Below are 57,671 nucleotides of genomic sequence, written 5' to 3'. Positions count from 1 at the left end.
CACTTCATGATGCCTCGAATATCGCTGCCGTCATCGTTGAACCCATGGCCGGATCGACAGGCGTTCTGCCTGCCCCGAAGGGTTATCTGAAGCGCCTGCGCGAAATCTGCACCAAGCATGGTATTGTGCTGATCTTCGATGAGGTGATCACCGGCTTTGGCCGCCTCGGGGCCTCTTTTGCTGCCGAGAAATATGGCGTCGTACCCGATATCATGACGGTGGCCAAAGGCATTACCAACGGCACCATTCCCATGGGAGCAAATATCGTCTCGGACGAAATTTTTGAAGCCTTCATGCAGGGCCCGCGCGAAGCCATCGATCTGCCGCACGGTTATACCTATACAGCCCATCCTGTCGCATGCGCCGCTGCGATTGCCACACTCGACACCTATGCCGAAGAGCATCTTTTCGAGCGAGCCGCAGCACTCTCACCCTATTTTGAAGAAGCCGCCCACTCCCTGCGTGGAGCGCCCCATGTTGTCGATATCCGTAATGAGGGGCTGGTTGCCGGTATCGAGCTCGCACCACGCAATGCCACGACCACACGCGCCTATGAAGTATTTGAACGGGCCTTCCATGAAGGTCTGTTGCTTCGCTATACGGGCGATATCATTGCCATCTCGCCACCACTCATTATCGAGAAAAACGAGATCGACCGGATTTTCGAAACCATCGCCCGGATCCTGAAGACCATCGACTGATGGCAATCAGTCACCTTCGCAAGCCACACCTGCGAAGGTGACATCAGCGCATATCAGGTACACAGGCTGTCCTGACACAGTGTCCGGTCCGACCTGGCGATCTGAGTGTCGTAAAAAGCCGGTACTGTTCCGTCACATGTGGCAAAGGCGACTATTTCGCCGCTTTGTCTTTCGCCTCGAATGACACATCACTCTTCACGGCGTGACAGGCATGATCCTGCAATTCCTCGCCTGACGCCCGATCCACGTCCTGTGCCCTGTCGTCAAGAAGCGCATAACCTGAACCGAGCGGTGCCAGAACAAGGGTGTGATTGCCCATCTCGCTTTCAGGATCGGCAAGTGAAGACGCCAGAACAAGAAAGGGCGATGCATTCAGTGTAGCTAGATAAAGGGCTCTGTAATGATGTCCCTCTATCGTTTCCGGCAGAACAGACCAGCTCGGACCTATACGGGAATTATAACGGTCCAGTATCTCCCGCACATGGGGCGCCAGGCAGTCAAGATGGATATGAAGCTGATTCTGGGAACGTCCCTTGGAGGAGTTGATTGCAAGAGACAGCATTTTCTCCGGAATGGGCGTGCCATAAGAAGCAGCAACCCGGTCACGATATTTCCATGCTTCGGCAAAATAGTTTGGCTGACCGGGGACAAGCAGCGCCGGACTTTCCATTCCGGCCAGCTTGTCTGTCGGGATCAGCAGATACTGCCCCCGTCCCTCGATCGAATGCAGCAAGGCAATACGATGCGTGCTGTCATATACGGTACAGGGTCTTGTGCCCTGAGCGCATTTCTGATGCACGATCTTCCACAGGATATCCGGATCATGATCCTTGTGAATGACAGTTCCCGCCTGAGCATGGGACAGAGCCCCTGCCATGACGGCTGCCAGTGCAGCCCATTTCCAGCGGGTCAGCATGAACGTGTCTGTGCAACGAGCATCATGCTTTGGGCAAGGCGGTCAAGGCGACGTTTCACGCCACCTCCGGCCGCGAAGCTGCTTCGGGAATCGTGACTTAGCCAAAGCGTGCCCTCTTCGACTGAGAGAGACGTATTCTTGAGAAGGGCCGCCGTGCCTCCACAGATCGTGTAGGCGAGACGCAATGCAAAACCGAGCTGAACAGCGCGATCACAGTCATCTGGTGCAAGTAGCCGCCGCGAGACATCCATCAACGTATCGGTCGGGTCGGCCTCATAGCGTACAGCCAGGGTCAGTGCGACAAAAGCCCGCGCCTGATGATCGAAACCCACACCATGCATACGCATGACACGCAGATAGGTCTGTGACGCCCTGTATTCCGGATGATCGAATGACCCGATATCCGACATACGACAGGCCATATCCCGCAGGGCCGTTTCCGAGGGCGTTTCATGCTGGAAAAGCGGGGCCGTCCAGCGCACGAGATCGTCGGGCAGTTCCATACTGCGGCTGAGGCGCTGGGACGCCTCATCAGCAAGTGCACGGCAGGGATCAAGCGCAGCGACGGCCTGGCCGACATTACGCATATACCAGCCTTCGCGCAGCCCATCGACACTGAACACAATCTGTGAAGGCTGAACAATGCGCATCAGGCGCCGCAGAACCGTTGCTGAAAAAGGCACATCATCCAGTCGCTTGCGCGGGAAGCCCGGCATTTTTTCAAGGATCTTGCGTGGCGTATCAATCAGCCATGTTACCATCTCGCGTGCTTCATCAGCACCAAGCGTGTACAGATGAACGATGTTCAGCGGATAATGGGTACGGGCAATCTGCAATCGGGCCAGGGCACGGAAGGCGCCACCCACCAGATAAAGCGGCTTCCCCTTCAATACGGGAAGCCACGAGACATCATCCAGATCCGCTTCGACAACCTCTCTCGCACGCTTCAGATCTCCACCAGAACGATCTGACAGGCGAATAACGCCAAGAGGCTTGGTGCAGGCCTCGTGATGACGACCGCCCGCAACACGGATCAGTTCGAGCGAACCGCCACCGATATCGGCCACGACGCCATCTGCATCAGGCAGCCCGCAGAGTACGCCGGTTGCGGCGTAGTCGGCTTCTTCTTCACCTGAAAGAATGCGTATCGGAACGCCGGGCATGCATTCATGCAGGGTCTCGACAAATTCATGACCATTACTGGCATCCCGCACGGCTGCCGTTGCCAGCACCTCAAAGGGATGGGCATTCATGGCACAAGCGATAGCATTGAAACGGCTCATGACATCCCGGGACAGACGAAGTCCGTCCTCATTGAGGCGTCCTGTCTGCTCAAGGCCACGCCCCAGACGCAGCGTAGCCTTTTCGTTGAAAATCGGGATGGGATTGCGTGTAACGCCTTCAAATACAACCAGGCGAACAGAATTCGACCCGAGATCGACGATAGCTGCGCGATGATGGCCTTGGGAGGCGTCAGAACCGGTCACTACTTCCCTCTTTCTCAATCTTCGCGGATGCGCTGGGGCCGCTCACGACGGCCGGCATCCTTGTCCTGCGGTTTTTCCCTGGCCGCCGAACCACGCCCGGAAAGCGAAGGATTATGCATGAAATAGTCATGCGCCGAGAAGGGATTAGCCCCCGGAGATACACGATGCCAATCCCCCTTGGCAGAGAGTACCCAGCTCTGGAGCGTATCACGCAGATCCATGGTCATGATCTGCCCGAGGATCTGGGCATGTACGGTCGGATTGAAAATCGGCACCATGGCCTCCACGCGGCGATCCATGTTACGTCCCATCCAGTCAGCCGAGGAGATAAAGACCTTCGCCTTGTGCGAAGGCATGCGATGTCCGTTACCAAAAGCAAAGACACGCGCATGTTCCAGAAAACGGCCAACAATCGAGCGTATTTCGATATTTTCTGACAGACCAGGCACGCCGGGACGCAGGCAGCAGATCCCCCTGACGATCGCCACGATCTTCACCCCGGCCCGCGATGCACGGTAGAGCGCATCGATCAGCGATGGATCGACCAGACTGTTCATCTTGAGCCAGATCTTGGCCGGGCGCCCTGCTTGGCATGATCGATTTCACCATCGATCAGATCCATCAGCGTATCACGGAGCGTGATCGGCGCAAAAGCAAGCGCTTCCATATCCACAGGCGTCGCGTAACCCGTCATGTAATTGAACAGCCGCGCCGAATCACCGGCAAGCTGCGGATCACAGGTGAAAAACGACAGGTCAGTATAGATACGCGCCGTGATCGGATGGTAATTTCCGGTTCCGAAATGGGCATATGAGCGCAAGCCACCTGCCTCACGACGCACCACAAGACTCAGCTTGGCGTGGGTCTTGAGATGGGTGAAACCAAACACAACCTGCACGCCCGCAGATTCCAGCGAGCGGGCGAGACGGATATTCGCCTCCTCGTCAAAACGCGCGCGCAGCTCGACCATGGCCGTTACCGACTTGCCCAGCTCTGCTGCCTCGATCAGGGCACGCACAATCGGGCTGTCGCGGGAGGTACGATAGAGGGTCTGCTTGATGGCCACGACATTCGGGTCGAGAGCTGCCTGCTTGAGAAACTGCACCACCACGTCGAAACTCTCGAACGGATGGTGGACCACGATATCCTTGGCACGAATGGCAGCAAAACAATCGCCGTCATAATCGCGGATACGCTCGGGGAAACGTGGCGTGTAAGGCCTGAACAGCAGATCGGGACGATCCGAGACAATCATCTGCTTGAGATCGACCACACCGATGATATCGGTCTGGACAATCACATCATCCCTGGCAACATCCAGCTCTTCGGCAAACTCCCTGCCCATTCCTTCCGGAATGGAGGCATCGAGCGCAAGATGGATTCCAACTCCGCGACGACGCTGTTTGAGGGCCGTTTCATAGGAGAGAACCAGATCTTCCGCCTCATCTTCGAATTCCACATCGGAATCACGAATGATCCGCAATACCCCGCCTTCGGCAATTTCCATTCCCGGAAACAGCCGTGTGATATGGAGGCGGATCACATCCTCAAGCAGCACGAAACGCACATCGGGGCGAATATCTGGCTCTTCCTTGTGGGGCGCCGGCAACCGGATGAAACGATCGATCTGCTGAGGCAGAAGAATAAGGGCGTCCATCGAGAAACCCGGTACTGACGGATCATTCAGCCTCAGAGCCAGCGCCATACCAAGGTTGGGAATGAATGGCATGGGATGAGACGGATCGATCGCCAGGGGCGTCAGAACCGGATAGATCTCTTCCTCGAACTTGGCTGCGATGGCTTCACGCTCAGCCTCGGTCAATTCATCGCGTGTACAGAGACGAATACCCGCCTGGGCCAGCTCTCCACGCAAAAGACGCCAGATTCTCTGCTGAGCAGCAAAGAGCTTTGCGGCACTACGGCGTACACTGGACAGCTGTCGTGCAGGAGGCAGGCCATCCGCCGAGGGAGCAACGAGTCCCTCACGCACCTGCCCTACCAGACCGGCCACTCTCACAGAATAGAATTCGTCGAGATTGCTGGCGCTGATGGAGAGAAAGCGCAACCGTTCAAGCAAGGGATGGCGTCTGTTTTCCGCCTCCTCGATCACACGCTGGTTGAAATCCAGCCAAGAGAGCTCGCGATTGATAAAACGTGCAGGCGATGTCACGATTCCCGGATCAGGAATGCGCGCGACGGCCCGAGCGGGTCGTGCTGCTCTCGAACGCCTGCTTCCGGCTGTACGGGCCACCCGGTTAGTAGCAGCCTTTGAATCCTTTTCCGAAGACGACGTCACGCGATGCGTTCCCTGTTTTTGTCCAATTGATCAACACAGCATCGCCCCTGGGCCGGCTATACGTCAAACCCCCTTAACCCAATCATCATAAATGATGACGCTACCACAGAGGTTTTTCGTCCTCTTCATCGAGCAATCCGCTCAGGACTTCCCTGGCCAGGGAACGGGTCAGGGGGCGACCATGGGCGAGACCAGCCCGATCAAGACGATCCACTGCCGCTACAATGGCGTCACCAGTACGCGGCAGGTTTTTCAGAAGCCAGTCGAGAATCGGTTTTGAGACGATCATCTGCCTCTCGGCAATCAGACGCAGCAGCAGGGTAAAACGCAGCGAATCCTCAGGAGAGGCAATGGGCACAAGCGTGATCGCCCTCAACCGGCTTGCGAGATCAGGCAGGATCATCGGCATACGCATGGGTGAAACACGCGAAGCCATCAACAGCGTCGTACGGTGCTCACGTGCCAGATTGAGCAGGTGAAGCAAGGCCCTTTCGGATGTCACACGATCGATGTGATCAATGGCCAGTGCTGCCGGAGGCGTCTCGACAAGCTTTACCAGATCAGCCCGGTCGAAACTGACAGCATCAATAACACTCGTCCCGCGCCGCAAGGCCCAGACATGCAGCAGATGGGATTTGCCACAACTGTCGTCTCCACAGAGCATGAGCCGTCTGTCCGGCCAGCCTGTCTGGTTGAGCCAGCGCCTGGCCTGCGCGTTGGACGGCGCCGGAACAAAATCGCGGGCAGCCATACTCGCAGGCGGACGCAGCGCCAGCGCCAGTTGCCCGGCCGGATTCACAGGCGTCAAACCCTCATTTCCTGCGTCTTTGTCCATCCAATAACCGTTCCGGTCCTTTCCGAGCCGGGTCGGCTCCAGTAGTAAGGGCCAATACTAACGCAACCGGCCAGGTTTATCGAGCGAGGCGACAGCATGACCGACCCAATCTCTCCTTCAGCGAGCTATCGCGAGTCCGGTGTCGACATCGAAGCCGGAGATGCTCTGGTCGAGGCGATCAAGCCCGCCGCGAAATCAACCGACCGTCCCGGTACCATGGGTGCCTTGGCGGCTTCGGGGCCCTGTTCGATCTCAAAGCGGCTGGTTTCAACGATCCTATTCTTGTCAGCTGCACCGATGGCGTCGGCACGAAGCTGATGGTAGCCATTGAAAGCGGGCAGCATGACACGGTCGGCATCGATCTCGTGGCCATGTGCGTGAATGATCTGGTCGTACAGGGAGCCCAGCCCCTGTTCTTCCTTGACTATCTCGCAACCGGCAAACTTGCAGTTGATGATGCCTCACGCGTCGTACGCGGTATTGCACAGGCTTGCCGTGAAACGGATTGTGCCCTCGTCGGTGGCGAAACGGCAGAGATGCCCGGCATGTACGGGCCAGGACACTATGATCTGGCCGGCTTCAGTGTCGGCGCGGCAGAACGTACGGCGCTTCTCCCTGCTGGCATTGCTGAAGGCGATGTCCTGATTGCCCTCCCTCGACGGGTGTCCATTCCAATGGCTATTCGCTGGTGCGGAGCATCAAGGCCATGAGCGGGCTCGACTGGAACAGCGAAGCCCCGTTTGAGCCCGGCAGCACGCTGGCCGAGGCGCTTCTGCGCCCGACTGCGCTTTACGTCCGTACGGTTATGGCCCTGCACAAGCAGGGTTTGCTGCATGGCTGCGCTCATATCACGGGCGGTGGCCTGCCGGGAAATCTGCCACGCGTTCTACCCGAAGGCCTTGGTGTACAGATAGAAGCCGATAGCTGGCCGGTGCCCCCTGTGTTCCGCTGGCTGGCCAGGACCGGCAATGTCGCTCATGACGAAATGCTCAAGGTTTTCAATTGCGGCATCGGTATGGTTCTGGTCACCCCCGAACCCGACAGGGTTCTGGCTTTGCTCGCCGAGCGTGGTGAACAAGGGTATCGCATCGGTGAAATCACGGCCAACGGCCCACGCTATGCCCTGTGCGGCACGGTCGATTTTTCTCTATGACCAAGACGCCTATCGCCATTCTCATCAGCGGGCGTGGCAGTAACATGAACGCCCTGATAGAGGCCTGCGCCCAGCCGGATTATCCGGCACGCATCGCTCTGGTACTCAGCAACAATCCCGACGCACCGGGCCTGGAAACGGCACGTGCTGCGGGGCTGGATGTCATGGCCATCGACCACCGGAAGTTTCCGAAAGACCGGGAGAGTCATGAAAGGGCAGTCGATGCCGCGCTCGTGCAGGCAGGTGTCGAGATCATCTGTCTTGCAGGCTATATGCGCGTGCTGACGCCCTATCTTGTCGGGCGGTGGCACGGAAAAATGCTCAATATCCACCCGAGCCTGCTTCCTGCCTATCCGGGCCTTGATACCCATGCGCGCGCGCTTGCCGCCGGTGATACCGAACATGGCTGCACAGTGCATCTGGTAACAGATGGCGTCGATGAGGGACCCATCCTCAGACAGGCCAGGGTCAAAGTGCTTGCTGACGATACAGCACAAAGCCTCGCTGCCCGTGTGCTGCAGCAGGAGCATGTTCTCTATCCTGCTGCATTGTCTGACTATCTGAGCCGTCGCTGAAGGCAAAAACCCGGCATCTGCGCCGGGTTTTTCTGACCGCTTCTGTCGGTTTCAGCTGGCCAGCCAGTAACGCGAAGCCAGAACACAGGTGAGCGTTACCGTATCAAGCGCGAGAAAGAGGCTGAATACCAGCATCGCTCCCTGATGAACCCAGAGCGATGAATCAACCCGCCCCCCATGACGAACTCTGGGAAAAACAAGCGCAAGAAACGGAGCAATCGGCAGAAAATACCGCCCCTGGACGCCATCAATCACAGGTGCACCTACCGGGGTCCAGATGACGTAGAGCGAGAAAAAAACGGCGCCGACCGAGAGAAGCACCGCCACAATCGTCACCACTACCCCCGTCGAAGTCTGACGCAGTTCCTTGTGTCGCAGCGCAGGGTAAAAGCAGAACCCGATAGAGGCTGCGATTGCGGCATAGGCAACACGGTAGAACCATCGGGGGAATATGGTGTCAAGCCATCCCAGAACACCAATGAATTCATGAATATTATGACCTAGATTCGCTACTAGAGAATGGTAAGCCAAGGCTGGTAGAGCAAACGGATGAGTCACAACCCAGTGGACCTGGCCGCCATCTGATACCCCCATACCATCGAGAAACTGGATCTTGGTCGGGTTGAGGCCGATTTTCTGCCAGAACAGGAAGGCGACAAGACTGAGACCAAATGGCAGAAAACGCAGCCATTTTCTCCCCCGCAGATCCAGGCCGAGAGGCACGAGACTGCAAAGAAGCAGTGGCGGCTTACTGACCGTCAGGACAGCAAAAAGAAGCGCAATACCAATCCAGAACCGTGTTGACCCCGGGTCCTGCTCATCCCGCCGCGATAAAAGCGCAGCCGTTACAATAGCCAGACCAATCAGGACACCATCCTGGGAGCAGGAAGCCCCGACGGCCATTACCATGGGCAGGCTGGCAATAACGGCGAGAAACAACATGCCCCGTCGAGCAATGGCGACGCCCACAGCACAGAGCAGTACCGTGCAGAAGGCATTGACTGCGCGAATGGCATAGCTGGTCTGGATAATCGTCGCCTTGCCATGCCGTGCAACGAAGCTGGTCATGGCACCTGGCAGGTAGGTGATTGGCGCGTAGATGACCGTATTGGGAAAGGAGGCCCAGCTTTTCTCGCCGGACCAGTGCCGCTCCGAAAGAGTCAGAAGCTCGTTCATCGGCACCTTGGCCTGAGCATTGAAACGCAGCGAATTCAGCAATTCGGATTCTGCGGGAAAATTATTCGAGAGATAGCCCCCTGCATCTTTGGGGCCATTCTTCAATCCGATGAAGCCACCCTGGGAAATCTGGGTGACCCTTGCAAGATGGTTGCGCTCGTCCGGTGTCTGCCCCGGAGGTGTGAGTAATACACAAACCATCGCCATGAGAGCCGCGAAAAAACCGTAGATCAACGCTGGTGGAGCAGGCAGGTCAGTTTTGAGATGACGCAGCAAGGGTGAAGACCTCTGACTGAAGAATACGAAAAGAGCCGCTCGTTCTGACCAGACCAAGGCATGTCAGAAATCAGCCGGGGCTCAGACATCAATACGTGGCGGTGCCTGAAGACCAAGATAGGCCAGACGCTTGATCTCCTGTCGACCCAGCGCAACGCTGTTCAGGATCACGCCGCAAACCAGCGACAGGGCGGCCAGGATTTCAAGCCCGGTTGCCAGTACTGCGGAGGGAAGATGGGGTACAGTATGCGTCTCGATGAAATCGAGAATGGAACGAAGCCCGATCAATCCACCCAGAACAGCCAGACAGCCTCCAATGAAGCCAAAGAAAAGGAAAGGCCGTTCCTGCTTGAGCAGATTGATGATCGTACCCAGAATCTTGAAGCCATCACGATAGGTATTCAACTTCGAAAACGATCCTTCCGGGCGCTCGACATAGCGGGTTGAGACCTCTCCCATGGACATGTTGAGCTGAAGGGCGTGGACCGTAAATTCTGTCTCGGTCTCGAAACCGGAGGAGAGCGCAGGAAAGGATTTGACGAAACGGCGACTGAAAACGCGATACCCCGAAAGCATGTCCGACTGGCCACGTCCGAACAGGCTCACGACCAGCCCCGTCAATACCTTGTTACCCAGAACGTGCCCTGCCCGATAGGCAGCGGCCTGTTCATGCACACGCACACCCATGACAGTATCATGAGCGTTTTCGTAAGCGAGACGTACCATGGCGGGCGCTGCTGCGGCTTCATAAGTCCCGTCACCATCGATCAGGACGTAGAAATCGGCTTCGATATCGGCGAACATGCGCCTGATCACGTGTCCCTTGCCCTGGAGCTTTTCCCGACGCGTGATGGCCCCTGCCGCTCTGGCACACGTGATCGTCTGGTCTGACGAGTTGTTGTCATACACATAGATCGCTGCTTCAGGCAGAGCGGCACGCATCTCACGTACCACGCTACCTATCGTCACTTCCTCATTATAGCAGGGAATCAGAACAGCTACACGATGTGCGGCCACTGGGAGCGTCACCTGAGAGATCGGCTCCCCCGAGTTCTGGTCTTCCTGCATTTTTCTCTCTACGTAATAATCCCGATCCCGCGCTGGTAGCATTTCGAAAGAAAAGAAACCAGATCCGACACGCCCTGTCGCAAGCCACCATCAATTCCAGAAAGACCAGAACAGAGCGCTTGCAACATCAGCGGTTTTACTTCGGCGCCGCTCGCCCTTTTCCGACCGGGCCATGAGCATAACCGCGCAGCAGGCGCTGCAAGTCGGGGAGCAGCTCCTGTGGGTCGGCTTCCCACAAGGCCGGACTTATCAGCTCGATTGACCAGCTGCCGGCATATCCGCTGCGATGTACGGCTTCAGACCAGGCTGCCAGATCAATTTCCCCTTCGCCCGGCCTGCATGCGCGTAATACTTCCTCATCCCACGCTTCACCGGCATGAGGTCGACGCCCATCGCAGAAATGCACACCAAAAATACGGCGTGGATCAAAGGTCGCAACATCTTCGGGAGTCGCGCCTGAGGCGTAGAAATGCCAGAAATCAACCACAACACCGATATTTTCAGCACCAACACGGGCAAAAATTTCCCTGGCCTGGGCGAGGCTGCGGAAAGCGGTGAAAGCAGGCAACTCGATCATATACCGAATACCATATTCCCGCCCGATCGCCGCAATCGCTTCTATGTTGCGTGTCATGATATCCATGATCTGCTCTTGCGGCAGATGATCTATTCCCGTGCGCGGCAGAACCATGACCGTCCCAGCGCCAAGCTGGCTGGCCTCGCTCGTGATCTTGCGCGCCTCTGCAAGAAGCTGCTCGAACGCCTTGGCTTCATGACGTTCGATATGGTCGAGCGCACTGACATAACCGACCTTGAGACCAGCATCCGCAATCCGATGCCTGAGCGCCTCGATAGAACCCCCACACTGAAGAAACCGGACAAGCTTTGGATAGAATATTTCGAGCTCGTCAAATCCGGCCTCACGGGCAAGGCGTATGTCTGTGACAAGATTGCTATGAAAACTCGAGATACCGTGCAACGCCGTTGCCATGGCCGATTATCCTTTGAAGCAAGATCAACAGAAGAGAGATACGACCTCATCAGCCTTCACCTCTCATACGGATAATCCTGTCTTCTATCCCGCCCCTGACCCATGCAGGTTTTGATGGAAAACCATCGGAATAGGCATACGCTTTCTCGGCCCGCTCCGTAGGTTCGAAATGTTGCGTTTTTGTCATTTTCGAGGTGCGATAATGCGCTTTTCCAGTTTTGTTCATTCCGGTGACGACCCCAGCCTGACCTGCGGATATCCTTCCGGATCCTTGTTTCCGAGCGATTACCCCTTTGCTCATGAAATCTCCCTGACAGGAGATCAGTCATGAATCGCGTACGCAGCCTGGTTGGCGTCACTTCAGAACGTCATGACGTTCCCTATGTTCTGCGCATCTGTGCTGTCGCGGCTCTGGGCGGCATTCTTTTCGGTTATGACACATCCGTCATATCGGGTGCGATTGGGCCGATCCGTGCCCATTTTCATCTCAGCGACGCTGCAACGGGATGGGCCGTTTCGAGTGTCATTCTGGGCTGTATCGCAGGGGCATTCGCCTCCGGCTGGCTCGCCCATACGCTGGGGAGACGCATGGCATTATTCATCTGCGCCATCCTCTTTTCAGTCCAGTCACTCGGCGCCGCTCTGGCACCGGATTTTACCCAATTCGTACTTTACCGGATCCTGGGGGGCCTGGCCGTCGGCATCGCCTCAGCCGTTTCACCCATGTACATGTCGGAGGTTTCTCCAAAAGATATGCGTGGCCGGGCACTTTCGATGGAGCAGTTTGCAATCGTGCTCGGAGCACTGCTTGTTTACGTCGTCAATTACCTGATTGCAGCGCGGGCGAGCTCGACATGGCTCGAAGAGATGGGCTGGCGCTGGATGCTCGGATCGGAAATTGTCCCATGCATCATTTTCTGCGCGACAATCTTTCTGATCCCGGAATCGCCACGCTGGCACATGATCCGGGGGCGTGAAGATCATGCCCTGCGCACACTGACCCGTATTTCAAACGAGGCTCATGCGCAGTCTCTCATGCGCGAAATCAGGGCATCCATGTCGGGTAACGATACTGAAGGCCGTTCACTGATAAGATTACTGCGTGACAGAAATGCACGCTGGATCATTTTCATCGGCGCCATGGTCGCAGGACTGCAGCAATTCACAGGGATCAATATCGTCGTCTATTACGCGCCAATGCTGTTGAGCGCTTCAAGCGGCAATCTTCAGAATGCGCTTTTCCAGACTATCTGGATTGGGGTGGCCAATCTGGCAGGCGGAGTAATCGGCGCCTGGATCGTCGATCGCAAAGGGCGCAAACCCCTCATCCTGTGGGGATCTCTGGGCATGACAACAGGGCTGCTGATCTCTTCTGCCGCGCTTTACATGCAGGATACAGGCCTCCTCGCCCTTTTCGGCCTGCTACTTTACATGGTGATGTTTGGTCTCTCCTGGGGGCCTGTTGCGTGGATCCTCGTCTCAGAGATCTTCCCCAACAAGATACGGTCGATCGGCATGAGTCTGGCCGTTGCCTCGAACTGGATCATGAATTTTGTCGTGGCGCAGAGCTTTCCGATGCTTGCAGGCAATGCAACGCTCAATGCCGCCTTTCATGGTGCCTTTTCAATGTGGCTCTTTGCAGCACTCTGCATTGGATCAATGCTTTTCGTTCTGCGTTTTGTACCGGAGACACGAGGGGTCTCTCTTGAAAAAATAGAGGAAACGATGCTGGCTGGACGCTAGCCTCAATATCCGGCAAGGCAATATCAGTCTCTACGGCCAGAGATCACAATCTCCTGTCAGGCCGAGCCGGAATCTGCCTCACACCCGCAGAAAGCAGCAAGCTCATGCGGCGTTGGCAGGAGAGTTTTTGGAAGGCTGCATTGCTCAAAGAGAACACGATAACGCTTTCTGTTTGCCCGTGTCGGTCCAATAATATGTCTGAGCATGGAAAGACGCACAGGATCGCGTTGTGTAGCCCAGCCTCCGTGACGAACCCGTTTTCCCTGACAGCGCCCGATATACCGCCAGAGGCTTGTCAGGTCGGCACGTCCAGCAATATCAATCCTGTCGCGCGGGACAAACGTTCATCCAGGCAGGAAGAGTAGTTGCCGTCCATCACCCAGGAGAGACCCCTGACAGCTCGGCCATGGTCATCGTGAAATGCCGAGAGATCGCGCAACCTGTCAAAACTTCCTGGCTCATGACGCAGAAGATCCAGATGCACAACCGGGAGACTTCGCGTTCTTCCGATAAAAACGCAAAGCGTTGACTTACCGCTGTTGCTCGGGCCCATGACGACAATACGTGGACCGAGAGAACTGAGGGAAACCGGTTCAGATCGCATCATCACAACCTGCAACACAATCTGGGTACCTTCCACTCGGATTTACACCTCATCCTTCCCTCCCTGTATGCAAAGCAGTGCCAGACATGGCACAGAAACCCGGGTACGCACGAAGGATCAGGATCATGCAGGGAAATCACGACCAAGGAATGGAACTGAGAGAATGGTCGATCCTGCTGGTTCTCGCCCTGCTCTGGGGTGGATCGTTTTTTTTCTTCAAGATTCTGGTTGCCGATATACCTCCCTTTACCGTGGTACTGGGCCGCGTAGGTCTTGCAGCAATAGCGCTCAATCTCGTTCTGCTCTCGAGACATGACTCCCTTCCGCGAGAGCCACTCTTGTGGGGAAGGCTTCTTCTGCTTGGCATCCTGAACAACGTCATCCCCTTTTCCGCCATTGCGTTTGGCGAAACGAGAATATCCAGCGGTGTTGCTGCCATTCTGAATGCGACAACCCCGGTTTTCACCATCATAGTCGCGCATTTCCTGACCCAGGACGAGAAACTGCGCTGGGGCAAAATCATCGGAATTGTCATGGGTTTTTGCGGTGTCGCCGTGCTGATCGGCCCAGCTTTGTTTGACGGCGGTGCGCAACGTTCACTCCTTGGGGAGCTTGCCTGTCTTCTGGCTGCGCTGAGTTATGGTTTTGGCGGTGTCTACGGTCGGAGATTTCGCGGCATACCTCCTCTCAAGATCGCTACCGGACAACTGACAGCCAGTACGGCAGCACTGCTCCCTCTTTCGCTGATGGTGGATCGTCCCTGGAATCTTCCATTTCCCTCACTGGCAATATGCGGCGCCTTCGCGGGTATTGCCTTTCTGAGCACCGCCCTCGCCTTTATCCTGTATTTCAGGCTTCTGGCGACGGCAGGGGCGACCAATCTGTCGCTCGTCACCTTTCTGCTGCCCATTACGGCACTCTTGCTTGGAACAATATTTCTGGGCGAAACAATACGATGGTATGCGCTCGCCGGACTGACCCTTATCGGCAGCGGGCTTGCCGCCATAGATGGCAGACCGTGGCGAAAAGTGAGTCTGTTTCTTGGCTCAGCCCGAGCACCATAGCGGCGGAGCAGGGCAAGTTACTTCTCGGATTGCGCTAGCTGCAATGATAGCAGAGCAACATGCTGCGGAGACTTACGTCCGAGTGCAAGTGTCCTGCCAGGCTTGATCCAGCGCATCTCGTCAGTTTGCATGGAGGTACTGACATCCTCTGAGGGCATGGCAATCTCGGTCACCGCGTCAGGTTCCGATAAAATGACCTTTTCGAGCCTTACCAGTACCCCCCTGTCAGTATCTGTCGCAAAATAGAACGTCACCTGATGCACATCAGGCAGCAGAATATAACAGCATTCTGTCCCGGACATGCCCAATTTCTCGAGCTCGCGACCGCTTTCAGTCAGAACAGTAATCTGGGGATCAATATGTTTGATTTGATCTGCAGCAGAATTGACCAACTTGGCAGGGAACGGAATAATCCGATTACCAGCAGATCCAGAAGAATAATTTTTCTTTCTCACTGTATCTCTCAATAATACAACAATATCCAACAATTTTACTCGTCGCCAGAATCCGAATCGAGATAATCTTTCTTATCATTTATCATTGATAGGTGCCGATAATATCAGGTGATAACTAGATAAACTTTTTCAGATAGATCGTTCCAGGCATTAATATGCAACATTGATCATTGCTGATGATATAGAGAACTCATGATAATATCGGATTAAGAAATCTGCTGGCGGTCAGCTCCGGGCACGCAAAACAAAAAAGGTGGCACAGGGCCACCTTTTTGCGATTCATTCATGCAATAAGACAAATGCCTCATCTGCTGACGATCAGGGTTCCATGATACGGATGCTTCTCCAGACCGGAAAGCACCCGCAACGGAACAGATGGGGTATCAGGCGAGGATTTCGGTCTCGGCAAAGAAGAAAGCAATCTCGTTCTTCGCGTTTTCGAGGCTGTCCGACCCATGTACGGAATTGGCTTCAATGCTTTCTGCATAGAGCTTGCGTACCGTGCCCTCTGCTGCCTGTGCCGGGTTGGTAGCGCCCATGACTTCACGATGACGCGCAACGGCGTTCTCACCCTGCAGGACCTGCACCACGACCGGCTCGGACAGCATGGAAGAAACGAGGCTGCCATAGAAGGGACGCTCGGCATGGACAGCGTAGAAGGCTTTGGCCTGATCTTCGGTCAGCTTGATGCGCTTCTGGGCAACAATACGCAGACCGGCATCTTCGAACACGGCATTGATCTTGCCGGTCAGGTTACGACGGGTTGCGTCAGGCTTGATGATCGAGAGAGTACGTTCCAGGGCCATTGAGGCATCTCCTGCACAAAAAAGAAATCGATGAACGCCCCTCCCCTAGAGCAAAACAGGAGTTCCTGATAGTCCGCATGACATCAAAACGCGTCCATTCTGCCGGGGAACATGCAGTGAGCCTTCTGACCATCACCGATCTGACCCTGCGTATTGCCGGGCGCGTACTGCTCGACAATGCGTCACTGAACGTCGATCCCGGGCGCAAGATTGGCCTGATAGGACGAAACGGGGCGGGAAAATCAACTCTGCTGGCCGCCATTGCCGGTGATCTTCATCCCGATGGCGGGACCATTCAGCTCTCAAACCGTGCAAGCATGGGACGGGTAAAGCAGGAAACACCCGAGGGTGAGGCATCACTCATTGAAACTGTTCTGGCAGGCGATCTTGAAAGAGCGAGATTGCTGCATGAATCCGAAACAGTATCCGACCCGAGTTTACTCGCCGATATTCACGAAAGACTGCTTGTCATCGACGCCCATACCGCCCCGGCCCGGGCAGCAAGTATTCTCTCCGGTCTCGGCTTCGATCACGACGCACAGCTCCGTCCCGTGTCTTCTTTCTCAGGCGGGTGGCGTATGCGCGTGGCCCTCGCCACGGCTCTCTTTCTCACACCCGACCTGCTGCTTCTCGATGAACCGACCAATCATCTTGATATCGAAGCAACAATCTGGCTCGAGAACTGGCTCAAATCCTTTTCAGGTGCCGCAATTATCGTAAGTCATGACCGCTCCCTGCTTGATAGCGTGGTTGATTCCATTGCTCATCTCGACAAGAGCAAGCTCAGTCTGACGCCAGGCGGCTATGATGAGTTCATCCGGATCCGCACCGAACAGGCCCTCCAGCAAAACCGCGCTGCAGAGCGGCTTGCCGCCCAGCGGGCACATATGCAGTCCTTCGTCGATCGTTTCAGAGCCAAGGCGACAAAAGCCCGTCAGGCCCAGGCACGGCTCAAGGCGCTTGCTCGACTGCCGCAGATCGAGTCCGTTGTCGAAGACAGTCCGACACGGTTTGCCTTTCCGGAGCCCGCGCCGCTGCCTCCGCCCATGCTGACACTCGACAAGGTGACAGTCGGCTATGACGGTCGGGCTGTTCTTTCGAATCTTTCCTGCCGCCTCGACCTTGATGATCGCATTGCACTGCTCGGACAGAATGGCAAAGGTAAATCCACTTTCGCAAAGCTCCTTGCTGGCCGGCTGGATCCGATTACCGGCACGCTGCAGCATTCTCCACGTCTGCGTATCGGCTATTTCGCCCAGCATCAGGGTGAAGAGCTGATTCTTGCGGAAACGCCAATCAATCACATGAGTCGGGCCATGCCTGATGCAACGCCGGTTGCCGTCAGAGCCCAGCTCGACCGCTTCGGCCTTGACGCAGGCAAGGCGGAATCACGTGTGGGCGATCTGTCAGGAGCGAAAAGGCCCGGCTGCTCCTTGCCTTGGCAACACGTCATGCACCCCACCTGCTTTTGCTCGACGAACCAACCAATCATCTTGATCTCGATGCACGCGATGCGCTCATCCGGGCATTATGCAATTTCGAAGGTGCCGTCGTACTGATCAGCCATGATTCCCATCTCGTGGAATCAGTGGCTGACAGGCTGTGGCTGGTTGATGACGGGACAATCACCCCTTTTGATGACGATATGGACGGTTACAGAAACTGGCTGATCGAACGCGCCCGCAAGGCAGCCAGCGAAACCCGGTTCGACAACAACGCAGAAGCAAATGGCAAAAAGGACATGCGCCGCGATCGCGCCGAGCAGAGACGGGCTCTCGCGCCATTACGCAAGGAGGCCAAGGCAGCCGAACATCTGCTCGATCAGCTTGGCAAGGAACGTGCCAGAATAGAGGCCCGACTGGCTGATCCTGCTCTCTACGAGAAAAGCGATACCAGCGAACTGACAAAGCTCAATACCAGACTGGCAGCTGTCAAGCTTGAAGAACAGGCCGCTGAGGAACGCTGGCTAAATGCTGAAGCCGAAATAGAACAAGCGAACCAGAACTGAGAGCTTTCGTTAAGCTGTGATCCGATTAGCGAAGACGGAAAAAGATGGCCGAACATCACTCTGAAGATACACCCGCCAGCGGGCATGAACTCTCGCAGATCTTCCGGATCCTGCGCTTTACCCTGATCATTACGGTTGTGGTTCTGGCACTATGGCTGCTTGGCGATGTGCTCATGGTCGTCTTCGCGGCGACCCTTCTCGCCGTGATTCTGCATGGTCTGGCGCGCATTCTTCGTGACAAGGCGCGCATTCCCTATCAACTTGCTGTCGGGCTTGTCGCACTGATTATTCTGGTCGCTATAGGCGCACTATTCTTTTTCAGCGGCCCCCAGATCAGCGATCAGTTCGTAAAACTGAAACAGGCACTGATCACCCAATACGGACAGCTGCGTAACCAGATGGGAACCAGCACCTGGGGCCAGTTCGCCCTCGATCATCTGCCAAAATCCCTTGGTGGAAACGAGCAAGGCAGCGGGTCTTCCCTTGGCGCGGGCCTGGCGAATTCGGTTACCGGCATTCTGAGCAGTGCATTCGGTCTTCTCGGCACGATTGCCGTCATCCTTATCGCAGGACTCTATTTCGCCCTGTCTCCTGCCATCTATGTCGACGGGCTGTTGCGTCTCGTACCGGAGAGCCACAGACCCACCGCACGCAAGCTGGTTCTCACAGCGGGGACCACATTATGGTCATGGACCATCGGTCAGGCTTTCGACATGCTGGCAGTCGGCCTCGCTTCGGGGATCGGACTTGCCATTCTGGGCGTTCCACTTGCCATGGCGCTTGGCGTTGTTGCTGGGCTCTGCAATTTCATCCCCTATATTGGCGCGATCATGGGAGCGATCCCGGCAGTGCTGATTGCGCTTTCACAAGGTACGCGCACGGGATTGATGGTTGCAGGTCTCTACTGCGTGATCCAGTTCCTTGAGGGCAACGTACTTGCCCCTCTCATCCAGCGACATGCGGTACACATGCCCCCTGCGCTGGCCATTCTGGCACAGACTGTTTTCGGCACCATTCTGGGTGTGCCAGGTCTCATACTGGCCTCTCCCCTCACTGCTGCATTACTGGCAATCGGTGATACAGCAACGGCACCGCTTGATCCCGAAATGCGTACGGGAAAGACAATGGGAGACTCACCCCTTGCGCATGATGATGCCAACTGAAAGCATCTTCCGGACCTGAGGTTTTCTGGCTTCGCCTGAAGGTACAGACGTCATCTCATGCAGCCGCTTGATACAGGATCAGGAGTATCTTTCTCTCCTGTATCAGGCAGGCCCACACGACGCCCTATGAGCGCGCGCTGTTCTTGCCCTTGCAAGCGCACTGATCAGGACGAACGACACTTCGGCTTATAATAATTCTGTTCAACAGCATTTTTCTCTTGCTCCTGACACTGTGTCAGCATCGCCTCATCACTGCGGCAAGAGAAAGAAGATACTCATGACACGCGATAGAACGATCGGCGAGATGGCAGCCCAATGTGGCCTGTCCGTACGCAGCCTGCGGCATCTGGAAGAAAAAAACCTGATCACGCCCAGACGAACCGAGGCAGGAAGGCGCGTCTATGGCGAGAACGAGATAACTATTATTACCCGTATTCTCGTTCTGCGTCAGGCTGGATACCGCCTTTCCGAAATATCGGCGACCATGCTTCGCCCATCTCTCGATGCCCGGAGCCTCATAGAACAACAGATCCTGCATCTCGACGCCAAACACAGGCAGATCACTCTCATGCTGCGCCGTCTGCGTGAGACCATGACCTTGCTGGATACGAGAGAAGCACCGGATGTGGACAGGCTCTGTTCCCTCATCAAGGAAGCACAGGACATCATGACACAGAATGATCTGAAAACAGTCGCAAAGCAGTATTTCACCGAGACCGAATGGGAACGGTGGTGTGAAATCGGCAACAAGCTGTTTCCGGGAGAATCACGCAGCCACTATGAGCAGGATTGGATCTCCCTGATAGCCCGCATTGAAGAAGCCATTGCCTCAGCCATAGAGCCTGGTTCACCACAATCGCTGGAGCTCCTGAACGAGTGGCGGCGCCTTCAGCAACCGATGGTCGATGCCCTGGGCGCCGATCACTGGAACAAAGCTGCAAAAATGTATAGCGAGATGGGACAATGGCAGACCGAAACAGCCAGAGCCCCGTTCAGTGCGGCAGTCTACAATTTTATCACGGAAACTGCGCGATCGACCAGACAATCGCGTTAACCATCAACCGGGGACAGGTCATGACCTGTCCCTCAGTACTCACAATCCTGGCAGGCTCTAACTGCCGCTCAATACCCGCTTTCAGCACATCGGTTTTTTCGAATCCCTGACCGTCGACAAGGTGACGCAGCACGGTCCAGTCTTCGTCACTGAAACTCTGCACCTTGAGCCGCCCTTTCGGATTGACGCGGGTGATAGCTGTATTGTTCCAGTCCGCGCCACTGACTCCCGTCCAGAGGGCCAGTTCGAAAGCACCACCATCCGGATTGACGCCCTTGATCACAACATCACCCGTCGATGGCGCCGGCGACGTCAGCGGTGCCCAATGCCTGGTATGCGTTGCAAGCCAGCGATTGAGCTGGCCCGCTTCCTCAGGAGACAGATTGCGACTCTTCCCGGTCTGCTCAATGGTGAGAGTCAACTGGCTCACGGTCTCAAATCTGAGCGGACGCAGGATGGCAGGGCAAATGTCCAGATAACCGCAACCGTAGAGAGAACAAGGGTGACAAAACCAATGACGAAGAGCGTTTCCTTTCTCACGCACTTACCTCCCTGAAGAAAAACGTTCTCACCGCCGTAATTACACGGGTCACTTCATCGTCAGTCAGTTCAGGATGAAGCGGCAGGGCAAGGATACGAGCACCGAGCCCTTCCGAGACAGGCAAAGAGACTGTCTCGTCGTGATGCTCTGCATAAGCTGGCTGCTCATGGAGCGGCTTTGGATAATATACGACGCTCGGGATCCCTGAGTGCCGAGATAGGTCTGGAGAGCATCACGGATCCTGACATCAGGAAGCAGGATTGAGTAGATCGCCCACGCGCTTGTTGCATGCTCCACGCGCTGAGGAGTCGTAACCAGAGCCGATAGCGCTGCATCGTAAGACCTTGCGATCGCCTCACGCCTTTCCAGCTCTTCTTCAAAGCGGTCGAGCTTGGCAAGCAGGATCGCAGCCTGAAGCGTGTCGAGCCTGCCATTTATACCAATACGCAGTACCTCATAGCGCGTGCGTCCTTCACCATGGCTACGCAACGACCGGTAGAGTGCCGCACGCTCCGCATCATCGGTCAGAATCGCACCACCATCTCCATAGCCGCCCAGCGGCTTGGACGGGAAGAACGAGAGAGTAGTCGCCAGGGCCTCACGTCCGAGCTTGCGCCCTTCCAGAGACGCCCCGAAAGCCTGAGCACAATCAGCAAACAGATGCATGCCTTCTTCGGCAGCAATGCTGCGAAGTGCCTGCCACGGCGCAGGCTGGCCAAAGAGATCGACCCCTATGATCGCACGCGGATCAAGCTCGTCCTGAGCACGAACAGCGGCAATACGGGCGGAGAGAGAGAGAGGGTCGATCTGGAATGTCGCCGGATCGATATCCACAAAAACCGGCGTAGCTCCCAGCAACAAGACAACTTCCGCTGTCGCGGTATAGGTAAAGGCCGGGAGAAAGACCGCATCTCCCGGGCCGATCTCCTCGGCCATCAGCACCATGAGCAGTGCGTCCGTGCCCGACGAGACACTGATTGCGTGAGCCGCACCGCTATAAGCGCAGAGACGCGCTTCCAGCTCCTCGACCTCAGGCCCCATCACAAACTTGCAGTGATCGAGCACCGTGTCGATCCGCTTGCGGAGCGCCGCACCGAGCCGCGCCTGCTGTCGTGATAGATCGAGAAATGGAATGGGGGCTTTTTCGCTCATTGCACCTTGTATCCGTATGCAGCCAGCAGAGGCCCTTCTATGAATAACCCCTGTAAGGATGCGGGTTATGACACAGAAGAACTGTTTTCCGAAGCCACGCCTGATCTCGTCTCATGATCCGAAGATTCCGTAGGGTGGCGCACTTCGCCAAGCGGGTTATGGGCAAATTCAGGGACGAGATCATTCAGCACAAGCAGGACTTCCGCAACCTCATCGCGCAGGCTGACCTGCTCAAGCGTCTGAAGTAGGGATGCCGCTGCCTCCAGATCGATCATGCGCGGGGTTGCCATTTTCAGACCCGGCGCATCGGTCGGCACAGGCGCTTCGCGTCCATGAAACAGCTCTTCATAGAGTTTTTCTCCGGGACGCAGACCGGTAAACCGGATTGCTACATCCTCATCAGGCTTCAATCCTGCAAGCCGTACCATCTGACGCGCAAGATCAAGGATACGCACCGGCTCTCCCATATCAAGAACGAAGATACCCCCTTGCTGGAGGCGCTGATCTGTCTCGTCAGCCTGTTTCCGCAAGGCCGTACCCCGAACGCTGGCCTGCAGGACCAACCCCACCGCCTCAGGCACTGTCATGAAATAGCGTGTCATGTCAGGATGCGTGACTGTCAGCGGTCCTCCCTGCTCAAGCTGTCGGCGAAAGAGCGGCACAACCGAGCCGGTCGAACCCAGGACATTACCAAACCGCACAGTGACACAGCGAAACTGCGAGCCCCTCGCCTCAGCAGCAACGGCCAGAGCCTGACAGTAGATTTCCGCACAACGCTTGGTTGCTCCCATGATACTGGACGGATTGACCGCCTTGTCACTCGAGATAAGCACCATGGCCGAGGCTGCGTGACGTATAGCCGAATCAGCAACAATACGGGTCCCGATAACGTTGGTCAGGACACCTTCGCACGGATTGGCCTCGACGATTGGCACATGTTTGAGCGCCGCCGCATGAAAGACAAGTGAGGGTCTATGGAGAGCGAAGACCTCATCGATACGCCGGGCATCACGGATATTGGCGATAATAACCTTGCGGACCACATGAGGAAACAGCTCGGATAATTCGAGGTCGATCTGCCACAGAGCGAATTCACCATGATCGAGCAGAAGCAGCTCACTCGGGCCAAACTGGGCAACCTGCCGCGCCAGCTCGGAACCGATTGTCCCACCGGCACCAGTCACCAGAACGACCTGCCCCTGGATCAAACGGGCCATCCCCTCCCGATCAAGAGGCACTTCAGGTCTGTTAAGAAGATCTTCCAGAGCGATGGGCCGCATCTGGATTTCCTCTGCAGGCGTCAGACTGGTCAGGGAGGGTGCACGCTGAACAGAAATACCAAAGGTCTGGCCAGCATCCAGAACCACGGAAAGCTGGGAGCCACGCCACTCGGGATCGGTCACGATGACACTGTCAGGCAGCGAACCGCCACGCACCATACGTTCGAGCACCCCCGGCAGATCATTGGCGATGCGACAATGGGCACACCATGCAAACGACGTCCCTGCTGCCCTGGTGACCGGGTTACCAAGCCAAGCACGTCATAATGCCGGTCCGAAGCACGTTCGAGCGCGCGCAGGAAAAGATCGGCGCTCAGATCCGAGCCTGCAAGCAGCACCCGCAATTTCTGCCCATGAGCCTGTTGACGCATCCCGCCATAAACGCGAGTCAGCAGCCGCCCACCGCCAAGTCCGACGAGTAGGACAAGGGCGTAGATCAGCGGAAAAGTAGGTGATGGCAGCGGAAATCCCGAGACAAACAACATGAGGGAAAAAAGCACCGCTCCGGCAACAGAGGCCGCTGCAATCCCCCTGAGATCCGCCACGCCGGAAAAGCGCCAGTATTGCTGTGGAATACGGAAGGGCAACCCACTCACTAGCAGCGTAATCGCGCCGCCCATGATGAACCAGAGCGGATGTAGCAATCCGTCATGCGGCGCGGCAAGGAAGCGCGCTACCGGAGCTGCCAAGCCCGAAATCAGGCCATCGGCCAGCACGTTGACAGCAATACGCCCTGTAGATCGATGGCGTCGTACCATGGATTGAGGCAGAGGAGCTGGGCTATGAGGATGTTGCTTCGCGTTCACGCGACACTTATAGCCCCGAAACTTCTATCCGGGCGATGGTCTCTCACCACGCTTTTAACCTGCTTGCGAAAAAAATGCGGTTCAGACGATGATACCCCTGATCATTTGCTGCCTCAGCGCAGCTATCCTCAGCGCCATACTCATTCGCCACATGATTCGCGTAGGGGTCATGGATATACCGGGGCATCGCAGTTCGCATACGCGTCCAACACCCAAAGGCGGTGGCATCGGAATCATTATTGCTTTCCTGCTTGTCTTTCCTGTCAGCCAGCTCTGGACACAAGGTGACCTGCCGGGATTTGCGCTTCTTCTTCCCCTGCTTGCTATTGCCCTTCTGGCACTGTTCTCCTGGCTTGATGATATCCACTCCTATCGCGCAGCCCTGAAACTGGGTGTCCAGGGGATTGCGGCCGTCATGGTTCTGGCAGGTATGGCCCTGTCGCCGGAATTCCATCTTCCCCTTACCCCGTTCATGCTGATGGCATCATTCGCAACGGGCTTTTTCTGGCTCGTCTATACAACCAATGCGCTTAATTTCATCGATGGAATCAACGGACTCGCAGCGGGGAGCATGGCCATTGCCTCCCTGATTCTTGCCACTGCCTTCAACCATGTGGATCAGACTGGCCTTACTCATGCAGCCTTGATCCTGGCTGCCTGTCTTCTTGCCTTCCTGCCGTTCAACTTCCCCAAAGCGCGTATTTTCATGGGAGATGTTGGCAGTCAGGGAGCCGGACTCGCGATTGCCTGGTTCGGACTTCAGGCGGCCCGCGAAACAGCTCACCCTTTCATCGTCCCCTTCATGCTGTTCGGCATCCTGTTTGATGTTGCCTTTACGCTTCTGAGGAGAGTTTTTGCCGGCGATCCGCTCGCCCAGGCGCATCGCAGCCATCTTTACCAGCTTGCCACGCGCGCAGGGCTCTCTCCGGTTGTCGTCACGCTGATCTACTGGTTTTTTGTGCTGTGGGGCGCCATCAGCTGCATTTTGCCATGGTCATTCGGCTTGCGCCTGGCTCTTGTCCTGCTGCCACAGGTGTTGTGGATGTTGTTCGTCATGTTTCATGCCCGACAGACGCCAATAGGGAAATGGTAGCTACTTTCCGGCCGGAACGGACTCCGGGCACTTTCCTGTCATCAGGCAATAAAAAACCGCTTCCCTCAGGGAAAGCGGTTTTTTCGGATCTACAGCTTCTCATCACCATCACATGGCATGAACGCCAGGACAGCTAACGAAAACCATATTTCAGCCAGCAATACGACGCACGTTCATGCGCTCAACCGAACTACGTGCTGTCTTTGTCGCAGGTTTTACCGTGCCGGAAGCTTCGCTCATCAGTGAACGCATTTCACGCAGAAAGGCGGAACCTTTGAGCGTACGCTGCACGAGTACCGAACGACGATCCAGAGGGTCAACCTTGCGACGAGCAAGATCGAGCTCGCCAAGACGGTCCAGTGCACGCGTGATAGCCGGCTTGGAAACATTCAGTTCCTGAGCAAGTCCGCGAACGGTATGAGCTCCGTCCTGCAGATAACAGGTCAGGAACACACCAAGCTGACGCGCTGAGAGATCAGGACCGTCCTTGCGTACAAGCGAAACAATTGTATCGCGAAGTAGGTTCAGCATCTGGTCATTCTGTGCCTGGGCCATCAAAAAAACTCCTGAATGCGTCGCGCAAACGGCGCGGTTGAAATGGTCTTACCCGTCGCCCAAGTAAGCCAGCCCGAAGTCGCCAAGAGGCATTTTGCGGGACGCCACGCCTTGGGTGCGTGTTCTGTCGACGCTTGTTCCAGGAATGAGGCGGGCTATATCCCGATTACCGTTGCATTCCTACAACACACGTCAAACGATACGCAGTCATATAGGTTCGTTTTGGTAATCGGTTTAGTATCTTTTTGTTGAAACTCAGGGGCTAAGCATCCTCTTTCTCCTTTCGTTCATTAATCATTCGTAATATTGCCTCCATGAGCGTGCGAAGTACGAGCGTTTCTCCACCCTCCGGGCGTCCTGGAATCGTGCTGTCATTCCAGGCGTAAGTATCGATATGTGCCCATTTTACAGTGGGTTCGACAAAATGCTGAAGAAAGAGGGCCGCAGTAATTGCCCCTGCCATGGGCTTGTCTGTCACATTGCCAAGGTGAGCGTTTTTACGGCTTAGCCATGCGTCATAGCCATGCCAGAGTGGCAATTGCCACATGGCATCACCAAGCTCGTTACCCGCCCTCAAGAGTAATTGAGCCCAGTCGGGGTTGTTGCAGAAAAGAGCAGGAAGATCGGGACCAAGGGCAACCCGCGCTGCCCCAGTCAGAGTCGCAGCATCAAGAAGCCAGTCAGGCCCGGCTTCACAGGCTTCGGTCAACAGATCACTCAGTACAAGGCGCCCCTCGGCATCTGTGTTCCCCACCTCTACCGTCAGCCCTTTTCTGGTGGTCAGGATATCACCCGGACGCATGGCATGGCCTGAAATACTGTTCTCCACACAACCGAGGCGTAACTCGAGACGGATCGGCAGGTGATGCGCCATAATGGCATGAGCCAGCGCCAGCATAAGTGCGGCACCCCCCATATCCTTTTTCATACGAAGCATGCCGCTTGCCGGCTTGATATCGTAGCCCCCGGTATCGAAACATACGCCTTTTCCGACAAGGGAAAGCAAAGGCGCATGCTCTGGCGCATCCTTGCCACGCCATGAGATTTTCACCACACACGGCGCTCGATCGGAACCCGCACCCACTGCGGCAAGGCAGGGATAACCCGACACCAGAGTGTCACCGGCAATGAGGGTGCACTCGGCGCCATGCATTTTACCAGTCGACACAGCAGCCTGAGCGAGCTCCTCGGGCCCGAGAAGATTCGCCGGCTGGTTGATCAGATCGCGACCAAGCCAGATCGCTGCAGCAAGCGGCAGAGCCTGCCTGCCCTCCTCTGTGAGAACAAGCCGGGTCGTGAAGGCGATCTCACGCCCGACGGCATAACGATAGGCGCCCATGCAGAAACCGAGTGTCACATCACTTTCGATCTCAGGGCAAAGAGCGCGCAGTTCAGAGGAACAGGCCATCTGCCAGTCACCTGCCGGCAGGCCGGTCGCAAGCGCACCGAAGCGCGCCGCATCCCGCGTGGTGGCCTCAATCATGAAAACGGCCTGCGCGACGCCATTCACACCCGGAACAAGATAGAGTCTGCCGCTCTGGGGCTGTCCGGTCATTTCGAAAAGAGCCAGGGCATTATCACCAATCAGCCCATTGATGTCCTGGTCCGGCAGAACGATATGAACGGTTCTCGCCTTATCTGCTCCCTGCACCAGGCAGAGCTGTTCAGGATTGCGCATTCAGGTCACCTCTTCGCCGTCAGTCATTATCCCCGAGCGGGATCCGTCGAGCTGTGCCAGCCATGGCGCTGTCTTGCAATTCCTGCCCTCATGAACAAGCATCAGAGTATGAAGACCCAGCATCATGCCATGCCTCGCCGGGTTCGGGCCGTGCTCGGGCCGACCAATACGGGCAAGACCCATTACGCGCTTGAGCGCCTTCTTGCCCATGAGTCGGGAATTATCGGCTTTCCACTCAGGCTTCTTGCGCGAGAGAATTACGAACGCATGGTACGCCTCAAGGGCGCGCGTCATGTCGCCCTGATTACTGGCGAGGAAAAGATCGTCCCCCCGGAGGCCAAATGGTTCTCCTGTACGACAGAGGCAATGCCACTCACGCGACGCGTGGAATTTGTGGCCGTGGACGAAATACAACTCAGCAGTGATCCTGACAGAGGCCACGTCTTTACCGACAGACTGCTCAATGCGAGGGGCAATGTCGAAACGCTTTTTCTGGGCGCCGAGACGATCCGTCCGTTGCTGCAGCGCCTCGTACCTGGCATCGAAATCGATACGCGGCCCCGTCTTTCTAGCCTCGTTCATACCGGTCACACCAAGCTGTCACGCCTGCCTGCACGCTCGGCCATCGTCGCGTTCTCTGCAGCTGAAGTCTACGCCATTGCAGAAATCATACGCAGACGGCGTGGAGGATGCGCCCTGATCATGGGGCAGCTCTCACCCCGTACACGCAATGCCCAGGTAGAGCTCTACCAGAACAAGGATGTCGATTACCTGGTTGCCACAGATGCAATCGGCATGGGCCTGAACATGGATGTCAATCATGTCGCCCTTGCCTCTCTGACCAAGTTCGACGGCGCCTCGCTCCGCCCCCTGACCGCGCAGGAATGCGCACAGATTGCAGGGCGTGCCGGTCGTGGCATGAAGGATGGCACATTCGGAACCACCGCCGAAGCACGCCCCATGTCAGAAGCGCTGACAGATGCGATTGAAGCGCATCGTTTCGATCCGATAGAACGGCTGAGCTGGCGCAATGCAGCACTCGATTTCACCTCTCCCGAGGCCTTGCTGTCCAGTCTCAACGCTTCTCCGCCAAGACGGGGCCTCGTAGCCGGTCGTCCGGCCTCGGATCTTCTGACACTGGAAAGTCTGGCAGGAGAACGTGAGATAAGCGATGCGACACGCGGTAGAAAAGCGACATCCCTGCTCTGGGAGGTCTGCCAGATTCCTGATTTTCGCAAGCTTGGCGATGACTCTCATGTCCGGCTCTGCCACAGGCTCTTCATGCATCTGCTTGATGACGGCAGCATTCCGACACAGTGGTTCGATTCCCATATCGCCGGCTTCTCACGGGTTGAGGGAGATATAGACACGCTGATGCACCGGCTGACCGGTATTCGTGTCTGCGCCTATGTCGCGGCAAGGACTGAATGGAGCAATCGCGCACAGCACTGGCAGGAACGTACACGCGAAGTCGAGGATCTTCTTTCCGATGCATTGCATGAACGCCTGACGGCCCGGTTCGTCGACCGGCGCGCCACCTCTCTGCTTCGCCGCCTTGACAGTGATGGTACGAGAGACCTCCTCTCAGCTGTCACAAAAGACGGTCAGGTGATTGTCGAAGGCCATGCTGTTGGTACGATCGAAGGTTTCACGCTCAAGCCAGATCGCGAAGACGCCTTGCCGGAAAAAAAACTGATGTTGCGTGCAGGTCGGCGCGCCCTGCTTCACGAAATACCGCGTCGCGTGCAGGCCTTCACTGAATCTCCCGATAGTGATTTCGCGCTGGAAACCCGAACGGGCGCCCTGTCCTGGCAGAATGTCGTAATTGCCCGCCTGATCAGAGGAACCGCCATTCTCGCCCCCGACATACAGATACTGGGAGGGGAGTTTCGTGACACAAAACAGCGGGACCTTGTTCGGGCTCGCCTGAACAATTTTGTACGCAGCACGCTCCGTGACGCTCTTGCCCCTCTTTACGCTCTAGGCGCCATGCCTGCGCCCTCTCCCGCTCTGCGTGGCCTCTCACATCGGCTTATGGAATATGGCGGGGTCGCCCCGCTGTTACCTGATGAGCCAGCCAGCCATGGCTCGAAAGCCATCGGACAATTCAGACGGCTCGGTATTCTGTTCTGCCCGTTTGGCATTTTCATGCCCGCCCTGCTCAAACCCAGTCCGATGAATCTGAGAGCGTTGCTACTTGGATTGTGGTACGGCAACGAACGCCCCGAAGCCGATGCGAGACAGATTATCATCAGGGCTCCCGGGAACGCACCTCTGGCGTCACTGGGATGGGTTTATCTGGGGACTGAATGGCTGCGTCTGGATCGGGCAGAGAAGCTCCTGGCAGAATTGCATCGCCTCACCCGTTCCGGCCCGTCTCCGGTACCCCCGGACCTGATCTCACGGTACGGCCTGAGCAAAAGGACATTTGTTGATACCCTTGCTGCTCTGATGATACGGCACCGTGTTGCTTCACCTCTTGCCGAAGGACAGTTCGGACCGGTTGCACCGGTCATGCTGCTTGGCCCGACGAAACACCGCCGTCAGCATCACCAGAGCCATAGCAGGGATACCAGACGCAGCCTCCCGATAGCTGACAGCCCTTTCGCCGCGCTGGCGACCCACGCAGCACGGAGAGGACTGTCCTGATGACAGAACAAGATCATCAAAGACTTGATCTCTGGCTCTGGCATGCACGTGTCTGTCGTCATCGCCGGGACTGCGCCGCTCTGATTGAAAAAGGAGTGGTACGCATCAATCGCCAGAGAACCACCAAACCTCATAGCAGGGTCCGCATTGGGGACGTGCTGGGCCTTCCGGGCAACAGGGAACCGGAAATACGCATATGGCGTGTAAAAGGCCTGACAGAGAGGCGCGGATCGGCATCGGATGCTGCCATGCTTTATGAGGTGCTGGCCGAAAATCAGGGTCCGGACTGAACTTTACGGCGTTCTCGGCAAACATATGCTTGCCAGAACAGGAAAGTTCCGCCTATCTGCGGCATCCCATATTGCGAAATCCCTCATGGGGTCACTCATGCCTTCCGGGATCCTCCTGGGTCTGACGGCCCCAGCTCAAAGATCGGAGACACCAATGGCCTATGTGGTCACCGAAAACTGCATACGCTGCAAATACACGGATTGCGTCGAGGTCTGTCCGGTCGATTGCTTCTATGCTGGCGAAAACTTTCTTGTGATCAACCCGGACGAATGCATCGATTGTGGCGTCTGTGAACCGGAATGCCCCGCAGAAGCAATCTTCCCCGACAGTGATGACCGCGCGACACCCTGGCTTGAAGTAAACAGCAAATATGCGGCTGTCTGGCCAAACATCACGCGCAAGATCGATTCCATGCCCGATGCCGACGAGTGGAAAGACAAACCGGGTAAAGACGCCATGCTATCTCCGGAACCTCACAAGGACTGAAAGATCTGTGCGGCCCGGATAGAGCCGCCCAGTGCGTTGACTGATTGTTCACGGCAACAAAAAAGCCCGGAGGAATTTCCTCCGGGCTTTTTTGTTGCGACTAACGCCGGCTTTCCGACACCACCTCGTTGGAGGAGGTGCCAGAAAGACAGAATTGTCAGCGCGACATCATATTCATGCTGACATCGTGGATAATGAAAATTGTTCCACCAATGATGATCAGCACGCAGATGACCGCAAAGGCAAATGCTGTGTTGTTCCAGGACTGGCTTGAACTGCTGTTCATGTGCAGGAAGTAGATCAGATGTACGAAGATCTGAACTACTGCCAGTGCCGAAATGACCCCGAAGGTCATACCGGGCGACATGAGATGCATCTCGACGATAGCGAAGGCCGCTACCGTCAGGATGGCCGCAATGACGAAGCCGATGATGTACGAGGCGAAGCTGCCGTGAGACTCGCCTTCGTGTTGATGGGTCGATGCTTGGCTCATCAGATCACACTCAACAGATAAACGAAGGTGAACACGCAGATCCAGACGATATCCAGAAAGTGCCAGAAAAGGCTCAGGCACTGGAGCTTGTCCATATAGCGTGTGCTGAAGACCTGCGAGCTGAAGCTCTGGATCATGATAACAGCGATCCAGACCAGACCACAGGTCACGTGAAGACCATGCGTTGCCACCAGCGTGAAGAAGGCGGACAGGAACGCAGAGCGATCCGGGCCGGCACCCTCATGAATCAGGTGAGCGAATTCCTTGAGTTCAAGCACAAGAAATCCAAGGCCGAGCAGAAAGGTAATTGCCAGCCAGAGAAGCATAGCGCCCTGCTTGCGGGCATAAGCCGAAAGCATACCGAAACCGAAGGTGATCGAGCTGAGCAGAAGGAGGGCCGTTTCCAGCCCTACCCCGTTCAGATCAAAAAGCTCCTTGCCCGTCGGGCCACCAGCAAACTGGGTGCGCATGACGGCAAAAGTGGCGAACAGCGTTCCGAAAAGGAGGCAGTCCGTCATCAGATAGATCCAGAACCCGAACACGTTATTCGTGTGATGGTGTTCGTGATCGTCGATACCGTGTGCTGTGCCGTGCGGCGTTGCTGAGATATTTGCCATTTTTATTCTGCCGCCTGTGCTGTCAGTGAGCGGACATAATTGGCCTGGTCGCGTTCGATTTCGCTGACCGGGACATAATAATCCACATCATTGTTGAAGCTGCGCAGGATGACTGTCGCGAACACGCCGGCAAGGGCGAGTGCTGCAAGCCACCAGATGTACCAGATCGCTGCAAAGCCGAGTACGAAGCTGAAGGCACCGACAAAGAAACCGGCAGCCGTGTTTTTCGGCATGTGGATCGGGGCGAGAACCTTGCTTCATAGCTGCGACGACCAAGCTGCTTCTCGGTATGGAACGTATCGATACCGTGAATGTCAGGAAGGATCGCGAAGTTATAAGCAGGCGGAGGCGACGACATCGACCATTCGAGTGTACGCGCATTCCACGGATCACCCGTGAAGTCACGGCTTTCCGGCAGATTGCGGTCACGGATCGATACGTAGATCTGCATCAGCTGGCAGACCACACCGACAGCGATAACGGCGGCGCCAAGTGCAGCGATCTGCATCTGAACATGCCAGTCAGCATTGTCGTAATGGTTCATACGACGGGTCATACCTTCGAAGCCGGCAATATAGAGCGGCACGAATGCAAGATAGAACCCGACAAACCAGCACCAGAAAGCGCGCTTGCCCCAGGCTTCGTTCATCTTGAAGCCAAGAACCTTCGGCCACCAGAAGTTCAGACCTGCGACGTAACCGAAATACACACCGCCAATGATGACGTTGTGGAAGTGAGCGATCAGGAAGAGCGAGTTATGCAGCACAAAGTCAGCTGCAGGCATCGCCAGCATCACGCCTGTCATGCCACCAATAGAAAAGGTGATCATGAAGCCCATAACCCAGTACATCATGCCGTTGAACTGGATGCGGCCCTTGTACATGGTGAACAGCCAGTTGAAAATCTTCACACCCGTTGGGACAGCGATGATCATCGTGGCAACACCGAAGAACGCGTTGACGTTCGGGCCTGCGCCCATGGTGAAGAAGTGATGAGCCCAGACGATGAAGGACAGCACGCCGATTGCAAGCGTGGCGTAGACCATCACGCGGTAACCGAAGAGAGGCTTGCGCGAGAATGTCTGGGTGATTTCCGAGAAAACGCCGAAAGCCGGCAGAACCAGAATATAGACTTCCGGATGACCCCATGTCCAGATGAGCGAGAGATACAGCTGAACGCTGCCACCGCCATCATTGGTGAAGAAGTGCATGCCGAGATAACGATCAAGTGCGAGCTCGCCCAGCGTCACAGTCAGGACCGGGAAAACCGCCATGATCAGAACGACCGTGACAAATGCCGTCCAGGTGAAAACCGGCATCTGCATCCAGCCCATACCGGGCGCACGCATCTTCACGATTGTAACGAAAAAGTTCACGCCTGTCAGCAGGGTACCCACACCAGCCAGCTGAACTGCCCAGATATAGTAATCCACACCGACACCGGGGCTGAACTGCTGCTCCGACAGAGGCGGATAGACCAGCCAGCCGCACTGCGCGAATTCACCGATGAACAGTGAAACGTTGATCAGCACAGCACTGATCGTGGTCATCCAGAAGCTCAGAGAGTTCAGGAACGGAAAGGCCACGTCACGGGCGCCGATCTGAAGCGGCACGATGACATTGAGCAGACCCGTCATGAACGCCATGGCCATGAAGAAGATCATGATGGTGCCATGAGCCGAGAAGATCTGGTCATAATGGTGCGGCGGCAGATAGCCGGGGTTACCATTATAGGCCAGGGCGAGCTGACTGCGCATCATGATGGCATCCGCAAATCCGCGGAACAGCATGACGAGAGCAAGCACGATATACATGATGCCCAGACGCTTGTGATCGACCGAAGTCAGCCACTCACGCCACAGATAACCCCATTTGCCGAAATAGGTGATGGCACCCAGAACGGCGAGCGCAACGATGACGACGCCGGAGAATGTGCCGACCAGAATGGGCACATCCAGCGGTATCGCTGAAAGTGTTAACTTACCTAGCATGTGTCCTTATTCCTTCATCTGCATGTCGGACATGGCGGACTGCATGTGCATTACCTGACCCGTCGATTTATCAATGACCATACCATTATTGTATTTGGCCACGATGCTGTCGAAGAGATTAGGCTGAACATGCGCGAAATACTTGACCGGGGCAGCTTCCTGCGGCGCCGCAACCTGCGGATAATCGGCAGAGTCGAGCGAGTCAGATGCGCCCTTTACCTTGTCGACCCACTGGTTGAAATCGTCATCATTCATCGCCAGCGTACGGAACTTCATGTCCGAAAAGCCGCGGCCGGTATAATGCGCGGCTTCACCGAGGTAATCGCCAGGCGCACTGGCCAGAAGATGAAGCTGCGTCTGCATTCCGGCCATCGCATAGACCTGTGAGCCCAGACGAGGAATGAAGAACGACGTCATGACCGCGTCAGAGGTGATGCGGAAATTGATCGGCGTGTTCACCGGAACAGCAAGCTGATTGATCGTTGCGATACCCTGGTCCGGATAAATGAACAGCCACTTCCAGTCCAGCGCCACGACCTCGACATTCAGCGGCTTGCGGCCGGCTGCTTCTGCCGAATGAAGGGGACGATACGGGTCAAGCGTGTAGCTCGTCCAGATTGCAATGGAGCCAAGAATGATGATCACAATCGCCGGAACGCCCCACACAAAGAATTCGATCTTCGTGGAGTGATCCCAGTTCGGCAGATATTCCGCCGACTGATTGCTCTCGCGATATTTCCAGGCAAAAAACAGCGTCATCAGGATCACCGGGATGACAATGCAAAGCATTACACCCAGCTCAAGCAGAATGACGTTTCGGTTCTGAAGTCCCACCGGTCCACGCGGATCAAGCAGATCGAGCGTGCATCCGGAGAGAAGAAGTGCCGGCGCCAGCGGCAGGAGCCGCCGCAATTTCGGCAAGAGTCTATTGTTCATTGTCTGCCCCGCTCGTTGATCCGACCGTCAAGCTCTGTGGCTGCGCTACGCTGCCGCTCAACCCGACCTCGGATTGGCCGAACATGGCGACAACACCTTCAGGGGATGTCATCCATCTCTCCTATTCCAGTTGAAGACGCGCATCACTCCGCAAGATGACACCAGCGTGCGACCTCTGCCGCCCGAAGATGTCACATTACGTTTGCCGGAACTGGTTTTCTGCCCGACCGCAAGCCGCGCCATCGTTGCCTCGCCTTTCTTCGGCAGATGCGTTTTCATTCAGAAACGCGTCTGCCTGGACGCTGGACATGGTTGCCCAGCTCTGTTGTGTTGTTTCCGCCCGATTGGCGCGCAAAGCAAGCACTCATCATGACATTTCGCAGAAGCGTTCACAATTTGAACACAAGAGAAAGTCTTCATTATCAGCGCTCTAGCAAAGAAAAACCTTTTTCTGCCTCAATTCATTGCAGATTTTTTAGGTTCGGCTGAGACATAAAAAGCAAGTTAATTAGACTGAATTAGTCTGGATAAACAAAAACGGGATGCGTCTGAGACGCATCCCGTCAAGTAACGGATAATCAAGAAATGATATTTATCCGTTGTTATTACTGCGAACACCCATGAACTGGAGCAGAAATGTGAAGAGATTGATAAAATTGAGATAAAGGGAAAGGGCGTCGTAAACACTCCGCTTGCCCATTTCCTCCGGTCCCACATAGCTCAGATAATACTGATAGGTTGCGCGAATGCGTTGCGTATCGAAGGCGGTCAACACCGTAAACAGACCTACCCCTACGATGCTGATCAGGAACGACATCGCCGGGCTATGCATGAAAACATTGACCACGCTGGCAATGATTAGGCCGATCAGCCCCATGAACAGAAACGAACCGAGCGAGCTCAGGTCACGCTTTGTCGTGTAGCCCCACAAGGACATCGCGGCGAAAGTAGCCGAAGTAATGAAGAATGTGCTCGCTACCGAAGTATGAGTGTAGACCAGCAGAATGTTTGACAGGCTTGCACCCATCACTGCACAGAATGCCCAGAACAGGCCCTGTGCTGCCTGACGGGAGAGACGGTTCACGCCAAACGACATCACAAGCACAAAAACCAGCGGCGCGAATATGGTCAGCATTCCGAGCCCTGTCGGGCGCGTGATCATGCCACCTGGTGTGAGGATCTGATGATAGAAGAGACTACGTAATGAAGTCTCCGCGACCGCATAGGCCACAACGCCTGTGAGGACCAGACCGGCCGTCATCCAGTTATACACGCTGAGCATGTAGGCGCGCAGACCGGCATCGACCGTATCGAAACTGGCAGTCCCTGCATTGCGTGAGGGACCACTAGACCGAAAATTGGGAACGAAAGCCATGACACCCTTTCCTGAAACCTGGCCGGAATGGCCTTATCTTGTCCTTAGATGTGGCGCATCAGATACAATGGTCAAGTCAGACCCTGCGCGGGACATTCTAAGATACATTAGCCATGCGACTGAAACCGGGATGTTTCGCCGCGTTAAACAAGGTCATGCTAGAATGAATCGACCCCATAACGCCACAGATTTAAACTCGGACACCAGATTATGCATCGCATAGCGTTCTCCTCTTCGCCGCCCTTGCATGCTTCCTGATCTGCACCACAAACCATAATTTCCACCGATGCAGGATCGCCCTATGCGTCTTTTCGTTGCCCTCGACCTTGCCAGCGAACACAAACGCCTTCTTTCCTCCCTGCGTCGCTCCATAACAGGTGTGACCTGGTATCCACCCGAAAGCTATCACCTTACCTTGCGCTTTATAGGAGATGTGCAGGCGCTCCATCTCCTCGAAGAGATAGACCATGCTCTTGCTGCCATCAGGGGAGACAAGATCACGATACAGCTCGGCGAGGTGGGTCTTTTCACTCATGCTGCGCGGTCAAAGCTCTGGGCCGGCGTAGTACCGTCACATGCGCTTACGGCACTGCAAGCCAGGATCGAAGCCGCGGTCAGACGCATTGGTTTTCAGCCGGAGAAACGCCGCTTTCATCCTCACGTTTCGCTTGGCACTTTCCGGGGCGATCCAACACCAGACATGATCCGTTGGGTTCAGGGTCACAACCTGCTCAAAAGCAGCGATATACAAACAGAGCATTTCACTCTTTTCCGGTCTTACAGGACCAGTGACGTACCGCATTACGAATCTTGCGCGGATTATTCCTTTGCCACTCAAGCCTGTTCTGCGATCGCGTTCAGATGATGCCCTTGGCTGACACCTCGTTTTCCAAGAGTCATACCGAGACTCTCGAATCACTGGTCAGACGTGTCCGTCACTGCACGATCTGCGCTGCTTCTTTACCGCTTGGTCCGAAACCTCTCATCCACGTATCGACAGAGTCCCGTATACTGATCGCAAGCCAGGCCCCGGGCACTATCGCTCATGAGAGCGGGAAATCATTTTACGACCCTTCAGGCAGACGCCTGCGGAACTGGATGAACCTGTCGGAAGACGAGTTCTACGATACACGCAAGGTCGCCATTCTTCCAATGGGGCTCTGCTATCCAGGGCGCCTGCCCAATGGTGGCGACAAACCTCCACGACCTGAATGTGCTCCGGCATGGCGGAACGAAATCCTGTCCCACATGCATTCGCTCAGGCTAATCCTGTTGGTAGGCAGCTACAGTCAGAACTATACGCTAGGACGAGGCTCGGTAACAGATCGTGTACGCAATTTCAGGAGCTACCTGCCCCGGTTTTTCCCCCTGCCCCATCCATCCTGGCGTACAGGTGTGTGGGAAAAACGCGCGCCCTGGTTTCAGGGCGAGGTCATTCCGGCTCTGCGGGACAAAATTCGTGAAGCTCTCTCGTAACGCAATCGATCCTGTTCAGCCCATCTGTCTGACATGCTGTATCATTGACAAAACAAAGCCCTCGAGCCCTGCGAACAGAATCTGGATACCAATGCAAAGCAGAATGAGCGCTGCCAGACGACTGACGATGCGTGCGCCTGTTCGACCCAGCGAACTGACGATACGCTCTGCGTAGGAATAAAGCAGCACCACAGTAAGCGCGACGGCAAGCACTGCAAGAGAAAGCCCTACAATATAACTCGCCGGGGAAGCGCCAAGTGTTCGCCCACTACTCAGGGCGATCGCAACCGCAATACTTCCGGGCCCTACGGTAAAAGGCATAGCCAGTGGGAAAAAGGCACGGTCACCCAGATCACTGTCCTGCCCCCCGTTGTCATGATCATAGACCTGACGTTCCTTGCGCGCCTCGTTTTCCTCTGGCGCCAGAAGCAGGGTCCAGGCACGAGAAGCAACCACAAGGCCACCTGCAACACGCAGCGCATCGATACTGATCCGGAAAAAACTCAGTATCCAGCCGCCAAGCCAGACAGAAACCATCAATATGACAAAGGAATAAAACCCGACTACCCGGCAAGAGCCGTGACATCCCGCTTGGAACGACCCAGTGTCATCTGGGCAAAAATGAGCGAGGCACCGAGCGGATTGACGATGGAGAAAAGCGCTGAATAGGCCATGAGCCAGATCGCGGTTACATCGCTAAAACTGACAGGCTGAGCCAGAATATGAGGCAGGTGCATCATCCGGCCCGATCTATACGCGCCTTGACCGACAGAAACCCTTTGGCGTGAAGCAGACGCTTCAGGCGTTTATGTTCGCTTCCAAGCACTGCCTTGACTGCATGAAGATCCTGCGCAAGGCAGCACAACATACCCGTTTCTCCCGGCCCGTTCGGGCAAACGGTCATACCAATATCGTGATAAACACCAATCAGGGCCTGGCCCACCTTGATGAAAACCGGATGCCGGCCTTCCTCAAGCGCCAGATCGCGCAAACGCCAGATTGCGGCGATACAATCGTTTTCTGCACCTGCTGGATCACCCACACCGATAATGAACTGGCCGGTTCTGAAAAACGGAATTCCTGCCCGACCGTTATCATTCAGAATAAGACCACTCGGGCGACGGGGACCCAGTTCGTCAAGGGCATGAGCCAGACTTTTATAGAGTGTTTCGCTTTCCCTGTCCCATGGACGAACCAGCACATGACTGCGACGCAGCATCTGGATGACGGCGATAATGCCCAGGACAGCCGAAATCGCGAGTGCCCATCGCACCATGGAAGTATGAGCATCATAGATAAGAGAACGCCACCAGGCATGACCCAGATGCTGACGCAGCGCAAAGAGGCCAACGCTGGCGAGGCTAATGATCCAGAGCGTAACGGGTGTGATCAATGTCGGATTGAGAGGTTCGGAAAACAGCCTTGCCTTGCGATAATAGCAGGCACGAAATGGTGCGATCAGAAACATGACCAGCATCAGACCAAGGGCAATCCCCAGAGGTCCCTGCCTCAGAATGACAAGCGGAATTGCCAGACCAAGCAGGGTCAGGGCAGCCCGCCAGGCCGCAGTCACCCTTTGCGCCAGGCCCGCTGCGACCCCTACCAGCATGACCCCCGTGAGACAGATCAGGAATTCAGCGATCTGCAACAACAGATGGGCCAAAGGCGTTCCCACCAGGGGAGCAGGCACGGCTACGGCGTAGAACACGAGAAGAATACCGGTACCAGCGACAACTCCCGTCGCAACAGTCACCGAGAAATCGGCTTCGGATTCACGCACTACCTGGCTGGGTCGCCTCATGAGCGCAATTGCTGGTACGGCACCGCGGCGGCGAGCAAGTGCGGCATCGCCCCGCAGGAAAAGCTCATGCACCGCGAACATGATTCCTGCCAGCACCAGCGGAACAATGTAGTAGAACAACCGGAAAGTGAGAATTACACCCAGTATTTGCGGCGTTGGCATATAGGGATTGAGTGCAAGAAGCATCGCGCCGTCGAAAACGCCCAGCCCACCGGGCACACTTGCGACCAGCCCGGCTGTATAGGAGGCAATATAGATTGCCAGAAAAGCCGGGAAGCCGATCATCGCCTGGGGAGGAAGCAGCACATAGGCAATAAGGGCCGTCGCCGCCATATCAGCTGCGCTGACCACCACCTGAGCCAGTGCCACACGAAAGCTCGGCACTTCGAGCGTATAGCGCCAGATGCGCATCTGGCGATAGCGTATCGAAACAAGAAGATAGGCGACTACGGCAAGCCAGGCCGCGGCACCCCCCGCCTGCAACAGAAAATGAGGCAGATGGTCGATCAGCGGAATATGAGAGGGCTCGAAAATCAGCACCCCGCCGATAAGAGTCATCGCCCCCAGCAGATAGGTCGTCGAGCAGAACGCAATAATCTGGGCAATGCCACCGGGTGAAACTCCCCAGTTGCGATAAAGCCGGAAGCGTACCGCAGCACCGGAAATCGCAGAGCAACCGAGATTATGCGACAGAACATAAGAGCAGAAAGCCGCGAAAGCCGTCCGAAGGAAAGACTGCCTCGCTCCGATATGATAGCAGGCAAGCCAGTCATAGAAAGACAGAATGAAATAGGAAAGAACCGTACACCCGACACCTGCCGCCAAGGTTCGATCGGGATTGCCTGAAAGGCTTGCCGGATTTCAGACAGAGAAAGTGATTTCAGTTCTTTCTGAATGACATAAATAGCGGCAACCAGCAGGACAAGCCCGATCAGTGCCGGGAGACGATACGCTACACGTCGCCAGGCACCGGGCGTTGAAGCCTCGCCTTCGTCACAGCAGGGAGCAGTTTGTTCCTTAACGGTCATGAACCCTCATTCAAGGCTGACGATCGTCTTTTTGCTTTCACTGAACGGCTTCTTTGCCAGATGGATCTCGGGCTAGAGCCCCCTCGATCAGGGCTACGGTCTCGGGCAGGCCAAAAAGCGAGGCGAAGATACCGAAACGCGGCCCCTCCGTCTGTCCGAGCAGAACTTCGTAGAGACAACCGAACCAGGCCCGCAGCGGCTGGATCTGATGCTTCTTGCCGATTTCAAAGACGATATCCTGAACCTGCACCGGAGATAGGCTTGGTTCAGCCAGTTTCAAGGCATCAGCAAGATCCTGCAGCGCTACGCGCTCCAGATCTGTCGGCGCCCGGAAGACCTTGGCCGGACGGACAAATTCCTTGAAGTAGACAAGAGCATGACCAACAAGCCGATCCACATAGGGATGCGTCTCAGGGGATAGCGAAGAATCGTAGCGCTGCAGGAACTTCCAGAGAATATCGCTCGACTCAGCATTGGCTACAGAAGCGAGATTGAGCAGGGCGGTAAACGAGACAGGGCTGGAAAGGCCTGTATCGAGGGTACCGCCATGGATGAACCAGGCAGGATTTGCGTGCAGAACATTCTGGTCCTGCGTTTCTGTCGCCTTGTCCAGATTGGCAAGATATTCATCCATTGCACGCGGAATAACGTCGAAGAACAGGCGCTTGGCCCGCGTCGGCTGATTGAACATGTATTGGGCAAGGCTTTCTGGCGGCGCATAATGCAGCCATTCCTCAATCGAAAGCCCGTTACCCTTGGATTTGCTGATTTTCTGGGCATTCTGGTCAAGAAAAAGCTCGTAGGTAAGCCCGGCAGGTGGAGCCTTGCCAAGAATACGACAGATCTTGCTTGAAAGCTTGACGCTGTCGATCAGATCCTTGCCCGACATTTCGTAATCAACACCGAGCGCATACCAGCGCATGGCCCAGTCGGCCTTCCACTGCATCTTGGCGTGTCCCCCGAGAACCGAGGTTTCGAAAGTCTCGCCTGTCTCGGGATCTTTCCACTGTACCGTCGCAGCGTCAGGGTCGACCCTGAGAACAGGGACCTGCATTACCTGACCAGTACGCGGGTGGATGGGAAGAACCGGCGAATAGGTAGCCCGGCGTTCAGCTCCCAGTGTCGGGACAATCGTCGCTACGACTTCATCATGCACTTCAAGCATACGGCGCAGGGCCGCATCGAACACGCCGGATGTGTAATACTTTGTCGCAGAAGCAAATTCATACTCAAAACCGAAACGGTCGAGGAATTCGCACAGCATGGCGTTGTTATGGGCAGAAAAACTCTCGAACTTGCCGAATGGATCAGGAATCCGGCTCAGTGGCAGACCGAGATGCTGTGCCAGCATTTCCTGATTCGGGACATTGCCCGGCACCTTGCGGAGGGCATCCATGTCATCAGAAAAAGCCAGCAGACGGGTCTTGCGCCCTGTCAGCTGCTCATAGGCCTGCCGGACCCAGGTCGTCCGGACAACTTCACCAAATGTCCCGATATGGGGCAAGCCCGAAGGACCATACCCTGTCTCAAGAAGAGCCGGAGCGTCCCCCCCACGGGCCTCGACATGAGCCGCGATTTTTCGCGCCTCTTCGAACGGCCAGGCTTTGGGCAGCTCGGAAGCATCGGGAGGGATCGGGGCGTTGTTTTGATTGCTCTTGGACATGATTGTTCGAAAACTAGGAATAGTTCCGCTTCCGGTCAAGCAACATGGCGTTATACCCCCTGTGCTCTGGCATTCACGCCCTGCCTGCCGTCCATCAACACAAAGCCCGGAATCGTAAAAACCCTGCCGCGCCGTCATTTGCTGGCGGCTTGCTCATCTAGCGTCTAGACTGGATATGATGCCCACGCTCTCTCGCGCCTCGCCTTATGATGCCCCTGCCCTGATCACGACGCGTGCCCACGCCTCACTCCTGACGCCTGATGGTGAGCTCCTGTCGCTTGACGCGCAGGGCGCGGCCTCTCTTCTTGCAACCCTGCCCGCCCCCCTGTTGATCCACGGTCCGGCCACGATCCGGCGCCTCGACCTGACCCCTCCGGGACAGGTCGTGCCATGGTTTGATCTGCTCGAGCTTTTTCTGTTCCTCTTCCCGACGCGTACGGTTGTTCCCACACCTCGTGGCATGGGCATCGCCCTTGGCCTGAGACCTCCGGAACATTGCGAAGCGGATTTCCTGTTTCTGCTGCTCGACAAGCTAAAGAACGCGCTTGAGGGAATGGCCGTCACGAAAGAGGCCGAAACCTTGCGTTCGCTCTTGCCCTTGCTGTCCCGGGCAGGATGGAGCTGGGCCGGCTTTGCAGAGGACGCTCTGGCGGCACAACCCAGCCAGCACCGTCACCCCTACGAGGCCCTGCGGGTCTGGAGACGTCTGCCACGATGGGAGGAAATGGCGCAGCGCCCGCCGCCGGGCAGCCGTCCGGTAACTCCAGCCGAAGCCCGTGCACGCCTTACCCGCATTCTTGGTACCGGCGCTGAAACACGGTCCGGTCAGGCCGATTACGCTTCGGCGATCACTCAGGCACTTGCTCCCCGGGAGGCGCGGGAATTCCCGAGATCGTTCTCGCAGAAGCGGGCACCGGCACGGGCAAAACCCTGGGGTATATCGCCCCGGCCAGTGTATGGGCCGAACAGAATGATGGTCCTGTCTGGATCTCAACCTACACACGCCATCTGCAACGCCAGATCGAGCAGGAACTGCGTCGTCTCTACCCTGATGATGCTGAAAGACGCGAGACCGTCGTCCTGCGCAAGGGCCGCGAAAACTATCTTTGCCTGCTGAATATGGAAGACGCAGTCAACACGCTTGCGTCACGCCCATCCACCTCACCTGCAGCGTTGATCGGTCTTTCGATGCTCGCGCGCTGGGCTGAGGCAACTGAAGACGGCGATCTGATGGGAGGGGACCTGCCAGGCTGGTTCGGTGATATTTTCGGCAGTGGTGTCCTTTTCGGCATGGCCGATCGTCGCGGCGAATGCATCCATGGTGCCTGCCCTCATTACCAGACCTGTTTCGTCGAACATTCCATCAGACGCGCTCGGGGAGCAAGGCTCGTAATTGCCAATCACGCCCTGGTCCTTTCACAGGCGAGCTGGTCAAGCATTGCCCGTGATGATGTGCCGGATGAAGATCAGCTTCCCACCAGGTATTTTTTCGATGAAGGGCATCATTTGCCCGAAGCTGCCGACAGCGCTTTCTCGCTTGCGCTTTCCGGACTTGAGGCTGCAGAGCTGCGTCGCTGGCTGCTCGGCGCCGAAGGCGGTCGTTCACGTGCCCGAGGATTACGTCGTCGACTTGAAGATCTTGTGGCTGCATCACCTGCTCTCGACAGCCCGCTGGAAGCCATTCTTGGTGCGTCCCATGCCTTGCCCGCACCCGGATGGCTGGGTCGGCTGAACGGCGAGGATACCGCTCCCCAGCCAAGCGTTCCTGACCTTGTAACCAATCCATCAGAGCAGTTTTTTCAGGCGCTCAAGGCGCAGCTTGAGGCAAGACGCATCGGCACACGCGGGCAGGACTCTTCCGAATGTGGCCTGCACCCGGCAGGCGAGGCACTGCGTGAGGCAACCGCTCCGCTGGATACCGCATTACGGCGCCTGCTTGCTCCCCTCAAGACACTGGTCGAACGCCTAAAATCCTTACTCAGCGACCCAGACGACGCCCTGGAAGCTGCGCAGCGCTTGCGCATAGAGGCCATGATCCGTTCTCTGAGACGACGCGCCATCGCCCGCGTCGAAGGCTGGATCGCGATACTCGATACCGTGCTGGGAGAGGATAACCCATCCGACAGTTCGTTTATCGATCTGATACGCACGGAGTATGTCCCGGGCAGACAGGGCGAAACCGATATAGGGTTGCATCGTCACTGGCGTGACCCCACCATTCCCTTTGCTTCGGTCATGCAGGGCCCCGCCCATGGTATACTTATTACCTCCGCCACCTTGCGCGACCAGACACCGGCTTCAGGAGAAAACGGCCCCGACCCGCGTCTGGTCGAACAAAGCTGGCACGCTGCCGAAACACGACTTGGCACACAGCATTTCATCAAGCCCCCTGTCCGTGCCTCGTTGCTTAGCCCGTTCGACTATGCCCATCAGACACGCGCCCTGATCGTGACCGACGTACCGCCCAATGATCTTGATGCGCTGGCGGGCGCCTACCGGCTGTTGTTCGTGGCCTCGCAGGGAGGCGCGCTCGGTCTGTTTACAGCCATCTCACGGCTACGGGCTGTGCATCAGCGCATCGCCATACCTCTGGAAGAAGCCGGGTTGCCACTCTATGCCCAGCACGTCGATACTATGGATAATGCCACTCTTGTGGATATTTTTCGCACCGAGCTCCATTCCTGCCTCCTTGGCACCGATGCCATGCGTGATGGAGTAGATGTACCCGGCCAGGCTCTGCGTCTGGTAGTATTCGAACGTACACCCTGGCCAAGGCCGGATATCCTGCACCGTGAGCGTCGCAAGACCCTCTCTCCCGACGATCCACGCGATTACGATGACCGCCTGACCCGCATGAGGCTCCGTCAGGCTTTCGGTCGCCTGATCCGCAAGGGTGACGACCGTGGTGTGTTCGTTATCCTGGATCGTCGCATGCCATCCCGCCTTCTCTCGGCATTTCCCGATGGCGTTGCGGTCGAGCGCGTGAGTCTTGCCGACGCAGTGCGACAGATTGGCACATTCCTGCCCGCCGAACCTGCTGTTCCATTCCTCGACGCAGACGAATGACAGGAAGATCGTAATGACTGAAACCGCCCTGATCACAATGTTCGGTGATGCTCTCATCGCGCCTGATGACAGCTCTGACCGTGAAGCGGTCAGAGGTATTGTGCTGGATCGCAATACTCCCGGGCTGCTCGGTCTGTCCGGGAACCACCTTGTCTATGCTCCTCCCTCTTTCGGCATCGTTACCTTGCGGCCCGGCGTCTACCAGCTGCGCGACCAGGAGGGGGCCGTCTACTCACATGCGCCAGACGGTACGCGCGACCAGGACATGGAGCGCGAAAGCTGGAGTGAACTTTCCTGCCTCATTCTGCGACGATTCCCTGAAATCGCTCCCTCTTCCGATGATGCCGTCCCCATCCCGAGGCACCTGCACTTCATCTGCAACGATATCCCTGCCCTCGACCCGGCTTTCAGTGAGAATATTACCCGCACAGCCTCTCTCAATCCCGGATGGCGTGTGCATATCTGGGATGAAGCCACACGTTTCCAGTTCATTTCGGATCATTATGGCTGGGATGTGCTGAAGATCTATCTGATGATTGGCAATGAGTATGGCGCGGCGAAAGCTGATTTTTTTCGCTATCTGCTGATCTACAAACTCGGCGGCGTTTATCTCGACCTGAAATCGTCCATGTCGCAACCACTGGATGCCATCATCCATCCCAGAGACGAATATCTGATTTCACAATGGAACATGTCAGGTTCAGGGCGTCATGCAGGCTGGGGACTTGGCGCCTCGATCGCCTATGTCACGGGAGGTGAGTACCAGCAATGGTTCCTGATCGCGCGACCGGGACATCCTTATCTGCGTCGGGTGATTCTGCTGGTTATGACCAAAATCCTCACATACCGTCCGGACGTGCATGGCGTGGGGGCCGTGACCACATTCAATATCACTGGTCCCCACGCCTATACCAAGGCAATCCACGCAGTACGTGAAGACTTTACGCACCGCGTCTTCGATGCGGAGAGCGCTGGCTTGATCTATTCGACCATAGAAAATCATCGCGAACGCAGCAGCAGCACCTACCGACAGGCTCGTACGCCGCTGGTGACGGGAAACGACTCCTACCTGCTCTGAACTGCAGAAAAGGAGCCGCTCCCCCACGATAGGAGCGATTGTTCCCGATGCTTTCAGACACCGGGAAGGCATAATCAGAAGTTCACGCCAGCCTGTAGGAAGACATAGCGGCCCATATAGAGATCGCCATAGAGCCCTGCGGCACTGTTCGTTGAGGCATCGGCCACGAAAGGCGGTTGCTTATCGAACAGATTGTTCACACCGGCGGTGAAATTCCAGCGGTTGAGACGGTAGTTGACCGTCAGATCATGCGAGAAAATACCCGGCGTCTTGTAGCGGCCATAGCCGAGCGCCGTGCTGAGATCCTGCGATCCGTTGTTCCACACCATACCACCCGTGTATTTGAGCATGTAGGTGACGCCCCAGTTACCGTGCTGCCAGTTGAGCGTGGCATAGTCACGCACACGCGGCTGGCCCGTACCTGACTGATACATCAGACGACCGGCATAATTGTACCACTGCCCGCCTGGCTCGTTCTGCTGCAGATAGCTTATGAGCTGCTGGAAGTTGTTCCCCAGTGTTACCACATCCTTGCGCGTGACACGGATACGATAATCAAGGTCGAAATCGATGCCGCTCGTACGCAGACCACCAATATTGGCATAATAATCTGTTACGGAGTTCAGCTGATTCGTGCCGGAAACGCGCGTGATGTTGTTGCAGTAGCTCGAACTTGCCCCGGTATAGCATTGATCAAGAATATACTGCGAACTCAGATAAGAGATCATGTTCTTGATGGTATAGTGCCAGTATTCGACCGAGGCAGACAAACCAGGCACCCAGCGCGGAGTAATCACCGTGCCGATCGTATAGGTACGGCCGGTTTCAGGCTTGAGTGATGCGTTACCGCCATAGAGTGTCGGCACCTGACCGGAATTGGCCGCCACAAAGGTCGAGCTGTTGATTCCCTGTTTGGCACAGTTCGCAACAACATTGGCCGAGAGCGAGCCATAGGAGCCTGCCTGGGCACAGGGATCGGTTGCCGAGGCATAACCGAGGCTGCCACCGGAATAGAGCTCATAGACATTCGGCTGGCGATAGGAGCTGCCAATCGTGGCACGGAAGCGGATATCCTGGATCGGCGCCCAGTTGATCGAGGCTTTCCAGTTCTTGGTGCCCCCGAACGTGCTGTAGGACGAATAACGCCCCTGTGCGTCAATGGTCAGGTCCTTTGCAAGAAAGACGTCACGCAGCAGCGTGGCCTTGCCTTCAAGATATCCTTCCGTAACGTTGAACCCGCCGCCCGTATAGGAGGCTGAATTGGTCAGCGTATCACCGGAGGCTACAACGGCGTCGGGGTGATAAGCCAGCTGCTCACCGCGATGTTCCATACCAAGAGCGAAGCCCAGATCACCACCGCCCTTCCAGGGCATGGTCGCGACATGGTTGTTATGCATGCGCAGATTCAGGTCACGCAGCTGATAATAGTAATGGTCATGGCTGGTGTAGTTCGAATAGGCAGCCGCCGCGGATGAAAGAGGCTTGAACGGATCAGACAGCACGCAGCCGGCAGAGGCCTGACAGACCGAAGGATTATAGACCAGCGCAGAGCTGGAATCCGTCGGGTCAACCTGCTGCAGACCGTATTCCTGCAGGAGCTTGGCATAATTGCCTACACCCGACATCTGCGAGGTGACCTGGTTCCAGCCGTAGGTATAGGACAGATCATACATCCAGCCATGGGTGATCTCGCCCTTGGCACCGGCGATCGCCGTATAGGTATCGGTAGCGGTTTCTGTACGACGGTTGCCCCATTCGCTGTACCGTTTGTACATCAGCACGTCTTCACCAAACGTGTTGTAGGGTGCATTGGCAGGGATCACGAGGCTTGAAGGCAGCGTCGAGGGATAGATGCTGCCTGTCATCGGCTCGGAGGCCAGCATGGTACTGGATGTGCGATGGCTGTACTGGAAATTCGCGTAAGGCGTGAAATGCTTGTTCACGTCGTAATGCGCGTCGAAAGACAGTGTCGAGTTCTGCAAAGAGTTGGTCAGAGACTGCTGCGAGCCGTAATTATAGCGGTCAGCAGAGGTGGCGGTGTGATATCCCGAACCACTTGCATTCGGAATATAGGTACCGGAATCAGTAAAATATTTGCCTGTCGTCGGAATGGATGAGCCGAACAACAGGTCAGAAGAGTCGACCGGATCATTCGTTTGCACATTGCGTGACCAGGCACGGTTACGCTGCATGATGCCGCTCGACGTCATGTAGGAGCCGAACAGCGTGACGTTGCCCTTGCCATGGTCGAAATTCCAGCCCTTGTAGCCGGAAATCTGACCGGTCTGGCCGTCGCCCACATCGGAGATACCACCCTTGACGGTGATATTTGCATCGTTGAGGTCGTGGCGCATCTTGATGTTGATGACGCCCGCCACGGCATCGGCGCCGTAAAGCTCCGAACCACCATCCTTCAGGATTTCGATGCTCGCAACCTGAAAGACGTTGATTGTATTCAGATCGACGCAGCTGTTGTTGCCATTGAGCGTCGTGCGCTTGCCATCGATCAGCACCAGCGTGCGGTTCTGGCCGAGGTTACGCAGATCGACGCAGGACGAACCGCCCGTGCCGTTGGTCTGAGAGTTATAGGTGCCCGAAGAACCGACCGAAGGCAGACGTTGCAGATAGTCACCCACCGTGCTCGCGCCGGTCTGCATGATCTGCTTGGCCGTAATGATCTGAACCGGGTTAGCATTGGCGTTATTTGACGTGCTGAGCGCCGAGCCCGTCACCACGATATTTTCGCTGCCGCCGCGCCTTGCTCCATCGGCCACAGGCGCAAAGGCGTTGCGCTGGGCCGAAACGCTACGCGTGGTCGCTGGCATGGCGACCGGTGCCGCAGGGGAAACCGTCGCTGTGCTGCGAGCCGCCACAGGCACTGTGCCGCGTTTCGCTTTCTTGACTGCCTTGTGCGCGTGGGGAGCCTGTGTCGTGGCAGTCTGGGCGAATGCACCCTGACCGAGAGCCAGGCCGGCACCCAAAGCAGATGCCAGCAGCAGCTTTCGTTTCATTCCGATTGTCTTCATGTGTCCTTACCGTTCATCAGACGTTCTGATGTCAGAAAGATTTCACAATCGAAAATACGTCTAGGTCTTTATTGTTAGTTCGAAACGGGAGACAGGTCTGGTTGCGGAAAAGTCACATCGTTACTTACATATGACAGATTACGACTTGAAAGAAGACGATACGTGTCCAATAGATACATTTTGATATTCTTAGATCCAGTAAGGAAACAAATCTTACATTCGGCCATACAGGCTGATCGTTAAATTTACGGTAGCGCCTCTGCCCTCTCGAATCGCGTTGATATTACACGTAATTTGTCACGCCGCGCCCTGCTCCAACCCGATGATGACGTCCTACGGGTCAGAACTTGACGTTTGTTTCCGAGGGAGAAGCGCCAGTGAAATATTCAGTAAATATAGCGCATCCCATGTGTCGAAAAATATCAATCGCCTCAGAGCGACTGACCTCCGGACACTTCGATACGCTGCGCGTTCACCCAGCGATTATCCTCTGACAGCAGAGAGGCGATCATCGGACCGATATCATCGGGCAGGCCGACGCGACCGAGAGCGGTATTCTGGGCGATATGTCGGGCAATCTCGGGGTTGTCACGTACCATTCCACCGGAGAAATCGGTCTGAATGGCACCCGGCGCGACAGTGTTGACCGTAATTCCCCTCGGTCCGAGTTCCTTGGCCATATAGCGCGTCATGGTCTCCACAGCCGCTTTCATCGACCCGTAGACGATCCGCCCCGGATAGATGATCCGTGTCAGCCCTGAGGAAATGTTCACGATGCGCCCGCCATCGCGCAGAAGGGGCAGAAGTGCCTGGGTGAGAAAGAACGGCCCTTTCAGATGCTCTGCATAGATACGATCAAACTCTGCCTCGCTCGTGTCAGCCAACGTGCCTGTGTGAGACGATCCGGCCATGTTCACCAGATAATCGACCTGCGTTGAGCCCCATCCGGCAAGCGTCTCACCGAGTGTCTGCGCAAAAGCTGGAAAAGAGGAGGTGTCGGCGACATCGAGTTCGAGCGCCTGACCCGGCAGGCCTGCAGCTTGCAGAATAGCGAGAACCTCCTCAGCCGCCTTGCGATTGCTTTTGTAGGTGAAAATCGCCCCAACGCCCCGCTGGGCAAGCGCCTCGACACTCGCCCGACCGAGGCCACGACTGCCACCCGTGATCACTGCAATTTTGCTTGTACTGATCATATCCAACTCCTGTTTTTCAGATGGGCACAGATCATCACGCGGGACCACTTGCGATAAGACGCTGTTTCCTGCCAAGATTGTTCAGCTGAACGGAATAATACTGATGGACAGACTGGCTTCGCTCACCCTTTTCATGCGCGTGGTCGAGCGCGGCAGCTTCACTGCGGCCGCTCATGATTGCGGGGTGTCACGCCCTGCAGCGACCGCCGCCATTCAGGCGCTGGAGCAACGCCTCGGCACGAGATTGCTGCACCGTTCGACGCGCCATGTTCAGCCAACGGAAGAAGGACGTCTCTACTACCAACGCTGCCAGAACATTGTCACTGCGCTGGAAGAGGCGGACAGCATGATTAGCGGCGCGCTATCTGGCACGATACGCGTCGATACGGTCGGCCATCTGGCGCGAACAATCCTTCTGCCCGCCCTCCCCGATTTTCTGTCACGCCACCCGGGACTGAACGTGCATCTGGGCGAAGGCGAAAGGCTGGTCGATCTGCTGCGCGAAGGCGTGGATTGCGTCATACGGGGCGGCCCGCTGCCGGACAGCGACATGATCGCAAGACCGCTTGGCTTACTGCATGAAGCTACGGTGGCAAGCCCTGACTATCTGCAAAAACACGGCACGCCTCGTACGCCCGACGATCTGGAAGGCCATCAGATGATCGGCTTCGTCTCTTCCCGAACGAAAGAGATCCTGCCGCTCGAATTCTCGACCAGAGAGGGGCTTGTCGAACGCCTCATTCCGGCACGACTGCTCGTTTCGGGGGCCGAAACCTCTGCGGAAGCAGCACGACTTGGCCTCGGTCTGGCTCAGGCGCCACGCTATCGCTTCGAAGCCGATCTCGCCGCAGGCACATTGATCGAGGTTCTGGCCGAATATCCCCCAGCCCCTACGCCACTCACACTGCTTTATCCCAGCAATAGGCAACTTGCCCCACGCGTGCGGGTGTTCATGACGTGGGCACAGGAGTTGTTCTCGGGCTTCTTCAGGCAACAAGTCCATCCCTTCATGAACGGTTCAAAGCGCTGAAGCGGCCTTTCTGAGCAGCGCTTCGAAACGCTGCACCGGGAGTGAGACCGGAGCATCGATCATCGCAATCGCAAGCGCTGCTTTGGGCGCCGATCCGATGATCCGGTGATAACTGACGCCATCGGCATGTATCTGGCTCAGGCATTTCGGCACGATGGAAACGCCCAGACCTGCTGCGACGAGCGACACCGTTGCAATAATCTGGGGGGCTGACTGGCCGATATGGGGTACAAAGCCCGCCTGACCGCAGGCCATTATGATCGCGTCGTAGAATCCCGGCCCGAGTTCGCGCTCGAAAAGGATCATGGGTTCGTCACGCAAGGCCTCAAGACGAACACCCTGCCTTGAGGCGCTGACATGCCCTTTAGGCAGCGCGATAACCGTAGCTTCTTCGAGGAGGGGCCGCACGACAAGGTTCTGAACCGGTGCAGGCGGACGCACGATCGCGATGTCGATCCGGCGATCGTGCAGGGCATCGCATAGAGCGGGCGTGTTGCTTTCTTCGAGCGTGATGATGATGTCGGGCCAGCGCTCCCGGAAAGCACGGATGACGCCTGGCACCAGAGGCAGCAGAGAGACAGCACCGGCGAGACCGATACGCAGCCTGCCCTGTTCACCGCGAGAGAGACCGCGAGCCAGAGACGTCATTTCGCGTTCGAGCCCAATCAGGACGCGTGCCCGCTCGACGAGGGCGGCACCGGCTTCGGTCGGCACCGCACCGGAGCGCGACCGCACGAACAGCAAGAGACCAAGCTCACGCTCCATCGCCTTGATCTGCTGACTCAGCGGAGGCTGCTCCATATGCAGCAATTCGGCGGCCCGGGTGAAACTGCCCGCCTCTGCAATCGTCACGAGATAACGCCAGCGTCGAAGGTCGATGATCCATATCTCCAACATATGCAAGAAGGCTCAAACATATATTGGACGAGTGGAAGGTCCAAGGACAAACTACGACATAATCGACACGCAGTTGAAGGATCCTAGGTCTCCATGAGCACGACTATCGGTGGCTATCTCGCAAAACGGCTGACGCAGATCGGCGTCTCTCATCATTTCGCTGTGGCGGGTGATTATAACCTCGTTCTTCTCGACCAGCTTCTCGCTCAGGACGGACTCGAACAGATCTATTGCTGTAACGAGCTGAATTGCGGCTTTGCCGCAGAGGGCTATGCACGGGCCAGAGGGATAGCCTGTGCCGTCGTGACCTTCAGTGTCGGGGCACTTTCCGCCATCAATGCACTCGGCGGCGCCCATGCCGAGAACCTGCCGGTGATCCTCGTTTCCGGTGCGCCGAACACGAACGACCATGGCACCGGGCGCATCCTGCATCACACGCTTGGCACGTCCGATTACGGCTACCAGTATGAGATGGTGCGTCATGTCACTGTCGCCGCCGAGCGCGTCTTTTCGGCGGAAGACGCCCCGGCGAAAATCGATCGCGTGATCGAGCGCGCGCTGGCCCTGAGCAAACCGGTCTATCTCGAAATCCCCTGTAATGTGGCTGATCTGGAATGCCCCGAGCCCGGGCCAGTCGAAGCGCTGCTCTCTCGCAGACCCTCGGCGGGCAAGACGCTTGATCGGGCGATTGCAACAACGCTCGACTTCCTGAGCGAGCGCGAACAGGTCGTCATTCTGATCGGAAGCAAGCTTCGGGCCGCACACGGGCTCGATGCTGCGGTGAAACTTGCTGATCGCATGGGCTGCGCTGTCACGATAATGGCGGCAGCGAAGGGGTTTTTCCCGGAAGATCACCCTGCATATCGCGGCGTCTATTGGGGCAATGTCAGCTCTCCCGGCACTGAGGCACTGATCGACAACGCCGACGCCATTCTCTGCCTCGGCCCGGTTTTCAACGATTATTCGACAGTTGGCTGGCAGGCATTGCCCGAAGGCTACAGGATGGTGAGGGTCGACCCGGAAGAAGTGGTCGTCGCGGGCCAGAGTTTCGGTGGTGTCAGCCTGCTCGATTTCGTCACGGCTCTGGGCGAGCAGGCGCCACGCCGCACAGGAAGCGCCGAGACATCCTCCTGGCCCTGTCGGAAATTGCGCCTCTCCCTGCCAACTCCCGCCTGACGAATGACGAGATGATGCGCCAGATCGGTGCCCTGATGACCGCCGACACAACCCTGACGGCAGAAACCGGCGATAGCTGGTTCAATGCAGTACGCCTCACCCTGCCTGCCCAGGCCCGTGTTGAACTCGAAATGCAATGGGGCCACATCGGCTGGTCTGTGCCCTCGGCGTTCGGCAACGCCACCGGCTCACCCGAGAGGCAGCATATCGTGATGGTTGGCGATGGCTCGTTTCAGCTGACGGCACAGGAGGTGGCGCAGATGATCCGCTACGAACTGCCCGTCATCATTTTCCTGATCAATAACCGGGGCTATGTCATCGAGATCAAGATCCATGACGGGCCTTACAACTATATCAAGAACTGGGACTATGCCGGGCTGATTGATGTGTTCAATGCAGGCGAAGGCCATGGCCTCGGGCTGAAAGCCGGGACGGCTGACGAACTTGCTGAAGCCATCACGAAGGCCCGGCATAACAGACGTGGCCCGACCCTGATCGAATGCAGCCTGGACCGTGAGGACTGCACTGATGATCTGGTCAATTGGGGGCGTGAAGTGGGCAAGACAAATGCGCGGCCGCCGGTCACGAACTGAGTTTTGGAGGGGCATCCGGAGACGGACCATGATAGCAGCCCAACACAAGATCTGAATACATGGCGAGGGATTTGATGCAGCATCGGAGATGAAACGCCTGATTTCCGGCGCTGCGATTTTTCGCCCGGTGCTAGGAAAGTATCATGCTGTTCTCTCCCCCCTCCCACGATACGCTCTACAAGGCCCTGATCGCACGTGACCCGGCGCATGACGGCAAGATTTTCGTCTGTGTCGGCACGACAGGCATCTTCTGTCGCCTCACCTGCCCGGCCCGCAAGCCGCTTTCTGAAAACTGCGTTTTCAGGTCAAGCGTCCGGGAATGTCTTGAGGCAGGGTTTCGTCCCTGCAAGCGCTGCTATCCGCTGCACAATGCTGCAGAATCGGACCCGATCGTCAGCAAGCTGCTCGGCTTGCTTGACGCCGAGCCGGGACGGCGTTGGCGCGAGAGCGACATCGCTGCTCTTGGCTTCGACCTCTCCACGGTACGACGGAGCTTCAGGCGTCATTTCGATATGACTTTTCTCGATATGGCACGGCAATACCGACTGCGAGAGGGCTTTCTGACCCTCTCCGGCGGCGAGCGGGTGATCGAGGCCCAGCTCGATTCAGGCTTCACCTCCCCCAGCGCGTTCAGGGAAGCCTTTGCGCGACTTCTCGGCTGTGCCCCCGGCACGCTGAAGCCAGGCGGCATGCTGCAGGCAAGCTGGATTCCAACCCCACTGGGAGACATGATTGCCGTAGCAAGCACGACCTATCTGCACCTGCTCGAATTCGTCGATCGGAAGGCCCTCCCTGCCGAGCTGGGGGCATTGCAAAAGGCGCTCAAGGCGCCTCTGGGCCTCGGCTCGACCGCCCCCGTCGCGCAGGCCCGGGACGAACTCGCGGCCTTTTCCTCAGGAAAATCCACTGTTTTCCGGACCCCGCTTGCCGCGCAAGGAACAGACTTCACCCGCAATATGCATCGCGCCTTATGCAGCATCCCGGCAGGGGAGACGCGCAGCTATGCCGACATTGCCGTGCAGATCGGTCAGCCTGGCGCTGTACGCGCTGTCGCAAGGGCCAACGGCGCCAACAGGATCGCCCTGTTGATCCCGTGCCATCGAGTGATCGGTGCCGATGGCAGCCTGACAGGCTATGGCGGCGGGCTATGGCGCAAACAGCGCCTGATCGAAACTGAAAGACAGTTTTCGAATGCGTCCTAATTGGACAAGTCGACGCTGGATACTTGCGCTTGGCTCGCCTCTATATCGTGTATGTGATCCGAAGTTACGCCGATATACTTGCCCATTCTTTGACACTCCGAGCCAGTTTCCATCATAGTGACAGATACGGCAGCGTATCGTCCTGCTGAACAGGCAAATGGATCGTGCTCACGATGTGGAATAATAACGTTACAGGATTTCCAAAGCCCCCGTCGACTATTTCGCCCAGACTACTCAAATATGGCGGGCTCGTTCTCGGTGCCGTTCTGGTGGTTGCCATACTCAATCCGTTCTATCAGATCACGTCGGGATATTGCGGCATTCTGACGAATTTCGGCTCAGTCCAGCCCGCGGCCCTGGAACCGGGTCTGCATATCGCGCTACCCGTCTATCAGAAGATCGTTCTGGTCTCGACTCAGCCCCAGACGATCACGTCACATGAGCAGGCAGCGACCCATGATCTTCAGGATGTACGCACCTCCGTCTCTGTGACATTCCATATCGCGCCTGCCGATGCACCCGGTTTCTACCGCGACTTTCGTACCCTCGATACGCTGGCCCATCGCATTATCGAACCCACGGTCTCGAACGACGTGAAGGCGATCACAGCCAATTACAATGCCGAAGAACTGATTACAAAACGTGATCTGGTAGACGGTCAGATCAAGGATCTGATTATCCGCTCGCTTCAGCCCTATCATCTGACCATTCATTCTGTGAACACGGCAAACTTCGCTTTCTCGACCGCTTATGCGCAGGCGATCGAGTCCAAGCAGGTTGCGCAACAACAGGCACTTCAGGCTCAGTACACCCTGCAACAGACACAGATCTCGGCGCAGGCTCAGGTCGTTCAGGCCAAGGCCCAGGCCGATGCCGCCATCGCGACCGCACAGGGACAGGCGCAGGCACTGCTCGTCACATCCCAGGCTCAGGCAAAAGCCAACGCGCTGGTTTCCCAGTCTCTGACTCCGTCCCTCCTGCAACAAAAGGCGCTCGATCGCTGGTCAGGCACAATGCCCGTCTATCTCAGCGCCGGAGCCCCCCTACCCTTTATCGGCACGATGGGCGCCGTCGAGAAGTGAAATACGAACGAATCTTGCGCTCAATAATAGCTATCAAATTATAATAATAATAACCAGAAAACAGGATACGACCGGGCATTCATCTTGGCTCGTGGCAACGCGTCGCCGGTATTTGCGCTGGTCGTATTTCGACAGCTTGAGGCTGGATTTATAGCCCAGAACCCAAGATCTGCTTCGTGTCGCTTTCAGTCCGCTCCTGAACCACTCAACGTCATAACCGCCTTCACCCAAAAACTGCAGGCCGGGCTCACTTCATGGATCGCGCATTACAACGGGAAGCGGCCGCATTCGACATTGGCTGAACGAACGCCCGACGAAGCGTATTATGACGCGCCGACGCCACTGGGTTCGGGGTTAACCCCGAACCCAGTGGCCAACAGCACCGCCGTCAAGGCGGCGGCATGACAACAACCGTCTATAGCTTATCAGGGTCCCAAAACTATCCGAACGAATGGGACAACCTCTATAGGCAACAATCAATTGGCCTGTCACTTTCATCTGAACGGGAACCTTGGGCCCGCCCAACCTGGGGTAATCGCCTATTTCTCAATGCATGCGTAGGTTCCGCACACAAGCTGTCCTTGGCGGGGCACATAAGTGCTATGTCAAGTAGAATGCGATCTATGTCCGGTTCCGGCGTTAGGCTGAACAGGGCGCGTGGATGCCCTGCTGCAAACTCTAGTAAATCTGAGGCAGACGGGTAACTGGCAGCATATGCTCGACAGAACCGTGATTCATACTCATTTAAAGGCCGCAGAGGCAAAAACAGGGTTTATCCGGAGGCTTTGGGTTACTCGTGCGGCATCTTTACGAGCAAGGCCCCACGTATGATGCGACAGCTAGGGATATCCTCCCGGCTTTGTCCTGACCGGAGGCCAAGTCTCAGATTACAAACTCACAGACGCCCGGATGACATTGTTGGTTCCAAATCAAGGCAATGCTGACTGATCGGACTATGACTGCTACTATTTCCGTCAAATAGTTCTGACCCGCTGAAGCCTGCCGGTTACTCCATCACAAAAAGACCGTAACGCTCCTCGGCAAACA

At 56.4% G+C, this 57,671-nt stretch carries 39 protein-coding genes and 9 pseudogenes (1 of these 48 running past the window's edge); 22 read left to right on the top strand and 26 right to left on the bottom strand.

Annotated elements, in window-relative coordinates; genetic code table 11:
• Positions 1–701 carry the 3' portion of an aspartate aminotransferase family protein gene (locus JCM25354_RS08880; RefSeq protein WP_025885750.1) on the top strand. 619 nt of this gene lie to the left of the window's left edge, so 701 of the gene's 1,320 nt are visible here — the last part of the coding sequence; its start codon lies off the left edge, out of view; its stop codon occupies positions 699–701.
• 151 nt (positions 702–852) lie between these two features.
• Here the strand turns inward: JCM25354_RS08880 and JCM25354_RS08875 are convergent, their stop codons facing one another.
• From JCM25354_RS08875 to JCM25354_RS08860, 4 genes and pseudogenes are all read right to left on the bottom strand, one after another.
• The gene (locus JCM25354_RS08875) at positions 853–1,617 is read right to left on the bottom strand and encodes a CDP-diacylglycerol diphosphatase (RefSeq protein WP_051537321.1); all 765 of its coding nucleotides are present in this window, start codon (positions 1,615–1,617) and stop codon (positions 853–855) included.
• Positions 1,611–3,104 (bottom strand): Ppx/GppA family phosphatase, encoded by a 1,494-nt coding sequence (locus JCM25354_RS08870; protein WP_025885748.1) that lies wholly within the window; start codon positions 3,102–3,104, stop codon positions 1,611–1,613. Before JCM25354_RS08870 ends, JCM25354_RS08875 begins: the two co-directional genes overlap by 7 nt.
• A gap of 14 nt (positions 3,105–3,118) precedes the next feature.
• A pseudogene (locus JCM25354_RS17820) lies at positions 3,119–5,292 on the bottom strand (RNA degradosome polyphosphate kinase).
• 208 nt (positions 5,293–5,500) lie between these two features.
• The gene (locus JCM25354_RS08860) at positions 5,501–6,199 is read right to left on the bottom strand and encodes a DnaA/Hda family protein (protein ID WP_408734987.1); all 699 of its coding nucleotides are present in this window, start codon (positions 6,197–6,199) and stop codon (positions 5,501–5,503) included.
• A gap of 132 nt (positions 6,200–6,331) precedes the next feature.
• On the opposite strand from JCM25354_RS08860, the pseudogene purM reads away from it, so the two are divergent.
• Positions 6,332–7,388 (top strand): annotated as a pseudogene (gene purM, locus JCM25354_RS17815) (phosphoribosylformylglycinamidine cyclo-ligase).
• Positions 7,385–7,963 carry a phosphoribosylglycinamide formyltransferase gene (gene purN, locus JCM25354_RS08850; RefSeq protein WP_025885746.1) on the top strand — a complete coding sequence of 193 codons (579 nt, stop codon included), beginning with the start codon at positions 7,385–7,387 and terminating at the stop codon, positions 7,961–7,963. Before purM ends, purN begins: the two are co-directional and overlap by 4 nt.
• Positions 7,964–8,014: 51 nt before the next feature.
• Here the strand turns inward: purN and JCM25354_RS08845 are convergent, their stop codons facing one another.
• The 3 genes from JCM25354_RS08845 to JCM25354_RS08835 form a co-directional block, all read right to left on the bottom strand.
• Positions 8,015–9,415, bottom strand: coding sequence for a DUF2142 domain-containing protein (locus JCM25354_RS08845; RefSeq protein ID WP_025885745.1), 1,401 nt, complete (start codon positions 9,413–9,415; stop codon positions 8,015–8,017).
• Positions 9,416–9,496: 81 nt separating this feature from the next.
• Entirely contained in the window at positions 9,497–10,432 is a 936-nt protein-coding gene (locus JCM25354_RS08840) for a glycosyltransferase (protein ID WP_025885744.1), read from the bottom strand.
• A 187-nt stretch (positions 10,433–10,619) separates the two neighbouring features.
• Positions 10,620–11,474, bottom strand: coding sequence for a sugar phosphate isomerase/epimerase family protein (locus tag JCM25354_RS08835; protein WP_025885743.1), 855 nt, complete (start codon positions 11,472–11,474; stop codon positions 10,620–10,622).
• 327 nt (positions 11,475–11,801) lie between these two features.
• Here JCM25354_RS08835 and JCM25354_RS17810 point away from each other — a divergent pair, with 327 nt between their 5' ends.
• Positions 11,802–13,217, top strand: coding sequence for a sugar porter family MFS transporter (locus JCM25354_RS17810; RefSeq protein ID WP_051537320.1), 1,416 nt, complete (start codon positions 11,802–11,804; stop codon positions 13,215–13,217).
• Positions 13,218–13,512: 295 nt separating this feature from the next.
• Here the strand turns inward: JCM25354_RS17810 and JCM25354_RS21675 are convergent, their stop codons facing one another.
• Complete coding sequence (locus JCM25354_RS21675) at positions 13,513–13,857, bottom strand: P-loop NTPase family protein (protein ID WP_199899934.1); 345 nt, start codon at positions 13,855–13,857, stop codon at positions 13,513–13,515.
• 89 nt (positions 13,858–13,946) lie between these two features.
• On the opposite strand from JCM25354_RS21675, the gene JCM25354_RS08815 reads away from it, so the two are divergent.
• Positions 13,947–14,885 carry a DMT family transporter gene (locus tag JCM25354_RS08815; RefSeq protein ID WP_025885741.1) on the top strand — a complete coding sequence of 313 codons (939 nt, stop codon included), beginning with the start codon at positions 13,947–13,949 and terminating at the stop codon, positions 14,883–14,885.
• Positions 14,886–14,902: 17 nt separating this feature from the next.
• On the opposite strand, the gene JCM25354_RS08810 is transcribed toward JCM25354_RS08815, so the two are convergent.
• Both JCM25354_RS08810 and ndk read right to left on the bottom strand, forming a co-directional pair.
• A complete protein-coding gene (locus JCM25354_RS08810) occupies positions 14,903–15,370 on the bottom strand; it encodes a hypothetical protein (RefSeq protein ID WP_148301457.1) in 468 nt (155 codons plus the stop codon).
• Positions 15,371–15,723: 353 nt separating this feature from the next.
• Positions 15,724–16,146, bottom strand: coding sequence for a nucleoside-diphosphate kinase (gene ndk / locus JCM25354_RS08805; protein ID WP_025885739.1), 423 nt, complete (start codon positions 16,144–16,146; stop codon positions 15,724–15,726).
• Between the two features lie 116 nt (positions 16,147–16,262).
• Here ndk and JCM25354_RS17800 point away from each other — a divergent pair.
• From JCM25354_RS17800 to JCM25354_RS08790, 3 genes and pseudogenes are all read left to right on the top strand, one after another.
• A pseudogene (locus tag JCM25354_RS17800) lies at positions 16,263–18,154 on the top strand (ABC-F family ATP-binding cassette domain-containing protein).
• Positions 18,155–18,198: 44 nt separating this feature from the next.
• Positions 18,199–19,317 carry an AI-2E family transporter gene (locus JCM25354_RS08795; RefSeq protein WP_025885738.1) on the top strand — a complete coding sequence of 373 codons (1,119 nt, stop codon included), beginning with the start codon at positions 18,199–18,201 and terminating at the stop codon, positions 19,315–19,317.
• Between the two features lie 277 nt (positions 19,318–19,594).
• Positions 19,595–20,371: a MerR family transcriptional regulator gene (locus tag JCM25354_RS08790; RefSeq protein WP_025885737.1), complete on the top strand. Its 777-nt coding sequence runs from the start codon at positions 19,595–19,597 to the stop codon at positions 20,369–20,371.
• Here JCM25354_RS08790 and JCM25354_RS17795 read toward each other — a convergent pair.
• The 3 genes and pseudogenes from JCM25354_RS17795 to JCM25354_RS17785 form a co-directional block, all read right to left on the bottom strand.
• Complete coding sequence (locus tag JCM25354_RS17795; RefSeq protein ID WP_148301456.1) at positions 20,334–20,801, bottom strand: hypothetical protein; 468 nt, start codon at positions 20,799–20,801, stop codon at positions 20,334–20,336. The genes JCM25354_RS08790 and JCM25354_RS17795 overlap by 38 nt on opposite strands.
• 106 nt (positions 20,802–20,907) lie before the next feature.
• Positions 20,908–22,064 (bottom strand): annotated as a pseudogene (locus tag JCM25354_RS17790) (DegT/DnrJ/EryC1/StrS family aminotransferase).
• A gap of 65 nt (positions 22,065–22,129) precedes the next feature.
• Positions 22,130–24,102, bottom strand: a pseudogene (locus tag JCM25354_RS17785) (polysaccharide biosynthesis protein).
• A 136-nt stretch (positions 24,103–24,238) separates the two neighbouring features.
• On the opposite strand from JCM25354_RS17785, the gene JCM25354_RS08770 reads away from it, so the two are divergent.
• On the top strand, positions 24,239–25,243 hold the full coding sequence (locus JCM25354_RS08770) for a glycosyltransferase family 4 protein (protein ID WP_025885736.1): 1,005 nt from the start codon (positions 24,239–24,241) through the stop codon (positions 25,241–25,243).
• 150 nt (positions 25,244–25,393) lie between these two features.
• Here JCM25354_RS08770 and JCM25354_RS08765 read toward each other — a convergent pair whose 3' ends face one another.
• Positions 25,394–25,798 (bottom strand): MarR family transcriptional regulator, encoded by a 405-nt coding sequence (locus tag JCM25354_RS08765; RefSeq protein ID WP_025885735.1) that lies wholly within the window; start codon positions 25,796–25,798, stop codon positions 25,394–25,396.
• 262 nt (positions 25,799–26,060) lie between these two features.
• Positions 26,061–27,476 (bottom strand): leucyl aminopeptidase family protein, encoded by a 1,416-nt coding sequence (locus JCM25354_RS08760; protein WP_025885734.1) that lies wholly within the window; start codon positions 27,474–27,476, stop codon positions 26,061–26,063.
• Between the two features lie 108 nt (positions 27,477–27,584).
• Here JCM25354_RS08760 and JCM25354_RS08750 point away from each other — a divergent pair, with 108 nt between their 5' ends.
• The 3 genes from JCM25354_RS08750 (at position 27,585) to fdxA (ending at position 30,902) form a co-directional block, all read left to right on the top strand.
• Complete coding sequence (locus JCM25354_RS08750) at positions 27,585–30,125, top strand: helicase-related protein (protein ID WP_025885733.1); 2,541 nt, start codon at positions 27,585–27,587, stop codon at positions 30,123–30,125.
• Entirely contained in the window at positions 30,125–30,415 is a 291-nt protein-coding gene (locus tag JCM25354_RS08745) for an RNA-binding S4 domain-containing protein (protein WP_025885732.1), read from the top strand. Before JCM25354_RS08750 ends, JCM25354_RS08745 begins: the two co-directional genes overlap by 1 nt.
• 154 nt (positions 30,416–30,569) lie before the next feature.
• Positions 30,570–30,902 (top strand): ferredoxin FdxA, encoded by a 333-nt coding sequence (fdxA, locus tag JCM25354_RS08740; RefSeq protein ID WP_025841814.1) that lies wholly within the window; start codon positions 30,570–30,572, stop codon positions 30,900–30,902.
• Positions 30,903–31,059: 157 nt separating this feature from the next.
• Here fdxA and cyoD read toward each other — a convergent pair whose 3' ends face one another.
• From cyoD to cyoA, 4 genes and pseudogenes are all read right to left on the bottom strand, one after another.
• Positions 31,060–31,395, bottom strand: a complete 336-nt coding sequence (gene cyoD / locus JCM25354_RS08735; protein WP_025885731.1) for a cytochrome o ubiquinol oxidase subunit IV — start codon at positions 31,393–31,395, stop codon at positions 31,060–31,062.
• Positions 31,395–32,012 carry a cytochrome o ubiquinol oxidase subunit III gene (gene cyoC / locus JCM25354_RS08730; protein ID WP_025885730.1) on the bottom strand — a complete coding sequence of 206 codons (618 nt, stop codon included), beginning with the start codon at positions 32,010–32,012 and terminating at the stop codon, positions 31,395–31,397. The genes cyoD and cyoC overlap by 1 nt, the downstream gene beginning before the upstream one ends.
• Positions 32,013–32,014: 2 nt before the next feature.
• Positions 32,015–34,002, bottom strand: a pseudogene (gene cyoB, locus JCM25354_RS17780) (cytochrome o ubiquinol oxidase subunit I).
• Positions 34,003–34,008: 6 nt separating this feature from the next.
• On the bottom strand, positions 34,009–34,938 hold the full coding sequence (gene cyoA, locus JCM25354_RS08720; protein ID WP_025885729.1) for a ubiquinol oxidase subunit II: 930 nt from the start codon (positions 34,936–34,938) through the stop codon (positions 34,009–34,011).
• Between cyoA and JCM25354_RS23040 the strand changes: the two genes are divergently transcribed.
• A complete protein-coding gene (locus JCM25354_RS23040) occupies positions 34,938–35,072 on the top strand; it encodes a hypothetical protein (protein ID WP_279379565.1) in 135 nt (44 codons plus the stop codon). The genes cyoA and JCM25354_RS23040 overlap by 1 nt on opposite strands.
• Before the next feature lie 458 nt (positions 35,073–35,530).
• Here JCM25354_RS23040 and JCM25354_RS08710 read toward each other — a convergent pair whose 3' ends face one another.
• A complete protein-coding gene (locus tag JCM25354_RS08710; RefSeq protein WP_025885728.1) occupies positions 35,531–36,313 on the bottom strand; it encodes a Bax inhibitor-1/YccA family protein in 783 nt (260 codons plus the stop codon).
• A 301-nt stretch (positions 36,314–36,614) separates the two neighbouring features.
• Here JCM25354_RS08710 and thpR point away from each other — a divergent pair, with 301 nt between their 5' ends.
• Both thpR and JCM25354_RS08700 read left to right on the top strand, forming a co-directional pair.
• The gene (thpR, locus tag JCM25354_RS08705) at positions 36,615–37,178 is read left to right on the top strand and encodes an RNA 2',3'-cyclic phosphodiesterase (protein ID WP_025885727.1); all 564 of its coding nucleotides are present in this window, start codon (positions 36,615–36,617) and stop codon (positions 37,176–37,178) included.
• Positions 37,178–37,789 (top strand): uracil-DNA glycosylase family protein, encoded by a 612-nt coding sequence (locus JCM25354_RS08700; protein WP_035447203.1) that lies wholly within the window; start codon positions 37,178–37,180, stop codon positions 37,787–37,789. Before thpR ends, JCM25354_RS08700 begins: the two co-directional genes overlap by 1 nt.
• Positions 37,790–37,804: 15 nt before the next feature.
• Here the strand turns inward: JCM25354_RS08700 and JCM25354_RS17775 are convergent.
• From JCM25354_RS17775 to JCM25354_RS08685, 3 genes and pseudogenes are all read right to left on the bottom strand, one after another.
• Positions 37,805–38,529, bottom strand: a pseudogene (locus JCM25354_RS17775) (MarC family protein).
• Positions 38,526–40,415 carry a lysylphosphatidylglycerol synthase domain-containing protein gene (locus tag JCM25354_RS17770; RefSeq protein WP_243443986.1) on the bottom strand — a complete coding sequence of 630 codons (1,890 nt, stop codon included), beginning with the start codon at positions 40,413–40,415 and terminating at the stop codon, positions 38,526–38,528. Before JCM25354_RS17770 ends, JCM25354_RS17775 begins: the two are co-directional and overlap by 4 nt.
• 240 nt (positions 40,416–40,655) lie before the next feature.
• The gene (locus JCM25354_RS08685) at positions 40,656–42,281 is read right to left on the bottom strand and encodes a lysine--tRNA ligase (protein WP_025885725.1); all 1,626 of its coding nucleotides are present in this window, start codon (positions 42,279–42,281) and stop codon (positions 40,656–40,658) included.
• A gap of 175 nt (positions 42,282–42,456) precedes the next feature.
• On the opposite strand from JCM25354_RS08685, the pseudogene JCM25354_RS17765 reads away from it, so the two are divergent.
• Both JCM25354_RS17765 and JCM25354_RS17760 read left to right on the top strand, forming a co-directional pair.
• Positions 42,457–45,347 (top strand): annotated as a pseudogene (locus JCM25354_RS17765) (ATP-dependent DNA helicase).
• A gap of 13 nt (positions 45,348–45,360) precedes the next feature.
• Positions 45,361–46,425 carry a glycosyltransferase family 32 protein gene (locus JCM25354_RS17760; protein WP_025885724.1) on the top strand — a complete coding sequence of 355 codons (1,065 nt, stop codon included), beginning with the start codon at positions 45,361–45,363 and terminating at the stop codon, positions 46,423–46,425.
• Between the two features lie 74 nt (positions 46,426–46,499).
• On the opposite strand, the gene JCM25354_RS08670 is transcribed toward JCM25354_RS17760, so the two are convergent.
• On the bottom strand, positions 46,500–49,436 hold the full coding sequence (locus tag JCM25354_RS08670) for a TonB-dependent receptor domain-containing protein (RefSeq protein ID WP_035447198.1): 2,937 nt from the start codon (positions 49,434–49,436) through the stop codon (positions 46,500–46,502).
• 446 nt (positions 49,437–49,882) lie between these two features.
• The gene (locus JCM25354_RS08665; RefSeq protein ID WP_025885722.1) at positions 49,883–50,644 is read right to left on the bottom strand and encodes an SDR family NAD(P)-dependent oxidoreductase; all 762 of its coding nucleotides are present in this window, start codon (positions 50,642–50,644) and stop codon (positions 49,883–49,885) included.
• 103 nt (positions 50,645–50,747) lie between these two features.
• Here JCM25354_RS08665 and JCM25354_RS08660 point away from each other — a divergent pair, with 103 nt between their 5' ends.
• Positions 50,748–51,674, top strand: coding sequence for a LysR family transcriptional regulator (locus tag JCM25354_RS08660; protein ID WP_025885721.1), 927 nt, complete (start codon positions 50,748–50,750; stop codon positions 51,672–51,674).
• Here the strand turns inward: JCM25354_RS08660 and JCM25354_RS08655 are convergent.
• Positions 51,663–52,553: a LysR family transcriptional regulator gene (locus JCM25354_RS08655; protein ID WP_025885720.1), complete on the bottom strand. Its 891-nt coding sequence runs from the start codon at positions 52,551–52,553 to the stop codon at positions 51,663–51,665. The genes JCM25354_RS08660 and JCM25354_RS08655 overlap by 12 nt on opposite strands.
• A 111-nt stretch (positions 52,554–52,664) precedes the next feature.
• Here JCM25354_RS08655 and JCM25354_RS23745 point away from each other — a divergent pair.
• The 4 genes and pseudogenes from JCM25354_RS23745 to JCM25354_RS23740 all read left to right on the top strand — a co-directional run bounded on the left by JCM25354_RS23745 (position 52,665) and on the right by JCM25354_RS23740 (position 57,029).
• Positions 52,665–54,340: pseudogene (locus tag JCM25354_RS23745) on the top strand (alpha-keto acid decarboxylase family protein).
• Positions 54,341–54,483: 143 nt separating this feature from the next.
• Positions 54,484–55,542 (top strand): bifunctional transcriptional activator/DNA repair enzyme AdaA, encoded by a 1,059-nt coding sequence (locus JCM25354_RS08645; RefSeq protein ID WP_025885719.1) that lies wholly within the window; start codon positions 54,484–54,486, stop codon positions 55,540–55,542.
• Between the two features lie 173 nt (positions 55,543–55,715).
• The gene (locus JCM25354_RS08640) at positions 55,716–56,624 is read left to right on the top strand and encodes a prohibitin family protein (RefSeq protein WP_025885718.1); all 909 of its coding nucleotides are present in this window, start codon (positions 55,716–55,718) and stop codon (positions 56,622–56,624) included.
• A gap of 84 nt (positions 56,625–56,708) precedes the next feature.
• Positions 56,709–57,029 carry an integrase core domain-containing protein gene (locus JCM25354_RS23740; RefSeq protein WP_159103471.1) on the top strand — a complete coding sequence of 107 codons (321 nt, stop codon included), beginning with the start codon at positions 56,709–56,711 and terminating at the stop codon, positions 57,027–57,029.
• Positions 57,030–57,671: the final 642 nt, after the last annotated feature.

Source organism: Asaia prunellae JCM 25354 (assembly GCF_000613885.1).
Taxonomy (GTDB): Bacteria; Pseudomonadota; Alphaproteobacteria; order Acetobacterales; family Acetobacteraceae; genus Asaia; species Asaia prunellae.
This window is presented reverse-complemented; position numbering and strand designations above follow the sequence as displayed.

What these genes read in the sequence shown, in the direction of transcription:
- JCM25354_RS08645 (WP_025885719.1), top strand. Translation starts at nt 54,484, where the DNA reads ATGCTGTTCTCTCCCCCCTCCCACGATACGCTCTACAAGGCCCTGATC.
- JCM25354_RS08710 (WP_025885728.1), bottom strand. Translation starts at nt 36,313, where the DNA reads ATGGCTTTCGTTCCCAATTTTCGGTCTAGTGGTCCCTCACGCAATGCA.
- JCM25354_RS17760 (WP_025885724.1), top strand. Translation starts at nt 45,361, where the DNA reads ATGACTGAAACCGCCCTGATCACAATGTTCGGTGATGCTCTCATCGCG.
- JCM25354_RS08640 (WP_025885718.1), top strand. Translation starts at nt 55,716, where the DNA reads ATGTGGAATAATAACGTTACAGGATTTCCAAAGCCCCCGTCGACTATT.
- JCM25354_RS08670 (WP_035447198.1), bottom strand. Translation starts at nt 49,436, where the DNA reads ATGAAACGAAAGCTGCTGCTGGCATCTGCTTTGGGTGCCGGCCTGGCT.
- JCM25354_RS08700 (WP_035447203.1), top strand. Translation starts at nt 37,178, where the DNA reads ATGCCCTTGGCTGACACCTCGTTTTCCAAGAGTCATACCGAGACTCTC.
- JCM25354_RS08750 (WP_025885733.1), top strand. Translation starts at nt 27,585, where the DNA reads ATGAAGACCCAGCATCATGCCATGCCTCGCCGGGTTCGGGCCGTGCTC.
- ndk (WP_025885739.1), bottom strand. Translation starts at nt 16,146, where the DNA reads ATGGCCCTGGAACGTACTCTCTCGATCATCAAGCCTGACGCAACCCGT.
- JCM25354_RS08765 (WP_025885735.1), bottom strand. Translation starts at nt 25,798, where the DNA reads ATGGCCCAGGCACAGAATGACCAGATGCTGAACCTACTTCGCGATACA.
- cyoA (WP_025885729.1), bottom strand. Translation starts at nt 34,938, where the DNA reads ATGAACAATAGACTCTTGCCGAAATTGCGGCGGCTCCTGCCGCTGGCG.
- JCM25354_RS08795 (WP_025885738.1), top strand. Translation starts at nt 18,199, where the DNA reads ATGGCCGAACATCACTCTGAAGATACACCCGCCAGCGGGCATGAACTC.
- purN (WP_025885746.1), top strand. Translation starts at nt 7,385, where the DNA reads ATGACCAAGACGCCTATCGCCATTCTCATCAGCGGGCGTGGCAGTAAC.
- JCM25354_RS08770 (WP_025885736.1), top strand. Translation starts at nt 24,239, where the DNA reads ATGATACCCCTGATCATTTGCTGCCTCAGCGCAGCTATCCTCAGCGCC.
- thpR (WP_025885727.1), top strand. Translation starts at nt 36,615, where the DNA reads ATGCGTCTTTTCGTTGCCCTCGACCTTGCCAGCGAACACAAACGCCTT.
- cyoC (WP_025885730.1), bottom strand. Translation starts at nt 32,012, where the DNA reads ATGGCAAATATCTCAGCAACGCCGCACGGCACAGCACACGGTATCGAC.
- JCM25354_RS08815 (WP_025885741.1), top strand. Translation starts at nt 13,947, where the DNA reads ATGCAGGGAAATCACGACCAAGGAATGGAACTGAGAGAATGGTCGATC.
- JCM25354_RS08760 (WP_025885734.1), bottom strand. Translation starts at nt 27,476, where the DNA reads ATGCGCAATCCTGAACAGCTCTGCCTGGTGCAGGGAGCAGATAAGGCG.
- JCM25354_RS08835 (WP_025885743.1), bottom strand. Translation starts at nt 11,474, where the DNA reads ATGGCAACGGCGTTGCACGGTATCTCGAGTTTTCATAGCAATCTTGTC.
- JCM25354_RS08745 (WP_025885732.1), top strand. Translation starts at nt 30,125, where the DNA reads ATGACAGAACAAGATCATCAAAGACTTGATCTCTGGCTCTGGCATGCA.
- JCM25354_RS08790 (WP_025885737.1), top strand. Translation starts at nt 19,595, where the DNA reads ATGACACGCGATAGAACGATCGGCGAGATGGCAGCCCAATGTGGCCTG.
- JCM25354_RS08875 (WP_051537321.1), bottom strand. Translation starts at nt 1,617, where the DNA reads ATGCTGACCCGCTGGAAATGGGCTGCACTGGCAGCCGTCATGGCAGGG.
- JCM25354_RS08685 (WP_025885725.1), bottom strand. Translation starts at nt 42,281, where the DNA reads ATGTCCAAGAGCAATCAAAACAACGCCCCGATCCCTCCCGATGCTTCC.
- JCM25354_RS08665 (WP_025885722.1), bottom strand. Translation starts at nt 50,644, where the DNA reads ATGATCAGTACAAGCAAAATTGCAGTGATCACGGGTGGCAGTCGTGGC.
- cyoD (WP_025885731.1), bottom strand. Translation starts at nt 31,395, where the DNA reads ATGAGCCAAGCATCGACCCATCAACACGAAGGCGAGTCTCACGGCAGC.
- JCM25354_RS08660 (WP_025885721.1), top strand. Translation starts at nt 50,748, where the DNA reads ATGGACAGACTGGCTTCGCTCACCCTTTTCATGCGCGTGGTCGAGCGC.
- fdxA (WP_025841814.1), top strand. Translation starts at nt 30,570, where the DNA reads ATGGCCTATGTGGTCACCGAAAACTGCATACGCTGCAAATACACGGAT.
- JCM25354_RS17810 (WP_051537320.1), top strand. Translation starts at nt 11,802, where the DNA reads ATGAATCGCGTACGCAGCCTGGTTGGCGTCACTTCAGAACGTCATGAC.